Source organism: Roseateles microcysteis (assembly GCF_036880965.1).
Taxonomy (GTDB): domain Bacteria; phylum Pseudomonadota; class Gammaproteobacteria; order Burkholderiales; family Burkholderiaceae_C; genus JAUASW01.
Map to the genome: position 1 here is coordinate 57,672 of NZ_JBAJMV010000007.1, position 56,906 is coordinate 114,577.

Annotated in this window: 50 protein-coding genes, 1 tRNA gene and 1 pseudogene (2 of these 52 cut by a window edge); 27 read left to right on the plus strand and 25 right to left on the minus strand. The window is 67.0% G+C overall.

All coding sequences use genetic code 11. The features are described 5' to 3' along the window. Positions 1-115: the 3' end of a haloacid dehalogenase type II gene (locus V3596_RS19005; protein WP_334279396.1), read on the plus strand. The gene continues 602 nt to the left of window position 1, outside the view; the window shows 115 of its 717 coding nt (coding positions 603-717); its start codon lies off the left edge, out of view; its stop codon occupies positions 113-115. A gap of 15 nt (positions 116-130) precedes the next feature. Here V3596_RS19005 and V3596_RS19010 read toward each other — a convergent pair whose 3' ends face one another. The 4 genes from V3596_RS19010 to V3596_RS19025 form a co-directional block, all read right to left on the minus strand. Continuing rightward, on the minus strand, positions 131-484 hold the full coding sequence (locus V3596_RS19010) for a cupin domain-containing protein (RefSeq protein WP_334279397.1): 354 nt from the start codon (positions 482-484) through the stop codon (positions 131-133). A gap of 147 nt (positions 485-631) precedes the next feature. Beyond that, on the minus strand, positions 632-997 hold the full coding sequence (locus V3596_RS19015; RefSeq protein ID WP_334279398.1) for a RidA family protein: 366 nt from the start codon (positions 995-997) through the stop codon (positions 632-634). 2 nt (positions 998-999) lie between these two features. Next, the gene (locus V3596_RS19020) at positions 1,000-2,325 is read right to left on the minus strand and encodes an NAD(P)/FAD-dependent oxidoreductase (protein WP_334279399.1); all 1,326 of its coding nucleotides are present in this window, start codon (positions 2,323-2,325) and stop codon (positions 1,000-1,002) included. A gap of 6 nt (positions 2,326-2,331) precedes the next feature. Further along, positions 2,332-3,510 (minus strand): alanine racemase, encoded by a 1,179-nt coding sequence (locus tag V3596_RS19025; RefSeq protein WP_334279400.1) that lies wholly within the window; start codon positions 3,508-3,510, stop codon positions 2,332-2,334. 97 nt (positions 3,511-3,607) lie between these two features. On the opposite strand from V3596_RS19025, the gene V3596_RS19030 reads away from it, so the two are divergent. Next, complete coding sequence (locus V3596_RS19030) at positions 3,608-4,540, plus strand: LysR family transcriptional regulator (RefSeq protein WP_334279401.1); 933 nt, start codon at positions 3,608-3,610, stop codon at positions 4,538-4,540. Here the strand turns inward: V3596_RS19030 and V3596_RS19035 are convergent. From V3596_RS19035 to V3596_RS19075, 9 genes are read right to left on the minus strand one after another with little or no spacing between them, the layout of a single operon-like run. Continuing rightward, positions 4,534-5,961: an aldehyde dehydrogenase family protein gene (locus V3596_RS19035; RefSeq protein WP_395385094.1), complete on the minus strand. Its 1,428-nt coding sequence runs from the start codon at positions 5,959-5,961 to the stop codon at positions 4,534-4,536. The genes V3596_RS19030 and V3596_RS19035 overlap by 7 nt on opposite strands. Continuing rightward, the gene (locus V3596_RS19040) at positions 5,958-7,430 is read right to left on the minus strand and encodes an NAD-dependent succinate-semialdehyde dehydrogenase (RefSeq protein ID WP_334279402.1); all 1,473 of its coding nucleotides are present in this window, start codon (positions 7,428-7,430) and stop codon (positions 5,958-5,960) included. The genes V3596_RS19035 and V3596_RS19040 overlap by 4 nt, the downstream gene beginning before the upstream one ends. Further along, positions 7,430-8,506, minus strand: coding sequence for a tartrate dehydrogenase (locus V3596_RS19045; protein WP_334279403.1), 1,077 nt, complete (start codon positions 8,504-8,506; stop codon positions 7,430-7,432). The genes V3596_RS19040 and V3596_RS19045 overlap by 1 nt, the downstream gene beginning before the upstream one ends. Before the next feature lie 25 nt (positions 8,507-8,531). Continuing rightward, entirely contained in the window at positions 8,532-10,160 is a 1,629-nt protein-coding gene (locus V3596_RS19050; RefSeq protein WP_334279404.1) for an ABC transporter ATP-binding protein, read from the minus strand. Continuing rightward, on the minus strand, positions 10,160-11,014 hold the full coding sequence (locus V3596_RS19055; RefSeq protein WP_416383996.1) for an ABC transporter permease: 855 nt from the start codon (positions 11,012-11,014) through the stop codon (positions 10,160-10,162). Before V3596_RS19055 ends, V3596_RS19050 begins: the two co-directional genes overlap by 1 nt. A 7-nt stretch (positions 11,015-11,021) precedes the next feature. Beyond that, entirely contained in the window at positions 11,022-11,978 is a 957-nt protein-coding gene (locus tag V3596_RS19060) for an ABC transporter permease (RefSeq protein ID WP_334279405.1), read from the minus strand. Next, entirely contained in the window at positions 11,978-13,516 is a 1,539-nt protein-coding gene (locus V3596_RS19065) for an ABC transporter substrate-binding protein (RefSeq protein WP_334279406.1), read from the minus strand. Before V3596_RS19065 ends, V3596_RS19060 begins: the two co-directional genes overlap by 1 nt. Beyond that, the gene (locus V3596_RS19070; protein WP_334279407.1) at positions 13,513-14,802 is read right to left on the minus strand and encodes an NAD(P)/FAD-dependent oxidoreductase; all 1,290 of its coding nucleotides are present in this window, start codon (positions 14,800-14,802) and stop codon (positions 13,513-13,515) included. The genes V3596_RS19065 and V3596_RS19070 overlap by 4 nt, the downstream gene beginning before the upstream one ends. Positions 14,803-14,814: 12 nt before the next feature. After that, positions 14,815-15,480 (minus strand): haloacid dehalogenase type II, encoded by a 666-nt coding sequence (locus V3596_RS19075; protein WP_334279408.1) that lies wholly within the window; start codon positions 15,478-15,480, stop codon positions 14,815-14,817. A gap of 444 nt (positions 15,481-15,924) precedes the next feature. On the opposite strand from V3596_RS19075, the gene V3596_RS19080 reads away from it, so the two are divergent. From V3596_RS19080 to V3596_RS19175, 20 genes are all read left to right on the plus strand, one after another. Next, complete coding sequence (locus V3596_RS19080; RefSeq protein WP_334279733.1) at positions 15,925-16,743, plus strand: GNAT family N-acetyltransferase; 819 nt, start codon at positions 15,925-15,927, stop codon at positions 16,741-16,743. Next, complete coding sequence (locus V3596_RS19085; protein ID WP_334279734.1) at positions 16,740-17,672, plus strand: 2-hydroxyacid dehydrogenase; 933 nt, start codon at positions 16,740-16,742, stop codon at positions 17,670-17,672. Before V3596_RS19080 ends, V3596_RS19085 begins: the two co-directional genes overlap by 4 nt. 148 nt (positions 17,673-17,820) lie before the next feature. Then, entirely contained in the window at positions 17,821-19,218 is a 1,398-nt protein-coding gene (locus V3596_RS19090; protein ID WP_334279409.1) for an aspartate aminotransferase family protein, read from the plus strand. Between the two features lie 58 nt (positions 19,219-19,276). Further along, entirely contained in the window at positions 19,277-19,786 is a 510-nt protein-coding gene (locus tag V3596_RS19095; RefSeq protein WP_334279410.1) for an Lrp/AsnC family transcriptional regulator, read from the plus strand. Continuing rightward, on the plus strand, positions 19,783-20,142 hold the full coding sequence (locus V3596_RS19100; RefSeq protein WP_334279411.1) for a (2Fe-2S)-binding protein: 360 nt from the start codon (positions 19,783-19,785) through the stop codon (positions 20,140-20,142). The genes V3596_RS19095 and V3596_RS19100 overlap by 4 nt, the downstream gene beginning before the upstream one ends. Continuing rightward, the gene (locus V3596_RS19105; protein WP_334279412.1) at positions 20,139-21,533 is read left to right on the plus strand and encodes an FAD/NAD(P)-dependent oxidoreductase; all 1,395 of its coding nucleotides are present in this window, start codon (positions 20,139-20,141) and stop codon (positions 21,531-21,533) included. The genes V3596_RS19100 and V3596_RS19105 overlap by 4 nt, the downstream gene beginning before the upstream one ends. Then, positions 21,530-22,678, plus strand: a complete 1,149-nt coding sequence (locus tag V3596_RS19110) for an NAD(P)/FAD-dependent oxidoreductase (protein WP_334279413.1) — start codon at positions 21,530-21,532, stop codon at positions 22,676-22,678. Before V3596_RS19105 ends, V3596_RS19110 begins: the two co-directional genes overlap by 4 nt. A 684-nt stretch (positions 22,679-23,362) precedes the next feature. Continuing rightward, entirely contained in the window at positions 23,363-25,549 is a 2,187-nt protein-coding gene (locus tag V3596_RS19115) for a TonB-dependent siderophore receptor (RefSeq protein ID WP_334279414.1), read from the plus strand. A gap of 17 nt (positions 25,550-25,566) precedes the next feature. Beyond that, positions 25,567-26,310: a DUF4198 domain-containing protein gene (locus tag V3596_RS19120; RefSeq protein WP_334279415.1), complete on the plus strand. Its 744-nt coding sequence runs from the start codon at positions 25,567-25,569 to the stop codon at positions 26,308-26,310. A gap of 31 nt (positions 26,311-26,341) precedes the next feature. Beyond that, a complete protein-coding gene (locus V3596_RS19125; protein WP_334279416.1) occupies positions 26,342-26,713 on the plus strand; it encodes a hypothetical protein in 372 nt (123 codons plus the stop codon). Positions 26,714-26,751: 38 nt separating this feature from the next. Continuing rightward, positions 26,752-27,495 carry a hypothetical protein gene (locus V3596_RS19130; RefSeq protein ID WP_334279417.1) on the plus strand — a complete coding sequence of 248 codons (744 nt, stop codon included), beginning with the start codon at positions 26,752-26,754 and terminating at the stop codon, positions 27,493-27,495. 39 nt (positions 27,496-27,534) lie between these two features. After that, positions 27,535-29,574: a PepSY domain-containing protein gene (locus V3596_RS19135; protein ID WP_334279418.1), complete on the plus strand. Its 2,040-nt coding sequence runs from the start codon at positions 27,535-27,537 to the stop codon at positions 29,572-29,574. 105 nt (positions 29,575-29,679) lie between these two features. After that, positions 29,680-30,138 (plus strand): hypothetical protein, encoded by a 459-nt coding sequence (locus V3596_RS19140; protein WP_334279419.1) that lies wholly within the window; start codon positions 29,680-29,682, stop codon positions 30,136-30,138. Positions 30,139-30,269: 131 nt separating this feature from the next. After that, a complete protein-coding gene (locus V3596_RS19145) occupies positions 30,270-31,496 on the plus strand; it encodes a TolC family protein (protein ID WP_334279420.1) in 1,227 nt (408 codons plus the stop codon). After that, the gene (locus V3596_RS19150; RefSeq protein WP_334279421.1) at positions 31,493-32,098 is read left to right on the plus strand and encodes a hypothetical protein; all 606 of its coding nucleotides are present in this window, start codon (positions 31,493-31,495) and stop codon (positions 32,096-32,098) included. Before V3596_RS19145 ends, V3596_RS19150 begins: the two co-directional genes overlap by 4 nt. After that, positions 32,098-33,222, plus strand: coding sequence for an efflux RND transporter periplasmic adaptor subunit (locus V3596_RS19155; RefSeq protein ID WP_395385083.1), 1,125 nt, complete (start codon positions 32,098-32,100; stop codon positions 33,220-33,222). The genes V3596_RS19150 and V3596_RS19155 overlap by 1 nt, the downstream gene beginning before the upstream one ends. A 19-nt stretch (positions 33,223-33,241) precedes the next feature. Beyond that, a complete protein-coding gene (locus V3596_RS19160) occupies positions 33,242-36,388 on the plus strand; it encodes an efflux RND transporter permease subunit (RefSeq protein WP_334279423.1) in 3,147 nt (1,048 codons plus the stop codon). A gap of 68 nt (positions 36,389-36,456) precedes the next feature. Next, complete coding sequence (locus V3596_RS19165) at positions 36,457-37,674, plus strand: acetyltransferase domain-containing protein (protein WP_334279424.1); 1,218 nt, start codon at positions 36,457-36,459, stop codon at positions 37,672-37,674. Positions 37,675-37,806: 132 nt separating this feature from the next. Beyond that, positions 37,807-38,157 carry an AraC family transcriptional regulator gene (locus tag V3596_RS19170; RefSeq protein ID WP_334279425.1) on the plus strand — a complete coding sequence of 117 codons (351 nt, stop codon included), beginning with the start codon at positions 37,807-37,809 and terminating at the stop codon, positions 38,155-38,157. Beyond that, entirely contained in the window at positions 38,154-39,347 is a 1,194-nt protein-coding gene (locus tag V3596_RS19175) for a M20 aminoacylase family protein (protein ID WP_334279426.1), read from the plus strand. Before V3596_RS19170 ends, V3596_RS19175 begins: the two co-directional genes overlap by 4 nt. Before the next feature lie 14 nt (positions 39,348-39,361). Here V3596_RS19175 and V3596_RS19180 read toward each other — a convergent pair whose 3' ends face one another. The 3 genes and pseudogenes from V3596_RS19180 to V3596_RS19190 all read right to left on the minus strand — a co-directional run. Then, positions 39,362-40,708 carry a type II toxin-antitoxin system HipA family toxin gene (locus V3596_RS19180; RefSeq protein WP_334279427.1) on the minus strand — a complete coding sequence of 449 codons (1,347 nt, stop codon included), beginning with the start codon at positions 40,706-40,708 and terminating at the stop codon, positions 39,362-39,364. A gap of 12 nt (positions 40,709-40,720) precedes the next feature. Beyond that, on the minus strand, positions 40,721-41,062 hold the full coding sequence (locus V3596_RS19185) for a helix-turn-helix domain-containing protein (RefSeq protein ID WP_334279428.1): 342 nt from the start codon (positions 41,060-41,062) through the stop codon (positions 40,721-40,723). A 293-nt stretch (positions 41,063-41,355) separates the two neighbouring features. Beyond that, positions 41,356-41,636: pseudogene (locus V3596_RS19190) on the minus strand (transposase); the annotation flags it as partial. A 96-nt stretch (positions 41,637-41,732) separates the two neighbouring features. Here V3596_RS19190 and V3596_RS19195 point away from each other — a divergent pair. Both V3596_RS19195 and V3596_RS19200 read left to right on the plus strand, forming a co-directional pair. Then, positions 41,733-41,855 carry a hypothetical protein gene (locus tag V3596_RS19195; RefSeq protein ID WP_334279429.1) on the plus strand — a complete coding sequence of 41 codons (123 nt, stop codon included), beginning with the start codon at positions 41,733-41,735 and terminating at the stop codon, positions 41,853-41,855. 153 nt (positions 41,856-42,008) lie between these two features. Continuing rightward, on the plus strand, positions 42,009-42,518 hold the full coding sequence (locus tag V3596_RS19200) for a hypothetical protein (RefSeq protein ID WP_334279430.1): 510 nt from the start codon (positions 42,009-42,011) through the stop codon (positions 42,516-42,518). 602 nt (positions 42,519-43,120) lie between these two features. Here V3596_RS19200 and V3596_RS19205 read toward each other — a convergent pair. The 6 genes from V3596_RS19205 to rsmB form a co-directional block, all read right to left on the minus strand. Next, positions 43,121-44,671, minus strand: a complete 1,551-nt coding sequence (locus V3596_RS19205; protein ID WP_334279431.1) for a DUF262 domain-containing protein — start codon at positions 44,669-44,671, stop codon at positions 43,121-43,123. A gap of 353 nt (positions 44,672-45,024) precedes the next feature. Beyond that, positions 45,025-45,100, minus strand: a tRNA-Phe gene (locus V3596_RS19210). 122 nt (positions 45,101-45,222) lie between these two features. Beyond that, the gene (locus tag V3596_RS19215) at positions 45,223-45,930 is read right to left on the minus strand and encodes a response regulator (RefSeq protein ID WP_334279432.1); all 708 of its coding nucleotides are present in this window, start codon (positions 45,928-45,930) and stop codon (positions 45,223-45,225) included. Positions 45,931-45,936: 6 nt separating this feature from the next. Continuing rightward, positions 45,937-48,219, minus strand: a complete 2,283-nt coding sequence (locus tag V3596_RS19220; protein WP_334279433.1) for a sensor histidine kinase — start codon at positions 48,217-48,219, stop codon at positions 45,937-45,939. After that, a complete protein-coding gene (locus V3596_RS19225) occupies positions 48,216-48,800 on the minus strand; it encodes a DUF4390 domain-containing protein (protein ID WP_334279434.1) in 585 nt (194 codons plus the stop codon). Before V3596_RS19225 ends, V3596_RS19220 begins: the two co-directional genes overlap by 4 nt. Before the next feature lie 5 nt (positions 48,801-48,805). Next, the gene (rsmB, locus tag V3596_RS19230) at positions 48,806-50,182 is read right to left on the minus strand and encodes a 16S rRNA (cytosine(967)-C(5))-methyltransferase RsmB (protein WP_416383997.1); all 1,377 of its coding nucleotides are present in this window, start codon (positions 50,180-50,182) and stop codon (positions 48,806-48,808) included. A gap of 70 nt (positions 50,183-50,252) precedes the next feature. Between rsmB and folE the strand changes: the two genes are divergently transcribed. Together folE and V3596_RS19240 are read left to right on the plus strand one after the other, a co-directional pair. Beyond that, a complete protein-coding gene (folE, locus tag V3596_RS19235; protein ID WP_334279436.1) occupies positions 50,253-50,969 on the plus strand; it encodes a GTP cyclohydrolase I in 717 nt (238 codons plus the stop codon). Between the two features lie 30 nt (positions 50,970-50,999). Continuing rightward, on the plus strand, positions 51,000-51,422 hold the full coding sequence (locus V3596_RS19240; RefSeq protein ID WP_334279437.1) for a BLUF domain-containing protein: 423 nt from the start codon (positions 51,000-51,002) through the stop codon (positions 51,420-51,422). Here V3596_RS19240 and V3596_RS19245 read toward each other — a convergent pair whose 3' ends face one another. Further along, a complete protein-coding gene (locus tag V3596_RS19245; protein ID WP_334279438.1) occupies positions 51,423-51,962 on the minus strand; it encodes a LemA family protein in 540 nt (179 codons plus the stop codon). It lies immediately after the preceding gene. Next, positions 51,959-52,699: a 7-cyano-7-deazaguanine synthase QueC gene (queC, locus tag V3596_RS19250; protein ID WP_334279439.1), complete on the minus strand. Its 741-nt coding sequence runs from the start codon at positions 52,697-52,699 to the stop codon at positions 51,959-51,961. Before queC ends, V3596_RS19245 begins: the two co-directional genes overlap by 4 nt. 238 nt (positions 52,700-52,937) lie before the next feature. Between queC and V3596_RS19255 the strand changes: the two genes are divergently transcribed. Further along, positions 52,938-56,069 (plus strand): M30 family zinc metallopeptidase, encoded by a 3,132-nt coding sequence (locus tag V3596_RS19255; RefSeq protein WP_334279440.1) that lies wholly within the window; start codon positions 52,938-52,940, stop codon positions 56,067-56,069. Positions 56,070-56,095: 26 nt separating this feature from the next. Here the strand turns inward: V3596_RS19255 and V3596_RS19260 are convergent, their stop codons facing one another. Beyond that, positions 56,096-56,906, minus strand: partial view of a glutamate-5-semialdehyde dehydrogenase gene (locus V3596_RS19260; RefSeq protein WP_334279441.1) — the 3' portion only. The gene runs 461 nt beyond the window's last position; 811 of the gene's 1,272 nt are visible here — the last part of the coding sequence; the start codon falls outside the window, past its right edge; the stop codon is at positions 56,096-56,098.

The following is a 56,906-nucleotide window of genomic DNA, read 5'->3' on the forward strand; positions in this document are numbered from 1 at the left end:
GCACATTGCGCGACCGGACGAAGCCGGCACTGGCCTGGGCGAAAGCGCGCCCCGCGTGCCGGTGGACTTGGCGGTGACCGATCTGCGCGAGCTGGCGTCAGCGCTCAGCCGCTAGGGTCAGCGACTCAGATCAGGCCGTGACCCAGACCTTGCGCACGGTCTCCAGCGTGCGCCAGGTGCCCAGATAGCCCGGCTTCATGATGAAGCAGTCGCCGGCCCGGTAGGTGATCGGCTCATGGCCGTCTTCGGTGATCTCGGCCACGCCCGACAGGATGTAGCAGAACTCCCAGGTCTCGCCCTTGATAGAGCGGTTGGTGCCTGGCGTGGATTCGAAGACGCCGGCGCGCACCTTGCCGTCCTTGGCGCTGTCGACGTCCCAGTTGCGGCAGATGATGTCGCCTTCGAGCACGCGGTCGGCCGGCGGCCGGTATTCGCGGGGTTCACCGAGTTGGTCGAGCTTGAAAGTGACGAGCAGGGAGGACATGGAGCAGGCCTTTCGGGCAGGGATCTTGAGACCCTTGAATGCTAGGCAAGGCCGCTGCCAGGCGGGTGCCGAAGGCGTGGCCGGCAACGGCGGCTTGTTTGCGATTGAGGGCGGCTGGCAGCGCAATCTGCCGCCAGCCTTCAGCTTTCATCCGCAGGCCGCGATGGCATCGATCTCTATCAGGTAGCCGTAGTGCAGCTCCGGCACCGGCACCACGCTGCGCGCCGGCCTGGCATCGCCCATCACCTCGGCATAGACGGCGTTGAAGCGCGGCCAGTGGGCCACGTCGACCAGGTAGGCCGTCACTTTCAGCAGGTCGCCAAAGTCCGCATCGGCCGAGCGCAGTGCGGCGCGCAGGTTGGCGAGCGACTGCCGCACCTGGTCTTCGAAAGGCAGGTCGGCCGTGTGCGTGCCGTCGGGCCGCGCGCCGAGCTGGCCGGAGATGAAGACCAGATTGCCGTGGCGCACGGCATGGCGGTAGTGGCCGCCGGGAGGGGCAATGGCTGTGCTCATGTCTAGAACTCCGCAACCTTGCCCCAGGATGAGTGCTGGAAGCGATCAGGGTGGTAGGGGCTCGGATCGACGATGGGCGGCGCGCCGCTGACGATGTCCGCAATCAGATGGCCGGCGCCGGGGCCGATGCCGAAGCCGTGCCCACTGAAGCCGGCGGCCAGCACCAGGCCGGGCACACCGGTCACTTCGCCGATGCCCGGCACGCCGTCGGGCGTGCTGTCGACGTACCCGGCCCAGCTGGCGGTGACGCTGCGCTCCTTCAGCGCCGGCACCAGGGCCAGCGCTCGTGCATGGGTCAGCCGTACCGTCGCCGCGTCGGGCGTCGGATCGAGGATGCGCATGCGCTCCATCGGCGTGGGTTGGTCCAATTGCCAGCGCGCGAGACTCTCGTGGCCCGAGCGCCAACCTTCCAGACCGCCGGGCGAGAGGCTGCGCCAGCGGCGCGCGAACATCGGCAGGAACTGCGGCGAGAAGCGCAGGAACTGCGGCGTGGGATCGACCCGGGCGCGGCCGCTGACGGAAAGCAGGTAGCCGCCATCGCTGCGCCGCGTCAACGAAACGCCCTTGGTATGCAGGGTGGCCGGCAGCTCGGTGGCCCCCGGCGACACCGTCATCACGGTCTGGCGGATGGTGGCCTGCGGGAAGCGGATGCCCAGCTGGCGGCAGAAGGACGAAGCCCAGGCGCCGCCGGAGAGCACGGCGGTGCGGGTGCGTATCGTGCCCTTCTCGGTGACGACGGCCGAGAGCTTGCCGCCCTCGCGTTCGATGCCACGCGCCGCGCAGCCCTGGTGCACCGTGCCGCCGAGCTTCATGAAGGCGCGGGCCACGGCCGGCGCCGCGCGCGAGGGGTCGGCCGTGCCATCGGTGGGCGAGAACACGCCGCCCTTCCAGGGCTTGCCGGTGACCTGGCCGTGGCGGGCCGCTTCCGCTGCGCTGAGCATCTGCGTGTCCACGCCTGCGCTGCGGCCGAACTCGCCCCAGCGGGCCCAGCCGTCCAGCTCGGCATCGTCATTGCTGAGATAGAGCAGGCCACAGCGGCTGAAGCCGGTGTCTTCACCCGACTCGGCGGCAAACTGTTCCCACAGGGACAGCGCCAGCGTGGCCATCGGCAGCTCGCGCGCATCGCGGTTCTGCTGGCGGCACCAGCCCCAGTTGCGGCTGGACTGCTCGGCGCCGATGCGCCCCTTCTCGATCAAGGCCACCTGGATGCCACGTCGCGCCAGGTAGTAGGCCGTGAACACGCCGACGATGCCGCCGCCGATCACCACCACGTCGGCCGTGTCTGGCAGCGCGGGGCTGGACTCGATCTGATTCAGGGGAGCTCTCATCTCTGTTCACCATCCTCCAAAGCGGGGCCATTCGGCCTCGACTGCGGCGCTGCGGCCGCGCACCACTTGATAGCTTCTGTGCTGCGCACCTGTGGCGCAGGCGTGATTCGGCAAGATGCGCACGCGGTCCCCGATGGCCAGATCGGGCAGCGTCGCACCTGATCCGGGGCGCACGGTGATGATGCCGTGTTCCTGGTTGGCGTCGGCCAGGATCAGGTCTGGCCAGGCCTGGCCTTCGATGTCGCAGACCAGGCCATAGCCCTGGCTGACGGCCTGCTTGGAGGTGCCGCGGTCCTGCGACATCGCCATCCAGCCGGCGTCGACCAGAATCCAGCCCTTCTCGCGCTGATGGCCGATCACGGTGGCCATGACCGACAGCGCGATGTCGTCGATCTGGCACACGCCGATGCCGGCCATCACCAGGTCGAAGAACACGAACACGCCGGCCCGCACCTCGGTCACGCCGGAGAGGTCGGTGGCACTGTGGGCCGTCGGCGTCGAGCCCAGGCTCACGACCGGGCAGGGCAGGCCGGCGGCGCGCAGGATGGTGGCTGCATCGACAACGCCACGCCGTTCATCCTCGGCACATTGCCGCAGCGCCTCGGCACCGCGCGCGGCATAGCTGCCGCCGGCATGGGTGAGCACGCCGCGCAGTTCGGCGCCGTTCTCAAGCGCGCGGCCAATGGCCACCAGGCGCTCCGCGTCGGTCGGCAGCACGCCGGAGCGGTGGCCGTCGCAGTCGATCTCGATCAGCGCCGGAATGGGCGCACCGGCCTCACGCGACGCAGCCGCCACGGCCTCGGCCTGCGCCACGGTGTCGAGCAGCACGACCAGGTCCACGCCTTGCGCGCGCAGCGCCAGCACCTGCGGGAGCTTGGCCGGTGCGATGCCCACGGCATAGATCATGTCGCGCACACCGGCCGCGGCGAAGTGAGCGGCTTCCTTGAGTGTGGAGACAGTAGCCGGGCCTTCAGCCGAACTCATCACCTGGCGCGCCACCTCGACCGACTTGCAGGTCTTCAGGTGCGGGCGCAGACCGACACCCAGGCCCGCCAGCCGTGCGCGCAGCCGCGCCACATTGCGCGCCATGCGATCGGCATCGAGCACCAGGCAGGGCGTCTCCAGGTCTTGCAAGCTGCTCGCGACGGCCGTCGGGCGCTCTTCGGTGATTGCTGCTGCGTTCATGCCAGGTCCTCGTTGCTGAATGGATGCAGGAATTCTGCTTGCCGACCTATAAGGGCGCAATTTACGATTCCTGCATTCATGAATAAGTCGCGCCTTTATGTTGACCTCGGATGACCTGGCCTTTTTTGCCGTGGTGGCCGACTCCGGCTCGCTCGCCGAGGCCGCGCGCAAGCTCAATGTCACGCCGCCTGCGGTGTCGCAGCGCCTGATGGCGCTGGAGGCCCGCATCGGCATGCGTCTGCTGGAGCGCACCGGCCGGCGCTCCACACTGACCGACGAGGGCGCCCTGGTAGCCAGCCATGGCCGCATGGTGGCCGAGGCGATCGAGGCCCTCACCGAGGCCCTGGGCGACCGCAAGAGCCGGGTCAGCGGCCACCTGCGCGTGGCGGCGCCGCATGGCTTTGGCCGGCTGCATGTGGCGCCGGTGGCCGAGGCCTTTGCGCGCGCCCATGAGGGCGTGACGATCTCGCTGGAGCTGTCCGACCATCCCGGTGCGCAGGTGCTGGAGAGCTGTGACGTGGTGGTCCACATCGGCCCGCCGGGCCCGCTCAGCCAGGTCGTGACCACGCTGGCGCCGAACCGCCGCCTCCTGTGCGCCAGCCCCGCCTATCTCGAGCAGAACGAGGCCATTGCCGCGCCCGAAGACCTGGCGAGGCACCGCTGCCTGGTGGTGCGGGAGAACGACGAGGACGTGACGCTGTGGCGCTTCAGCCGCCGCCGGCATGAGCCGGCCACGGTGCGCATCCGGCCCGCGATGTCGAGCAACGATGGTGCCGTGGTGCGCGACTGGGCGCTGGCCGGCATGGGCATCGCGATCCGTTCCGAGTGGCATGTGGCCGAAGACCTGGCGCAGGGGCGGCTGCGCCAGGTCCTGCCCGAATGGGAGCTGCCGCCGGCTGATGTGGTGGCCATGCTGGGCGTGCGGCGCGGCCGCAGCGCGCGCACCACGGCTTTTGTGGCCATGCTTAGGCAGGCGCTGAACCCGGCGCCCTGGCGGCAAGCCAAGGAAGCGACGGGCCGCCATCAATAGCCGACGATGGCCTTGGTTTCGAGGTATTCCTCGAGCCCGTACTCGCCGTATTCCCGCCCGTTGCCGGAGCGCTTGTAGCCGCCGAAAGGCGCGTGGGCATTCCAGGGCGGGTAGTTGATGTGGACCTGGCCGGCACGGATGCGGCCGGCCACGCGGCGGGCCCGCTCCAGGTCGGCCGATTGCAGGTGGGCGCCGAGGCCGTAGATGGTGTCGTTGGCCAGTGCTATGGCATGGGCCTCGTCGCGGTACGGCATGATCACCAGCACCGGGCCGAAGATCTCTTCCTGCGCCACGCGCATCTGTGGCGTCACGCGCGAAAACACCGTGGGGCGCACGAAGAAGCCTTGTTCGATGCCTTCGGGGCGACCCAGGCCGCCGCAGACCAGGCGAGCACCTTCCTCGATGCCGGCCGCGATCATCTCCTGCACCCGCCTGAACTGCGGTGCATTGGCAATCGGGCCCATCGTTGTCTGATCGTCTTGCGGGTCGCCGACCTTGATGCCGGCCACGGCCTTGGCCGCCAGCGCCTCGACCTCGGCCAGGCGCGATTCCGGCACCAGCATGCGCGTGGGCGCGCTGCAGGACTGGCCGACATTGCGCATGCCGGCCAGCACGCCCTTGGCCACGCCGTTCTCGAAGTCCGCGTCGTCGAGGAAGACATTGGGCGACTTGCCGCCCAGCTCCTGCACCACGCGCTTGACGGTCACGGCGGCGGCTTGCGCCACCAGCACGCCGGCACGCGTGGAGCCGGTGATCGAGATCATGTCCACGTCCGGATGGGAGGCCAGCGCTGCACCCACCACTTCGCCGGTGCCGCCCACCAGGTTGAACACTCCGGGGGGCGTGCCCGCGTCATGCATCACTTGCGCGAACAGCAGCGCGCTGTAGGGCGAGAGCTCGCTGGGCTTGAGCACCACGGTGCAGCCGGCCGCAATGGCCGGCGCCACCTTGGCGGTGAGCTGGTACAGCGGCCAGTTCCAGGGCGTGATCAGCGCGCAGACGCCGATCGGCTCCTTGGCGATGGCCGTGCCGCCCTGCCGGTAGAGAAAGGCGTAGTCGCGCAGCACTTCGATCTGCGCGCGCACATGGGCGATGCCGAAGGGCACCTGCGAGGCGCGCGAGAAGGCAATGGCGGCGCCCATCTCGGTCGAGATGGCCTGGGCGAAGGCCTCGGCCCGCTCTTCCATCAGCGCCAGGATGCGCGTCAGCAGCGCGATGCGCTCGTCCACGCTGCTGAGAGAAAAGGTCTCGAAGGCTCGTCGGGCGGCGGCCACGGCCAGGTCGACATCGGCCGCCGAGCCTGCGGCCACTTCGCCCATCACTTGCGCAGTGACGGGGTTGACCACGGCGAGCCGCGGCGCCTCGGGCCGGTCCTGCCACTGGCCGTCGATATAGAAGGCCGCGTCGGTGCGCATGCTCATCGCAAGTTTCCTTGGCACAGGTATTTGGTGTGCATGTACTCGTCGAGCCCGTGGCGGCCACCTTCACGCCCGTAGCCCGATTCCTTGACGCCACCGAATGGCGCGGCCTCGGCGGCCAGCGCGCCCTCGTTGATGCCGACGATGCCGGACTCCAGCGCATCGGCCACGCGCCAGGCGCGGTCGATGTCGCGCGAATAGAAGTAGGAGGCCAGGCCGAAGGGCGTGCCATTGGCGGCGGCGATGACGTCGGCTTCATCATCGAAGCGCGTGATCGGCACGACCGGGCCGAAGGTCTCCTCGCAGGAGCAGGCCATCTCGGCATCGGCGTTGATGAGAACGGTCGGCGCGAAATAGTTGGAGCCGAGGCTCGTGAGCCGCTGCCCACCGACGACGACACGGGCGCCGCGCGCCACCGCGTCCTGCACATGGCGGGCGATCTTGTCGACCGCGCGAGCGTTGATCATCGGGCCGATCTGAGAATCTTCAGCACTGGCCGGGCCGACCTTCAATGCAACCACGCGGGCGGCCAGCTTTTCAACGAACAGCTCATGCACGGCGCTGTGCACGAAGACCCGGTTCGGGCTGACGCAGGTCTGGCCGCCGTTGCGGAACTTGGCCGCCATCAGGCCGGCCACGGCCGCATCGACGTCGGCATCCTCGAAGACGATGAAGGGCGCGTTGCCGCCCAGCTCCAGCGACAGCTTCTTCAGGGTACCGGCCGATTCGCGGGCCAGGTGCTTGCCCACCGGTGTCGAGCCGGTGAAGGTGATCTTGCGCACGCGGCTGTCGGCCAGCCATACGTCTACCACCTCGGCGGCCCGCTCGCGCGAGGCCACCACGATGTTCAGCACGCCAGCCGGAAACCCGGCTTCCTCGGCCAGGCGGGCCAGGGCCAGCGAGGTCAGGGGGGTGTCTTCAGCGGGCTTGGCCACGACGGTGCAGCCGGCGGCCAGGGCCGGCGCGATCTTGCGGGCGATCATCGCGGCCGGGAAGTTCCAGGGCGTGATCGCGGCGATGACGCCGACCGGCTCTTTCACCGCCATCATGCGGCGGCCGGTGACCGGTGCCGGAATCATGTCGCCATAGGAGCGCGTGGCCTCTTCGGCGAACCATTCGACATAGCTGGCCGCGTACGCCACTTCGCCGCGGCCCTCGGCCAGCGGCTTGCCCTGCTCGCGCGAGATCAGGCGGCCGAGGTCTTCCTGATGGGCAATGATCAGGTCGTTCCACTTCTTGAGCAATTGCGCGCGCTGCTTGGCCGGCGTGGCGCGCCAGGCCGGGAAGGCGGCCTGCGCGGCGTCCACAGCGGCTTGCGCATCCACGGCGCCGCTGTCGGGCACCTGGGCGAACACCTGGTCGAGCGCGGGGTCGCTGACCGGCAGCTGCCGGCCCTCGGCCGCAGCCACCCAGCGGCCGCCGATGAAGTTCTGGTGGCGCTGCAGCTCAGCGCGTTGCAAGGTCAAAGGCATCATCGTGCTCCCAGGCGGGCGGCAATCGCCTCGCCCATTTCGGTGGTCGAGGCCTGGCCGCCCAGGTCGCCGGTGCGTGGGCCCTCCACCAGCACCTGCTCGATGGCAGTGACGATGGCGTCGTGGGCTTCACGGTGGCCCAGGAAGTCCAGCATCAGCGCGGCCGACCAGATCATGGCCACCGGGTTGGCGATGTTGCGGCCGTAGATGTCGGGCGCCGAGCCATGCACCGGCTCGAACAGCGAGGGGAAATTGCGCTCCGGGTTCAGGTTGGCCGAGGGCGCGAGGCCAATGGTGCCGGTGGTGGCCGGGCCGAGGTCGGAGAGGATGTCGCCAAACAGATTGGAGGCCACGACCACGTCGAAGCCCTGCGGCTGCAGCACGAAGCGGGCGCTGAGGATGTCGATGTGCTGCTTGTCGACCGTGACCTCCGGGTAGGCGGCGCCCACCGCATCGGCGCGGCCGTCCCACCAGGGCATGCTGATCGCGATGCCATTGCTCTTGGTCGCCACGGTCAGGTGCTTGCGCTCGCGAGAGCGGGCCAGCTCGAAGGCGTACTTCAGCACACGGTCGCTGCCAAAGCGCGAATAGACCGACTCCTGGATCACGATCTCGCGTTCGGTGCCCTCGTACATGATGCCGCCGAGCTTGGTGTATTCGCCCTCGGTGTTCTCGCGCACGACGAAGTAGTCGATCTCGCCGGGCTTGCGGCCGGCCAGCGGGCAGGGCACGCCTTCGAACAGGCGCACCGGGCGCAGATTGATGTACTGGTCGAACTCGCGGCGGAACTTCAGCAGCGAGCCCCACAGCGAGACATGGTCGGGCACGGTGGCCGGCCAGCCTACGGCGCCGAACAGGATCGCGTCCTGGCTCTGCAGCTGGGCCTTCCAGTCGTCCGGCATCATCGCGCCAGTGGCCTGGTAGTAGTCGCAGCTGGCCCAGGCTATGGGCGTCAGCTGCAACTCGATGCCGAAGCGCTCCGCGGCGGCGCGCAGCACGCGCAGGCCTTCGGGCATCACTTCCTTGCCGATGCCGTCGCCGGGAATCACGGCGATCTTGTGGATTTTCTTGCTCATGGGAGTTGTTCCAGTCCGTTAGGCCTCAGGCCGCGACTTGTTCGTCCAGCCAGCCCTGGCGCAGCTCGGGGACCGAGCGGGCCAGCAGTTCGTAATAGGGGTGATGGGGGCCGCGCTCGTAGTCGGCGCGCGCCACCTGCGCCAGCTTGCGGCCGTGCTGCATGACGACGATCTCGTCGCAGACCGAACGCACCGTGTGCAGGTCGTGGCTGATGAAGAGGTAGGACAGGCCCAGCTCGCGGCGCAGCTCGCAGATCAGGTCCAGCACCGCCGCGCCCACCACGGTGTCCAGCGCCGAAGTCACCTCGTCGCAGAGGATCAGCTCGGGCTCGGCGGCCAGCGCGCGCGCCAGGTTGATGCGCTGCTTCTGCCCACCGGAGAGACCGCCGGGCAGGCGCCCGGCCACCGTGGAAGGCAGGCGCACCAGGTCGAGCAATTCCTTGATTCGCTTGGCTAGCGCTGCGCCCGAGAGCCCACGGTAGAACTGCAGCGGCCGCGCCAGGATCTGCTCGATGCTGTGCGAAGGGTTGAGCGAGGTGTCGGCCGACTGGAAGACGATCTGCACGCGACGCAATTGCTCGCGGCTGCGACCGGCCAAGGTGCCGGGCAGCGCCTGGCCGTCGAACAGGATCTGACCTTCGCAAGGTGCAATCAGCCCGGCCACGGCGCGGGCCAGCGTGGTCTTGCCGGAGCCGGATTCACCGATCACGCCGATGGCCTGGCCCCGGTACAGCTTCAGATCGATGCCTTCGAGAATCAGCGTCTTGGGCTGGCCCCGCTTGTCGGTGGCACCGTAGCCGGCCGAGATATTGCGCACCTCGAGCAAGGGCTGCTGGCTTGACGCCGAAGAGCTCGCACCCGACTCGCGCTCCTTGGGCCGCGCCGCGGCGAGCAGGCTCTGCGTGTAGTCGCTGACCGGGGCCTGCAGGATCTGCGGTGTGGCACCCAGCTCGCGCATCGCGCCGTCGCGCAGCACCAGGATGTGGTCGGCCATCTGCGCCACCACGGCCAGGTCATGGCTCACATAGACGGCCGAGGTCTTGCGCTCGCGCACCACGCGGCGAAAGGCGCGCAGCACCTCGATCTGCGTGGTCACGTCGAGCGCCGTGGTCGGCTCGTCCAGGATCACCAGCTCAGGGTCGGTGATCAGGGCCATCGCCGCCATCAGGCGCTGCAACTGGCCTCCCGACACCTGGTGCGGGTAGCGCGAGCCAATCGTGGTCGGGTTGGGCAGGGCCAGCTCATGGAACAGCTCGACGGCCTTGGCCTCGGCGGCCGCGCGCGACAGCACACGGTGGATCAGGGCCGGCTCGATCACCTGGTCCATGATGGTGCGCGAGGGGTTGAACGAAGCCGCCGCGCTCTGCGCGATATAGGCCACGCGGCGGCCGCGCAGCGCGCGTTGCTGCGCTTCGCTCAAGCCGAGCACCTCGGTGTCACCGATCTTCACCTCGCCGCCGGCGATGCGGCAACCATGGCGGGCATAGCCCATCAGGGCCAGCGCCGTGGTGGTCTTGCCGGAGCCCGATTCGCCGATCAGCGCGAGCACCTCGCCGGGCGCGATGTCGAAGCTCAGCTCATGGACGATGGTCTGCTCGGCGTCGGCCGGGCCGGCAACGATCTTCAGGCCGCGCACCTGGACATGGGCTCCCATCAGTGGTCTCCGCGGGCCTTGCGACCCGGCAGGTTGTCGATCAGGAGGTTGACCGCGATGGTCAGGCTGGCAATGGCCAGGGCCGGCGCCACGACGGCGGCGCCGCCGCTGTCCAGCGCGCCGATGTTCTCGCGCACCAGCGAGCCCCAGTCGGCTTCAGGCGGCTGCACGCCCAGGCCCAGGAAGCTCAAGGAGGCCAGCAACAGCACCACGTAGACGAAGCGCAGGCCCAGGTCGGCCAGCATCGGGTTGATCATGTTGGGCAGGATTTCCTTCAGCATGATGTAGAGCCGGCCTTCGCCGCGGGTGCGGGCCACGGTCACGTAATCCAGCGCATTGATATTCACGGCCAGCGAGCGGGCGATGCGGAAGGCGCCGGGCACGTAGATCAGGGCCGCGGTGGGCACCAGCATGCTCACGTCGGAGCCGAAGGCAGCCACCATGATCAGGGCCAGCATCTTCGAAGGAATCGAGGTCATGGTGTCGACGGTGCGGCTGATCACGGCATCAACCCAGGGCGCGCTGGCCGCAGCCAGCAAGGCCAGCAGCGTGCCGATGCTGCTGGCCAGCACCGTGGCCAGCAGGGCGATGCCCACCGTGTAGCGAGCGCCGGCAATCACGCGGCCCAGCATGTCGCGGCCGAGGTAGTCGGTGCCCAGCCAATGCGCGGCACTGATCGGCTCGAAGACATCCGCCTGGCCGAGGTCGGAGCCGTCCACTCCCGGCAGCATGGGGCCGAACAGCGCCACCAGCAGCCACAGCACGAGCAGGCCTGCGCCCAGCAGGCCGGGCCAGCTCATCGGCAGCTTGCGTCGCAACGCCGGGGGGGTGGCGGAAAGTGGTGGGCTTGACATGAGCTTCTCAGCGATGGCGCAGGCGCGGGTTGGCGACGATGCTGACCAGGTCGGCCAGCGTGACCAGCAACAGGTAGACCGCGCAGAACAGCATGGCGCAGGTCTGCACCAGCGGAATGTCGCGCTGGGTCACACCGTCCACCATCAGGCTGGCGATGCCGGGGTAGTTGAAGATGGTCTCGACGATGATCACGCCGCCCAGCAGGTAGGACAGCGACAGCGCCACCGCATTGACGATGGGGCCGATGGCGTTGGGCAGCGCATGCGCCAGCACCATGCGGGTCGGCGAGGCGCCCTTCAGGCGCACCATCTCGATATAGGGCGCCTTCAATTGGTCCACCACGGCTGCCCGCGTCATGCGCATCATCTGGGCCATGGTGACGCAGCACAGGCTCATCACCGGCATCGCGAAGGCGCGCAACATATCGGTCAGCGACGAGGCCGCATTCGTGTACGACAAGGCGGGCAGCCAGCGCAACTGCACCGCGAACAGCAGCACCGCCAGCGTGGCCACCAGGAACTCCGGCACCGAGACCACGGCCACGGCGCCCGAGCTCGCCAGCCGGTCGAACCAGGAGCCGCGCCACATGGCCGAGGCAATGCCCAGGGCCAGGGCGAGAGGCACGGCGATGGCGGAGGTGATGGCCGCCAGCAGCAGCGAGGCCGGCAGGCGCTTGCCAATCATCTCGCCCACCGGCTTGCCGCTGACGATGGACTGACCGGGGTCGCCGCTCAGCATGCCAGTCAGCCAGCGTGCGTAGCGCTGCGGCGCCGGCAGGTCCAGGCCCATCTGGTGACGCAGCGCGGCCAGCGATTCGACTGTCGCCTCCTGGCCCAGCTGGGCGGCCGCGGCGTCCCCGGGCAGGAGGTCGGTGATCGTGAACACGACGGCCGACACCACCAGCAGCGACACGCAGGCCAGGGCCAGGCGGCTCAGGAGCAGGCGCAAGATCAGGAGATTCATCAGGCGCCCTCCAGCCAGACATGTTCGGCAAAGGCCGAGGCCATCAGGCCGCCCAAGGGGTTCGGACGCAGGCCGCGCAGCCGCTGGCTGTGGCCGTCGAGGCTGGAGATGAACATCGGAATCCCGAGGCCACCCTGTTCATGAATCATCACCTGCATGTCGGCGTACATGGACTTGCGCTTGTCGAGGTCCAGCTCGGCCCGCGCGGACAGCAGCAACTGGTCGAAGCGGGGGCTCTTCCAGCGTGCTTCGTTCCAGGGCGAATCGGACTTGAAGAACTGCGTCAGCAGGGTGTCGGCGCTGGGGCGCGGATTGGTGTTGCCGAAGCCGACGGGGCTCTGCAGCCAGTGGTTGGACCAGTAGCCATCGCCCGGCATGCGCTTGAGGTCCAGCGTCATGCCGATGCGGCGCGCCGCATGCTGCAGGACCACGGCGATCTCGACCGAGTAGGTCGCCACCGGCGAGGCCACGACCGGGATGCGGGTGCCGGCCAAGCCCGACTTGCGGAAATGAAAGCGGGCCCGTTCGGGGTCGTACGGACGCTGCGGCAGACCGGCGAAATGAAAGCGGTGGCTGGGGTCGATCGGCTGGTCGTTGGCAATCGTGGCATGCCCCTGGGCAACGACCTTGCGCAGCAGCTCGCGGTCGAGCAGGTGCTTCATGGCCAGCACGAAGTCCGGGTTGCGGCCGGGGCCCAGGTCGCCGCGCATGATGAGGTCGGTGTACTGGCCTGACGGCGTGTCGAGCACCGCATAGCCCGGCGTCTGCTGCACCCGCTTGACCGCGCGCGGGTTGATGGCCGCCACCAGGTCGAGGTCGCCCGACAGCAGGCCGTTGACGCGGGCACCGTCGTCGCTGATGCCGACGAATTCGATCTCGTCCAGATAGGGCCGGCCGGGCTTCCAGTAGTTCTTGTTGCGCACCGCAATCGAGCGCACGCCGGGCCGGAACTCCTGCACCCGGAACGCTCCGGTGCCGATGCCGGCCGAGAAGTCGGTCGTGCCGTCCTGAACGATCACGAAGTTGTGCGTGCCCAGGATCACCGGCAGGTCGGCATTGGGCGCCTTCAACGTCACGGTGACCTCGAGCGGGCCGCTGGCGGCCACCGTCTCGATCTGGTCAGCGAGGGCCTTGACCTTGGAGCCGGTGGCGGGGTTCTTGTGGCGCATCAGCGAGAACACCACGTCGGCCGGGGTCAGCGGCTTGCCGTCGTGGAAGGTGACGCCCCTGCGAAGCCTGAACACCCAGGTCTGCGCATCGCGGCTGCTGAACTCCTCGGCCAGCGCCGGCTGCGGGCTCAGCTGGTTGTCGAGCTCGGTGAGGCCGTTGTAGAACATGCGGCCGCGCGAGTAGTCGGTCTGGTTGGCCAGCTTGGCCGGGTCCAGCGTGTCGTTGATGCCCGCACTGGCACCAGCCACACGGATGCGGCCACCCTGGCGCGGTGTCTGCGCCTGGGCACCGAGTGCCGCGCCACCGAGCCCGCCGGCCACAAAGAGGCCCAGCAGCTCGCGACGGGTGCTTGTGAGCAGGCCGCTCATGCCAGCTTGTCCTTGAGGCGGAAATAGAGACCGACGGCGGGCAGGAACCACGGCGGTCCCAGGTGGCCGGGTATGGCCGGCCACGGGCGCTCGCGCCAGGGGTTGGCGGCCTCGTTGCCGCTCATCGCGGCGGCCATGCGCTCGCCCATGTGCACCGACATCTGCGTGCCATGGCCGCTGTAGCCCATCGAGTAGTACAGGCCGTCGCGTTCGCCGGCATGCGGCAGGCGGTCCTGGCTCATGTCCACGAGGCCGCCCCAGCAGTAGTCGATGCGCACCTGGCCCAACTGCGGAAAGATCTCGGCCAGGCCGGCGCGCAGGATCTCACCGCTTTTCTGGTCTGAGGTGGGGCTGGAGATGGCAAAGCGCGCGCGGCCGCCGAAGACCAGGCGATGGTCGGGCGTCACGCGGAAGTAGTGATGGATGTTGGCCACCGTCACATAGGTCCGGCGCCCAGCCAGCAGGGCCGCGACGCGCTCGGCCCCGAGCGGCTCGGTGACGATGATGAAGCTGCCGATGCCCACGATGCGGCGGCGCAGCCAGCCGAAGCTGCCGTAGCCGCCGTGCAGGGTGGCACCGGTGGCCAGCAGCACCTGCTTGGCCCTCACGCTGCCGCGCGGCGTGTGCAGCACATGGGCATGCGTTCGGCCCTGGCGCTGCATGCTCTGCACCGGCGTGCTCAGGTGGATCTGCGCGCCCTTGCGCTCGGCCGCGGCGGCCAGGCCGGCGGCAAAGCGGCCCATGTGCATCTGGGCGCTCTTCTTCTGCAAGAGGCCGCCGACGAAGCGATCACTGTCGACCTCGCTGCGGATGCGCTCCGGCGTGACGAGCTCCACGTCGGGATCGACCTCGCGGGCCATGCGCTCGCAGCTGCGGGCCAGCGCCTCGTAGTGCACCGGCTTGGTGGCGAGCTTGAGCTTGCCGTTGCGCTGGAAGTCGCAATCGATCTGCTCTTCCTGAACCAGGCGGGCCACGCTGTCGACCGCGGCATCGAACTCGTGATACCAGGAGCGGGCCCGCTCGACACCGTGCTGCTCGGCGGCGGCCACGTAGTCCACCGCCAGGCCGTTGTTGACATGGCCGCCATTGCGACCCGAGGCTTCCTTGGCCACGCGGTCGCAGGCTTCCAGCACCACCACCTTGGCGCCCTGCCGGGCCAGGTCACGCGCAGCCGCCAGGCCGGTGAACCCGGCGCCGACGATGGCCACATCGGCTGTGGCAGGCAGCTCGGCAGCGGCCGGCTGGAAGGCCGGCGCCGAATCGGTCCAGTAGGAATCGAGCTTCATGGCCGCAGGGAATCAGAGGCCGACGACGCCGGGCAGGCCGCCGATGTCCTTGATCTCGACGTAGTTGTACTCCGGGCAGCCCGGGCCGTGGCCGCGGTTGACGAAGACCTTGTTCTTGATGCCCAGGTCGTCGGCCGACATCAGGTCGTAGCGCAGGCTGGACGAGACGTGCAGGAAGTCTTCCGGGTTGGCGTTCAGCGAATCGAACATGTATTCGAAGGCCTTCAGCCGCGGCTTGTAGGCCTGGGCCTGCTGAGCCGTGTAGACGCGGTGGAAGGGCGCGCCCAGCATGGCCACGTTCTTCTGGATCTGGTGATCCATCGCGTTTGACAGGATGACCAGCGGAATCTCCTTGGCCACCTTGGCCAGGCCGGCCGGTACGTCGTCGTGCGGCGTCCAGGTCGGCACCGCGTCGTAGTAGCGCTGGGCTTCGTGGTCGAAGTACTGGATCTTCCACTTCTTGCACAGACGGCGCACGGCATTCTTCAGCACCACTTCGTAGGGCTGCCAGTCGCCCAGCACTTCGTCGAAGCGGTAGGCAGTGAAGTCGGCGATGAACTGCTCCATTTGCTCGGGCTTGATGCGGTCCGAATAGATCTCGCGGCTCAGCTCGGCCATGCGGAAGCGGGTCAGCGTGCCGTAGCAGTCGAAGCTGATGTACTTGGGACGGAAGACCATGTTGATTCCTTGAAGTTCGGTGTCGAAATCGGGCGTGAAGGCGGCTCTTTGCTTGACTTCATTGAAGCATGGGCGCCGAAGAGAAGTGCAGGGTTGTGGCCCCGCCGCGCGCATGAAACTGTGGTTTGCGGCGGCCGTCTCGGCATAGGCTGCGGCGGCTCATCGCGGTCATTTCAGGCGTGCGTTCCTGTTTCCTGCACAAGCGAGATGCTAGTTAGACTGGCCTGAAATTTGGCCCCGTTGGCAGGTGCCGGTCAGGCACATTGTTGCGAGAGGGAGGCGGCAGACAGCGCATGCTGTCGTTCCTCGCGAAGCGACAAGATTGTCCTAGCGCGAGCCAGGCAAGCTTGGAACCATGAGGCCATATCGCGTCCCCGGAGCACTCTCTTGAGCACACTCAATCAGCCTGTGGCGCCGTCGCCCGACGGTGTCGTGTTGCGAGCCATGGAAGCCTCCGACCTGGAGGCCGCCCATGGTCTGTCGGTCGCCGTGCACTGGCCGCACCGCCCGACCGACTGGCAGGCCGCTTTCAACCTGGGCAGCGGCATCGTCGCCGAGCGCGATGGCGAGATCGTCGGCACCGCCCTCAGCTGGAACTGGGGCCCGAAGCATGCAACGCTGGGTCTGGTCATCGTCGACCCGCGCTGCCAGGGCCGGCGCATCGGCATCCGCCTGATGCAGGACCTGCTCAGGAGGCTCGAGGGGCGCACCATCCTCCTGCATGCCACGGCCGAAGGACGCGGGCTCTATGAAAGGCTGGGCTTCGTGCGCACCGGCGAAGTGCGCCAGCATCAGGGCGTTGCCCAGTCGGCACCGCTGGTGGCCCTGCATGAGGGCCGCCGCCTGCGGCCTGCGGGCCAGAAGGACCTGGCCACGCTGACCCAACTGGATGCAAAGGCGCGCGGCATGCCGCGCGAGGCCTTGATTGCCGAGCTGCTGGCCACCGCCGACACCGTGGTGCTCGACCAGGACGGCGCAGCCTGCGGCTTCGCGATGCTGCGCCGCTTTGGCCGCGGCCTGATCATCGGCCCGGTGGTCGCGCCTGACGCAGAAGGCGCGCAGGCCCTGATCGCCCACCTGGTGGGGCTGAGTGCCGGCAGATTCGTGCGCATCGACATCGACTTCGACAGTGGCCTGGCCGAGTGGCTGGAGTCACTGGGCCTGCTGCGTGTCGATGCCCCCACCGAGATGATGCGCGGCCCCGTGCCCGCGCCGGTCGCGGGCGTGCGCCGCTATGCGCTGGTGACCCAGGCGCTGGGCTGAGCGTGAGCTTCCTGTACAAGGCCGATCCGGTGCGCGGCCGGATCTGGGCCGAGGTGTTTGCGCGCCAGGCGCCTCATGTCGATTTCCGGATCTGGCCCGACATCGGCGACCCCGGCGCGGTGCGCTACATGGCCGCCTGGGAGCCCCCTGAAAACCTGGCCACGCGCTTCCCCAATCTGCAGGTGCTGTTCTCGACAGGCGCCGGCGTCGATCAGTTCGACCTGCCCAGCCTGCCGGCCGACCTGGCCGTCGTGCGCATGGTCGAGCCGGGCATCGTCAGCGGCATGGTCGAGTATGTCTGCTGGGCCGTGCTGAGCCAGCATCGCGACATGCCGGACTACCGGCGAAAGCAATTTTCCGGACGGTGGGAACCACGGCCGGTGGTGCCGGCGGCGAAGCGCCGCGTCGGTGTGCTCGGCCTGGGCTCTCTGGGCCAGGCCGTCTTGAAGCAGCTGCGCAGCTTCGGTTTCGACTGCGCCGCCTGGAGCCGCTCAAGGCATGAGGTCGAAGGCGTGCAATGCCATGCCGGCGCAGAGGAATTGCCGGCCTTTCTCGCGCGCACGGACATCCTGATCTGCCTGCTGCCCTTGACCGCGGCGACGCGAGGCTTGCTGAATGCGTCGCTGTTCGCTTCGCTGCCGGCTGGCGCCGGCCTCATCCATGTGGGGCGCGGGCCGCAGCTGGTCGAGGCCGACCTGCTGGCCGCGCTGGACAGCGGGCAGCTCTCGCACGCGGTACTCGATGTCTGCGAGCCCGAGCCCTTGCCCCCGGGCCATCTGTTCTGGCTCCATCCGAAGATCTGGCTCACACCACACATTGCCAGCATGACCCAGGCAGCGTCTGCGGCCGAGGTGCTGCTGGACAACCTCGCCCGCTTCGAGCGCGGCGAGGCCATGACCGGCTTGGTGGACCGGCAATTGGGCTACTGAACAGGCTCGATGCAGGACCGGCAGAATCTTCTGCCGTCCGCGCCCAAAGAACAGCGCGCCAGCCCACATCAGGGCTTCCATTGCAGCACCACCCGCTGCGTGAGCAGGCCTAAGCTTTGCTCACGTTCACGAAGCTGGCCTTTCACCGATGCAGTCCCCCGCCCACCCCCATCTCGACGCCCTGATCTCGCTGGATCGCGGCCACCTCATCCACCCGGTTGCTCCCTGGCGCAAGCATGAGCAGCGCGGCGTCACCATGCTCGAATCGGGCCAGGGCGCCTGGCTCAAGGACGCCAGCGGCCATCAGCTGCTGGACGCCTTCGCCGGGCTTTGGTGCGTCAACATCGGCTATGGCCATGAGTCGGTCGTGCAGGCCGCGGCCGAGCAGATGCGCAAGCTGCCCTATGCCACCGGCTACTTCCACTTCGGCAGCGAGCCGGCGATCCGCCTGGCGGCCAAGCTGGTCGAGATCTCGCCAGCGTCGCTGACCCGCGTCTACCTGACCCTGGGTGGCTCGGAGGCGGTCGACGCCGCGATCCGGCTGATCACGCAGTACTTCAACAACACCGGCCGGCCCGAGAAGAAGCAATTCATCTCGCTGCAACGGGGCTATCACGGTTCTTCGTCGATGGGGTCAGGTCTGACCGCGCTGCCGGTGTTCCATCGCGGCTTCGACATGCCGCTGCCCAACCAGCACTACATCGCCTCGCCCTACCCCTATCGCAACCCCGTGGGCAGCGATGACGCGGCCGTGATCGCCGCCTCGGTGGCCGCGCTGCGGGCCAAGGTGGCCGAGCTGGGCGCCGAGCGCGTCGCTGCCTTCTTCTGCGAACCCATCCAGGGCTCGGGCGGCGTGATCATTCCGCCCAAGGGCTGGCTCAAGGCGATGAGCGATGCCGCACGCGAACTGGACATCCTCTTCGTGGTCGACGAGGTCATCACCGGCTTCGGCCGCACCGGCCCGATGTTCGCGTGCGATGCCGAGGGCGTGCAGCCGGACCTGATGACGGTTGCCAAGGGCCTGACCGCCGGCTATGCGCCGATGGGCGCCTTGCTGATGTCGGAGCAGGTCTACGCGGGCATCGCAGACGGCGCTCCGGTCGGTGCGCCGATCGGCCATGGCGCCACCTACTCCGCCCATCCGGTCAGCGCGGCCGTGGCCCTGGAAGTGCTGCGCCTGTATGAAGAAGGCGGCCTGCTGGCCAACGGGCAGAAGGTCGCGTCGCACTTTGCCGCGGCGCTCGAGGGCCTGCGCGAGCATCCGCTGGTCGGCGACGTGCGCCACCGCGGGCTGCTCGGTGCCCTCGAGCTGGTCAGCGACAAGTCCAGCAAGCAGGGTTTCGACCCGGCGCTGGGCCTCGCGGACCGCCTGTTCGACACCGGCTACCGCAACGGCCTGGTGTTCCGCTCCTTCGGCGACCACATCCTCGGCTTCGCACCGGCCCTGTGTTTCAGCGAGGATGAGTTTGCCGTGATGGCAGAGCGCCTGCGCAAGACGCTGGACGATGTGTTGTCTCACGCCGATGTGCGCGCCGCGTTGAAGTAGCGCGCACCGGCCACGCAAAGCAGAATGAGCCTTCCTGCATTCCAGTGAGTGAAGCACCGTGACCGGACCCCTCAAGCTTGACCGCCTCGACCTGCGCATCCTCAGCCAGCTGCAGAAGAACGGCCGCATCACCAATGTCGACCTGGCCGATGCGGTCGGGCTTTCGCCCAGCCCCTGCCTGATCCGCGTGAAGCGGCTGGAACAGGCCGGCTACATCGTCGGCTACGGCGCGCAGCTCCGCCTGGAGAAGCTGGGCGACACGCTGACGGTGTTCACCGAGGTCACGCTGTCTGACCATCACCGCGAAGACTTCGTGCGCTTCGAGACCGCGATCCGCGAGGTCGACGAGATCCTCGAATGCCATCTGGTCAGCGGCGGCTACGACTATCTGCTGCGCTTTTGCACCCGGGGCGTCAACCATTACCAGTCGGTGATCGAAGGTCTGCTCGAACGCAATATCGGCATCGAGAAGTACTTCAGCTTCATCGTCATCAAGTCGCCCTTCGTCAAGAACCACTACCCGATCGAGCGGCTGTTCCCGCCCAGCTCCGATTCCCCCGCTGCATGAGTGCAACCTACCCCGCACCGGGCGCGCGCTTCGTGCGCCTGGCTGAGAAAGACCGCGCCAGCCTGGCGCTCAGCATCGACGGCCAACAGGTCAGCGTGCTGCAAGGCGACACCCTGCTGGTGGCCTTGCTGAACCACCGGCGCAGCCTGCGCGCCTCCGAATTCGGCGATGGCGAACGCGCCGGCTTCTGCCTGATGGGCGCCTGCCAGGATTGCTGGATCTGGACCGAAGCAGGCCAGCGCCTGCGCGCCTGCTCGACCACAGCCGAAGAAGGCATGGCCTTGCGCAGCCGGCCACCGGCGCAGTACTGGCCGCTCACACCCGACTTGAAGATCTTGCAGGGGCGCTCGCGATGAGCGCGCCTCGCGTTGTGGTGGTCGGCGCCGGTCCGGCCGGTGTGCGAGCGGCCGAGGCGCTGGTTGCCGCCGGCATTCGGCCCGTCGTGATCGACGAAGGCCGGCGTTCGGGTGGCCAGATCTACCGCCGCCAGCCCGAGGGCTTCAAGCGCGACTACGCCAGCCTGTATGGCAGCGAAGCGGCCAAGGCCAAGGCCGTCCACACGGCTTTCGATGCGCTGCGCGAGCACGCCGACTACCGCCCCGAAACCCTGGCCTGGAACCTCACGCCCGGCATGCTCCATCTGGTGCAGCCGGCCGACGGCAGCACGTCCGAAGCCCCCTTCGATGCACTGATCGTCTGCTCCGGTGCGACGGACCGGCTGATGCCGGTGCCGGGCTGGAACCTGGCCGGCTGCTACAGCCTGGGTGCTTCGCAGATCGCGCTGAAGGCCCAGGCCTGCGCCATCGGCAGCCGCGTTATCTTCATGGGCAGCGGGCCCTTGCTCTATCTGGTGGCCTCGCAATACGTGAAGGCCGGCGCCACGGTCGAGGCCGTGCTCGACACCTCGCCGGCCATTCCTCCCCTGACCGCCCTGAGCGGGTTGCTGAGCCGGCCGCGCCTCTTGTGGATCGGCCTGCAACTGCAGCTCATGCTCAAACGCGCCGGTGTGACGCTGCTCAAGGGCGTCGCGCCGCAGCGCATCGAGGGCTCGCCCACACTGGGCGTGAGCGGCGTGTTGGTTCGCGACGCGCAGGGCCGCGAGCGGCGCTTCAGCGGTGACGCGGTGGGCCTGGGCTGGCATCTGCGCGCCGAGTCGCAGCTGGCCGATCTGGCGCGCTGCGAGTTCGACTTCGACCCCCTGAGCCGCCAATGGCTGCCCCGCATCGACGCCGATGGCCGCAGCAGCACGGCTGGCGTTTACCTGGCCGGCGACGGCGCGCGCATCCTCGGCGCGGACGGCGCCGAGGCCGCCGGCCGCCTGGCCGCGCTGGCGGCGCTGCACGATTTGGGTCATTCAGCGGGCAGCGCCATGTATGTGAAGGAGCAGCCCGCGCTGCGCCAGACCCTCGCCACGATGGAGCGCTTCCGCCAAGGCCTGGCCCGCGCCTTCCCTTGGCCGCATCAGCAAGCCGCCGCGCTGCCCGATGCCGCCGTGGTGTGCCGCTGCGAAGCGATCACGGCCGGCGAGCTGCGCCACTGCGTGAATGACTTTGGCAGCCAGGAAGTGAACCGGGCCAAGGCCTTCAGCCGGGTCGGCATGGGTCGCTGCCAGGGCCGCTATTGCGGCCATGCGGCGGCGGAGGTGATCGCGGCCTGCGCTTCGATCCCGGTCGAGTCGGTGGGCCGCATCCGCAGCCAGGCGCCTGTCAAGCCGGTGCTGATGAATGCGGAGGAGGTGCAGCGATGAGCACCGAACTTCAGCGCAGCGATGTGCTCATCATCGGTGGCGGCCTGATGGGCACCACCACCGCCTTCTTCCTGCGCCGCGAGCACGGGCTCAGCGTCACGCTGCTGGAGCGCGAGCTGATCGGCCGCCAGGCCAGCGGCACCAACTTCGGCAATGTGCGCCGCCAGGGCCGCGACCTCGCGCAGATGCCGTTGGCCAACCGGGCCCACCGCAATTGGCAGCGCATCAAGGAGCTGCTCGGCGAAGACCTGGAGTTCGTGCCCTACGGCCATCTGCGGGTCTGCTATACCGAGGCGCAGGCCGAGAAGCTCGCGGCCCATGCGCGCGAAGTTCGTCCGCTGGGTCTGGACCTGGAAATCTTCAGCGCCGAGCAACTGCGCCAGCGCTGGGGCATCTTCAGCCCGGAAGTCGTGGCAGGTTCGCTGTCGCCCATCGATGGCCATGCCAACCCCCGCCTCGCCGGCCCTGCCTTCGGCCGCGCCGCCGTGCGGGCCGGCGCCACCGTGCATGAGCACAGCGAGGTGGCCCACATCGAGCGTGACGGGGCCGACTTCGTGGCACACACCACCGACGGCCGGCGCTATCGCGCGGCCCAGCTGCTGGTGACCAGCGGTGCCTGGTCGGGGCATTTCGCCGCGTCGTTTGGCGAACCCATTCCGATGGAAGCCCGCGGGCCCACGATGGGCGTGACCGAACCGCTGCCCTATGCCATCGGGCCGTCCATCGGACTCTCGTCACCCATCGAGACCGAAGGCCTGTACTTCCGCCAGATCTCGCGCGGCAACGTCGTGTTCGGCGGCGGGCTCAAGAGCATCGCCCATGCCGACCGGATCCGTGCCTACGCCACGCCTGACAACACATTGCGCCAGCTGCGCGAGCTGCGCCGCTTCGTGCCGGCCTTTGCCAATGTGCAGTTGCTGCGCGTCTGGAGCGGGATCGAGGGCTACACGGCCGACTGGGCACCGGTAATGGGCCCCAGCGCGCGCGTGCCCGGCCTGCACTACGCCTTCGGCTTCAACGGCGAAGGCTTTGCAATCAGCCCAGGCGTCGGCGAGGTCATGGCCGAGCTGCTGGCCACCGGCCAGACCACAACGCCGATCGAGGCCTTCTCAATCGGCCGATTTGACAAGGCCCGCGCCCGGTAACGGCACGTTGCGGCCGTTCGCTGTTTCCTTCTTTCGCGCTGCCGAGGCCCTCGGCCGAACCTGCGCCTGCCACCCGGCGCAGGCCACGGTGGTGCGGATCAGGACAGCAGTGGGTGTCCCGCAGCGAAGTAAAGGAGGAGGCCGAAGGCCGGGGGACATGAGCGAAGGGGCGCCCGCTGGCAGCCTGATCTTCGACCGACCAAGGCGCAAAACCGAGCGGCAGCTAACTGCCGATTCCCGCCCACAAACCCGCCCGACTCGGTGCAAACCCTGCACCAGCGGGGCCCCTGGCGCACCAGGTTTCGGCATGCAGCAGCCTGTGCTGCAACAGGCCGCCGAATACGACAGGAGATTGTGTGCACAGGCCCTCAAACAGCAGGCATTTCAAGAACCAACTTTCATAATTCGCACATGTCTCGCCGCCCCATGCCTCTCGACGCTCCCGTCGCCAGCTCGCACCCCGAGCTCGTCGATGAGGCAGCCCCGGATGGGCCGGTTCCCGAGTGTCCGCGCCGACCGCCCAAAAAGCTGAGCTGACCTTGCTGCGCCCCGGCAGCAATACCGAGTGAATTGTTGAGTACCGCCGCTATGGTTCGATCCCACAGGGATTGACCGGACGGCTCGGCTTCGGCCGGAAGTTTTGAGCCACTTTCATTTCCGTTGACTTTTCAGGAGCTACCCGCGATGTCCACACGACGCCTTTCCCGTGCCGCGATTCCAGCGGCGGCCCTTCTGGCCTGCAGCACCTATGCCTGGTCCCAGGAGGCCAAGCCGGCAGCGCAGGCAGGCGCTGCCGCCGCCGAGCCCAACAAGCTCGAAGTCGTGAAGGTCGACGGCACTCGCCAGCCCTACAAGACCCTCTCCGCCACCGGCGCGATGAAGACCGACACGCCGGTGCGCGACATGGCGCAGAGCGTGCGCGTGCTGTCGGCCGAAGTGCTGGTCGATGCCGGCGTCACCAAGCTGGCCGATGCGCTGGATCTCAGCAGCGGCATTGCCAAGCAGAGCAACTTCGGCGGCGTGTGGGACAGCTACGCGATGCGCGGCTTCACCGGTGATCCCAACTTCGGTTCGGACTACATGGTCAACGGCTTCAACTACAGCCGCGGCTACAACGGCGTGCGCGGCTCCGCCAACACCGCCTCGGTCGAAATCCTGAAGGGCCCGGCCTCGGCGCTGTACGGCCGCGGCGAGCCTGGCGGCACGGTCAACATCACGACCAAGAAGCCGCTGTTCGTGCCCGAGTACACGCTCGGCCTGTCGGGCGGCAGCTACGGCACGATGCGTGCAACGGCCGACCTGACCGGCCCGATCAGCGACCAGGTCGCCTACCGCCTCAACGCATCGCACGAGAAGGCCGACAGCTACCGCGACTACGTCAGCTCCGAGCGCACCCTGGTGTCGCCGTCCTTCCTGTGGATGCTCGGCGAGGACACGACGATCTCGTATGAGCTGGAGTATTCCAAGCAGCAGGCGACCTTCGATCGTGGCGTGATCGCCATCAAGGGCAAGCTCGACGTCGTGCCGCGCTCGCTCTTCCTCGGCGAGCCGGGCGACGGCCCGACCGAGATCAAGACGACCGGCAACCAGGTCTTCGTGCAGCACTTCTTCAACGACGACTGGTCCTTCCAGACCGGCCTGAGCTACCGCGAAAGCTCGATCCAGGGCATCTCGACCGAGGTCGTCACCCTGGGCGACGGCTACACCTTCCTGCGGCCAGATGGTCACACCGTGGTGCGCCAGCGCCGCAACCGTGACAACTCGGCCACGGATGTCTCGGGCCGCTTCGAGGTGCTGGGCAAGGTGCGCGGCGCGGGCATGCAGCACAACCTGCTGATCGGCGCTGACGCCTACAAGTTCACCGACGACCGCCTGCAGTACCGCGTTCGCCGGCTGGCGAGCCAGGACCTTGACATCAACAACCCCGTGTACGGCAATCCGCCACCCGCCTTCCCGGCCGTGCCACTGACCGCCACGCACGAGGAGCAGCGCTCCAAGTCGATCTACGCCCAAGACCAGATCGACCTGGCCGAGCAGTGGAAGCTGCTGCTGGGTGTGCGCTATGACAAGTACGACCAATCGGTGCGTGACCACAACAGCGGGGCTCTCGTGGAGCAGTCGCTGAGCGCCAACTCACCGCGTGCCGGCCTGGTCTATCAGCCGAGCAAGCAGGTGTCGCTGTACGCCACCGCGTCCAAGAGCTTCCGCCCGAACAGCGGCATCAGCTTCGAGAAGCAGTCATTCCCGGCCGAGACGGGCAAGTCGGGTGAGCTCGGTGCCAAGTACGACTCCGCCGACGGCAAGATCAGCAGCACGGTGGCGATCTACAAGATCTCCAAGAAGAACGTGCTGACGCCCGACCCGAGGGACCCGAACAATGCTTCCATCGCCGCAGGCGCGGTGGAGAGCAAGGGCCTGGAGTTCGACCTGGGCGGCGAGATCGCGGCGGGCCTGCGTCTGTCGGCGGCCTATGCGTTCACGGACGCCAAGGTGACCCAGGACAACGCTGCGGCAACAGGCGTCAGCCTGGTCGGCCGCCAGTTGCCCAACGTGCCCAAGCACAGCGCCAACCTGCTGCTGGTGCAGTCCTTCCAGTTGAGTGGCAACGGCGCGACGGCCGGCGTCGGCCTGAACTACGTCGGTGCGCGCGAGGGCTCCGTCGCGCCCGTGAATCCGGTCGACCTCTTCACGCTGCCGGCCTACACGACGGTCAAGCTGATCGGCAGCTACGCCATCGGCAAGGCATGGAAGCTCTCGCTCGATGTCGACAACGTCTTCGACAAGACCTTCTACAGCAGCTCCTACGCACAGTGGTGGGTCTACCCCGGCAACGGTCGCAAGTTCACCCTGTCGGCCCAGTACAAGTTCTGATCGGCCGGAGCAGCTTCATGAAGAAATTCTTCAAAGTCCTGACATCGGCAACGCTGGCTGCCAGTGTCCTGGTTGCCAGCGGCGCGCAGGCGCACGGCTTCTGGTTTGCACAGCGCGCCAACCATCTGGCGATGGTGTTCGGCGTGGGCGCCGACGACCTCGACGTGATCAAACGACTGCCCAAGATCACCAGCTTCGGTGGCTATGACGAGGACGGCTCGGCCGTGCCCTCGCAGCTCGTCACCAACGGCGCCCTGGTGAGCGTCAACATCGACAACCAGCCCGCCTTCATCGCCGCCGCGATGGACTACGGCATGTGGAGCAAGACGCCCGACGGCAAGTGGCACAACAAGGGCAAGGACGAGGTGCCGACCGCCGTCATCAGCGAGCACAACTTCAAGTACGGCGTGCACTTGCGGCGTGTGCTGAGCGGGCCGATGCCGCTGCTGCCCGATCAGCTGCTCCAGATCGTGCCGGTGGCGACGCCGCTGCCGGTCAAGCATGGCGAGCCGCTGCAGCTGCGCGTGCTCCACAAGGGCAAGCCCGCAGCCGGCGCTCGCGTGCTGGCCGACTATGTGAACGACCCCGACGACAAGGGTGCGGTGGCCGACAAGGACGGCATGGTCACGATCAAGGTGCGCAACCAGGGACTCAATGTCATCGTCGCGATCTTCAAATCGGCGCCTGCGAATCCTGCCAAGGTCAACCAGATCGAGAATCTGGCTTCGCTCTCCTTCGTGCTTCCACATGAGCCCGAATGAGAACTCGACCCCAAGTCCAGGAGCCAAGATCATGAAGAAGCTTTCCACCCTCGTCCTGCTCGCTGCGTCACTGCAGCTTGGCGTCGCCTTTGCCCACGGCGACGAGAAGCCCCGGCATGGCGGCATCGTGCAGATGGCGGGCGAGCTCAAGCTCGAGCTTGTCGCCACGCCGGATGCAGCCGAGCTCTATCTCGATGACCATGGCCAGGCCGTGCCCACGGCCAAGGTCAGCGGCAAGCTCACCGTGCTGAGCGGCGGCGCCAAGTCCGAGTTCAAGCTGGAGCCTGCGGCAGGTGACAGGCTCGTGGCCAAGGGCGCCAAGCTGGTCAAGGGCGACAAGGTCATTGCCGTCGTGATCACCGAGGACAAGCAGAACAGCAGCGCCCGCTTCGTGATCAAGTGAAGTGCTGCCGCCACCTCTTCGCGTCGCTGGCGGCACTGATGTCGGCACTGCTGGCCCCGCCGGTTCACGCCGGCTTTCCGGATGCCATCCAGGTCCATGCCGACGCGATCAGCGAGGTGGGCCAGGTCGGCATGGACCTGCACCTGAACACCACGCCGAATGGACGCCGCACGGCAGACTACCCTGGTGAGGTGCTGCCGCACCGCGGCTGGCGCTTCTCGACCGGCCTGGCCTATGGCCTGGCCCCGAACTGGGAGGCCGGCCTGTCACTGGCGGCCAGCCGCGATGCCGACGGCAGCACCCATCCTGCAGGCATCAAGCTGGGACTCAAGTGGTTGCCGGTCAGGCCGGCCGATGATCAGACCGGCTGGTTCCTGGGCGGCAATGCCGAGCTGGCGCGTTTCAAGCAGCGCTTCTCCGAATCGCGCAGCACCGCCGAATTGCTGCTGATCGCGGGCTGGCGCAATGCCGATTGGTTGTGGGCCGTGAACCCCAAGTTCGGCTGGAATCTTTCCGATGGCCTGGGCTCGAAAACGGCCGATGTCGCTGTCAGCGCGAAGCTCGCGCGCGGCATCACGCCCAGACTTCAGCTGGGCCTCGAGTTCCATGCGGAACTGGGAACGACCCGCAGGATCCTGCCTGCCAGTGAGCAGAGCCAGGTACTGTTCCTTACCGTCGATACCTATGTGGAAGATTGGGGTCTGAACTTCGGCATCGGTCGAGGCTTGACCAAGGCCGCCGACGAACTGACCCTGAAGGCCATGGTCAGTGTCCCGTTCTAGGCCTGCCGCGAACGCGCCAGGCTGCACAGGAGAAACAGGGTGCGCGGTACGAAACGCAGCAAGCTGCTCCAGGTCCATCGCTGGACCGGTCTGATCCTGGGCCCGCTGCTGCTCTACATGGCGCTGACCGGCCTCGCGCTGGAGTTCCGCGAACAGCTGAAGCCACTGGCCGAACCTGCGCCTTCAAAGACAGCCGGCTGCGAGGCGCCCCACGCGCTGCCAGCGCAGGTCGCCGCAGCGCTTGCCGCCCAGCCGGGCATTGCGCTCACCAGCCTGATCCTGCAAGGCGGCCCCGGCGAGCCGACGCTGCTGCGTTTTGCCGATGGCCAGCAGCTCTCGGTCGATCCCTGCGGCGCCCGCGTCATCGCCCGGCAGCCGCGCTGGGGCGGGCTGTTCGGCCGGCTCGAACAGTTCCACCGCTTCCGCTTCCTCGACGACAACCAGCTTGCCAACACCATCGCCGGCAGCATCGCCCTGGTACTGGCCCTGCTGATGGTGGTTGGTGGCCTCGCCTTGTGGTGGCCCCGCGGCCAGGCGTTGAAGGCCGCGGCCACGCTGCGGCCGCAGCTGAAGGGGCGCGCCTTCGCGTTGAACCTGCATCGGGTGTCGGGTCTGTATGCCAGCGTGGTCCTGCTGGCGGTGACGCTCACTTCGCTGCCGCTGGCCTTTCAGTGGGCCCGCAGCGCACTGGACGTCGCTGTCGGCTCCAAGGCGCCCGCGCCCAGGCCAAGCTCCTCGGCACCTGCGCCCGGCGCCAACCCGCTGGATCTGGGCCTGCTGTGGGAGCGCGGCCGGGCCGTGTTCAATCGGCCGAGCCTCGTAGTCGTCACTGCGGCAAGAAAGGCCGGCGACCCTGTCGAGGTCTATGCCGTCGAGCACGGCGCGCCGCATCCGCAGGCGCTCAGCTACGCCTGGTTCGATGCCTACAGCGGCGCCCTGCTGCGCAGCGAGTCCTACGCCACGAGCAGCCTGGGCAACCGGATCTACCTCACCGCGGGAGCGATCCACGGCGGCGAGTACGGCCTGCTGCTGCAATGGCTGCAGTTCATCGGCGTGCTCGCGGTGCCGGTGCTGGCCTGGACCGGCGTCAGCAGCGTCCTGCGGGGGCGCAGCAAGCCGGTGCCGGGATTGCGGGTACGGGTGCAGGCCATCCGCGAAGAGGCACTGGGCATCAAGTCCTTCGAGCTGGTCAGCGCCGACGGCAGGCCCTTGCCTGCGTTCGATGCGGGTGCCCATGTCGGCGTGCATCTCGAAAAGGGCCTCGTGCGCCAGTACTCGCTCTGCAACGACCCGGCCGAGCGCGCTCGCTACCTGATCGCCGTGAAGCGCAGCGACACCTCGCGCGGCGGCTCGGCAGCAATGCACGAGCAGGTGCGGGTGGGCGACGTGCTGACGATAGACGGCCCGCGCAACAATTTCCCGCTCGCAGCGGGCGCCACGCACCAGGTGCTGCTGGCCGCCGGCATCGGCATCACGCCGCTGCTGGGCATGGCGCAGCATCTGCAGGGCCGTGGCGCTTCGTTCGAGCTGCACTACTTGGCCCACTCGCAGGAGCATGTGGCTTTCGCCGAGCTGCTGCGGCAACCGCGCTTCGAAGGCAGGGTGCATATCCACTATTCAATGGGGTCGGAGCGGCTGCAGCAGTGGCTGGGTCGCCTGCTGGCGGTGCATGCGTCGGGGCATCATCTCTACCTGTGCGGATCGAACCGCTTCATGGAGGCGGTGCAACAGGTGGCGGCAGCGGCAAGCTGGCCGGCCGAGGCGATCCATGTCGAGCATTTCGGCGCCGACACCAAGCTCGTGGGCGCCCCGTGCGAGCCCTTCGAGCTGCACCTGCGCCGCTCGGGCCGCACGCTGCAGGTGCCGGCCGACCGCAGCATTGTCGAAGTGCTCGATGCGGCCGGTGTGCCTGTGCCCACGTCCTGCCGCGAAGGCGTGTGCGGCACTTGCTCGACACGGGTGATCGAAGGCCGCTGCGAGCACCGCGATGCTTTTCTCAGCCCGGCAGAGCATGCCGCGGGCGACCGCATCATCACCTGCGTGTCGCGCGCATCAGGTCGGTTGGTGCTCGACTTGTGAGGACAGCAGCATGTGCTGCGGCCGGCCGCTGAAATCAACAGGACATTGCGCGCCCCCCCCCCTCAAACCGCAGGCATTGCGCGGCGCAGCTTCCATAATTTCGCCATGTCCCGCCGCCCTGTCTTCTTCGTGCTGATGATGTCCATGCTGCTGCAAGCAGTGTCGCTGGGCGGGCACTGGGTGGGCCGCGGCAGCCCCACCGAGACGCTGCATGATGTGCTGCACTGGTCGGGCATTTCGCACCACCATGCACACGGGGCCAGCCTGCAGGCGGACGGGCTCCTGGCCTTCGAGTCCTTGTCTGAAGGACTGGGCCTGGCTGCTGCCTCCTCCGACCAGGACCCTCACCAGGCGCCCCACCCGGACTTTCACCAGGACCAGTCGGCGGACTCCAATCACCACATGGCCCTGGACGCTTGCCTGAGCGCCATGGGGCCCATTCCCGCCGGTGTCGACAGCCCGACGATCCGCGCGGCCTGCAGCCGGCCCGATGCGCGCCCCGAAGCCCCACCCGCCGACCCCGAGTTGAGCGGCCCCCGCCGCCCGCCCAGACCCTTCGCCTGAATTGAAGCAGCACTGCCGCGCCTGAGCTCTCGAGCCGCCGCGGCGAGCCATCACAACAGGGCTGAGGAATCTTGCATTGCGTCATCTGCGCGCACGCAAGCCCTGAGGAGCCCGATCTCGGCAGTATCAAATTGAAAACCAAACACAGGATCAGTACCCGCCTCGCGGTGGGCAGCGTCTGGTGCTGCATGCTGGTGTCCGCCCAGGCGGAACCGGTCACGCTGGCCGGCGCCATCGATGCGGCCTGGCAGCGCACCCAGGCCGGCGCCGCATCGCAGGCCCAGCAGCTGCGCGCCGCTGCAGAACAGAAGGCCGCCGCCAGCTTGCTGGCCGCGCCGCCGTCCCTCTCGCTGTCGCAGCGCAGCGACCGGGCCCAGGACAACCACGGTGTGCAGGAACGCGAAATCGGCGTCGCCCTGCCGCTCTGGCTGCCCGGCCAGCGGGCTGCAAAGCAGGCCGCTGCCGACGCCGAGCTCGGGCTGGCATCTGCCAGTGTTGCCCTGGCGCGTCTGCGCCTGGCCGGTCAATTGCGTGAGCTGGCCTGGAGCCTGGTCGGCCTGCGCGCCGAACTGGCTGCCAACGAGGCCCAGAGCCGCTACATGAGAGCGCTCAGCGCCGACGTTGAGCGGCGCGTCAAGGCCGGCGACCTCGCAAGCACCGATGCACTGGCCGCCCAAGGCGAAGCGCTGGCCGCCGAGGCCGAGGCGCTGGCCGTGAGGCAACGCCTGCAGGCCGAGAGCCTGCGCTGGACCGGCCTGACCGGACTGCCTGCCGATGTCGAGCCGGCAGAGGGCGAAGCGCCGCAAGCCGATGCGACGCTGGAGCAGGACCAGCACCCTGCGCTTGCGCAACTGGCGCTAGCCGCCGAAGCCGCTCGCCGCCAGCTCGAAGTGGCCCGGCGCGACCGTGCCGAAGCTCCCGAGCTGAGCCTCGCCTACCGCAGCGAGCGCGATGCCTATGGCCAGCCGCGCCAGGGCAGCATGACGCTGGCGCTGCGCGTGCCCTTCGGCATGGCGGTGCGCAACGAGCCGCTGCGTGCAGCCGCCCAGGGCGCGCTCGACCAGGCCCTGGCCGAGCAGACCCGCACCCGGCTTGAACTCGCCGCCGAACTGGCCATTGCCCGCGATGCCCTGCAGTCGGCCACGCGCCAGGCTGCGATGCAGCGCGAGCGCGCCGGCCTGCTGCGCCAGCGCAGTGCGCTGCTCGACAAGTCCTTCCGTGCCGGCGAAACCGCCTTGCCTGATTTGCTGCTCGCCGTGCAAGCCGCCGCACAGGCCGAGGCCACGCTCGCCCGCCACCAGGCCGCGCTGGGTGCCGCCCGCGCCCGCCTCCTCCAAGCTTCCGGGGTACTGCCATGAATCACCTTCACCATCGCCGCCTTGCCCATGCTCTGGTCCTGGCCGCCGGCCTGTGCCTGCTTGGCCCGGGCACCTCGTTCGCTTCCCCTGGTGCCCATGGGCCCAATGGCGAACACCTCGACGGCCCGGCCGCTAACCTCTCGGGTGCCGGCGTGCCGCGCCTGGAGGCGCATTCCGAACAGTTCGAACTGGTGGCTCGTCTGCAGCCGCAAAGCTTCGTGATCTACCTGAGCCGCTACGAAACCAATGAAGCGGTGCTCGGGGCCAGGCTGGACGTGGAACTGGGCGCAGTGAAGGCCGCGGCGGTGTACCAGGCCGAAGCCGGCACCTATGAGGTCAGCGACAAGAAGATGCTGGCCGAGCTGGACAAGCCTGGCACGCATGCCCTGGTGTTCACCGTGAGCGCCGGTACCGACAGCGACCTGCTGGACGGCGCGCTGGCGGTGGCCCCGCATTCCGAAGAGATCCACGAGCCGCCCGCGACCTCGCATGCGCTGCGCAACGGCCTGTACGTCGCCGGTGGCGGCGGCGCGCTGCTGATCCTGTTCGCGGCCCTGCGCCGCCGCAGTCGCCGCATGAACAACAGCTTCGGAGCCGCATGATGATCAACAAGAACCTGTTCCCGCTGCTGGCACTGACGGGCCTCATCGCCGGCACGGCCCTGGCTTCGCCCGGCGCCCACGGCCCCAATGGCGAGCATCTCGACAGCCCCGCCGCGCTCAAGATCGACGGCCTCGCCCGCCTGCCCGACGGCAGCGTGCAAGTGCCGGTGGCCGCTCAGCGGCGCATGGGCATCCTGACCCGCTTCGTACCACTGACCGACGCCCCGGCCGCCCTGCAGCTGCCGGGCCGCGTGGTCATCGACCCGAACGCCAGCGGCCGCGTGCAGACCGTGCAAGGCGGCCGCATCGAGCCCGGCCCCAAGGGCCTGCCGGTGGCCGGCCAGACGGTGCGCAAGGGCGAGGTACTGGCCTATGTGCGCTTCCATGCCGAGCCGTTTGCCCGCGCCAATCAGCAGGCGCAATTGAGCGAGCTGGCCAGCAACCGCAAGCTGGCGGCCCAGCGCGTCGAGCGCCTGCGCACGCTGGAAGGCAGTGTGCCGCGCAAGGAGATCGAGGCCGCCGAAGCCGAACTGGCCAGCCTCACGGACCGCGAGCGCGACGTGGGCGGCAGCCTGCAGGCCCGCGAGGCGCTGCTCGCCCCGGTGGATGGCGTGATCGCCAGCGCCTCGGCCCTGGCCGGCCAGGTGGTCGAGCCGCGCGATGTGCTGTTCGAGGTGATCGCACCGTCCCATGTGCTGGTCGAAGCCAGCACGGCGGACCCGAGCCTCGTCTCGCGCATCACCGGCGCCCGCCTGCAGGACCAGGCCGGCGTCAAGCTGAGCCTGACTGGCGCCAGCCGCGTGATGCGCGATGGCGTGCTGCCGCTGACCTTCCGCGCCCAGGCCGAGCGCGGTGGCGCGCTGCCGCTGGCCGTGGGCCAGCCGCTGGCCGTGATCGTGACGCTCAACACCCAGCTCAAGGGCTATGTCGTGCCGGCGCAAGCCGTGGTTCGCAACCCGGCCAACCAGGCCATCGTCTGGATCAAGTCGGGCGCCGAGCGCTACATCCCGCAGCCGGTGGACTACCGGCCGCTGGACAGCAACTCGGTGGTCGTGATTCAAGGCCTCGGCGATTCCAACCGCGTGGTGATGCAGGGCGCGTCCCTGATCGCCCAGATCCGTTAACCGGGCAGGGCAGACCATCATGTTCAACTGGATAGTCCGCTACAGCCTGCACAACAGGCTCTTCGTGCTGGCCTTCGCGGCCATGCTGCTGGTCTATGGCGCGATCACGGCCTGGCGCACGCCGGTCGACGTGTTCCCCGACCTCAACAAGCCCTTGATCACCGTGCTCACCGAGGCCGGCGGCATGGCGCCGGAAGAGGTGGAGCAGCTGGTGACCGTGCCCATCGAGACAGCGCTCAACGGCATGCCCGGCGTGACCCGCGTGCGCTCGACCTCGGGCGTCGGCCTGGCCATCCACTACGCCGAGTTCGACTGGGGCACCGACATCTACCGCAACCGCCAGATCGTGGGCGAGCGCCTGGGTCTGGTGCGCGAGCAGCTGCCAGCCGGCATCACGCCGGTGATGGGGCCGGTGTCGTCCATCATGGGCGAGGTGATGCTGATTGCCTTGCCCCTGAAGGCGAATGACCCGAAAGCTGCCACGCCGATGCAGGTGCGCGAGTACGCTGACTTCGTGCTGCGGCCTCGCCTCTTGTCCATCATCGGCGTGTCGCAGGTCATTCCCATCGGCGGCGAGGTGCGCACCTTGCGCGTCGAGCCCGACACCGTGCGCATGGCCCAGGCCGGCGTTTCGCTGACGCAGATCCAGACGGCGCTCTCCGGCTTTGCCAGCAATGCCGGCGGCGGCTTCATCGACCTGAACAGCCGCGAGTACCTGATCCGCCACATGGCGCGCACCACGCGCATCGAAGACCTGCAGGGCGTGGCCGTGGCCTGGAAGGACGGCCGCGCCATCCTGCTCGAACAGGTGGCCAAGGTGCGCATTGCCGCTGCGATGAAGCGTGGCGACGCCGGCTACGACGGCGTGCCCGCCGTGATCGTCAGCGTGCAGAAGCAGCCTGGCTCGGACACGGTGCGCCTGACCCATCAGATCGAGACGGCGCTGAAAGAGTTGAAGGCCGGTCTGCCCGCTGGCGTCGCCGAACCCAAGGTGCTGTTCCGCCAGGCCGACTTCATCGAGGCCTCGGTGGGCAATGTGACCGAGGCGCTGCGCGACGGTGCCGTGATGGTGGCCATCGTGCTGTTCGCCTTCCTGCTGTCGGCCCGCACGACCCTGATCTCGCTGACCGCGATTCCGCTGTCGCTGGCGGTGACGGCCCTGGTCTTCGAGCTGCTCGGGCAGTCGATCAACGTGATGACGCTGGGCGGCATCGCCATCGCCATCGGTGAGCTGGTGGACGACGCCGTGGTCGACGTCGAGAACATCCTGCGGCGGCTCAAGATCAACCGTGCTGCCGGCAACCCCTTGCCGGTGCGCGAGGTGGTGCGCCAGGCCAGCGTCGAAGTGCGCTCGGGCATCGTCTACGCGACCGTCATCGTCGTGCTGGTGTTCGTGCCCCTGTTCGCGTTGCCTGGCATCGAGGGTCGCCTCTTCTCGCCCCTGGGCATTGCCTACATCGCTTCGGTGCTGGCCTCGATGGCGGTGTCGATGACGCTGACCCCGGTGCTGTGCGCCTGGCTCCTGCCGAAGATGAAGCGGCTGGACCATGAGGACAGCCCGCTGGTGCGCTGGCTGAAAAAGCATGACGCGCGCCTCCTGGCCTGGTCGTTCCCGCGCGCCCGCATGCTCGTGTCGCTGGCCACGGCCGCCGTGCTGGTGGCCGGTGCCAGCGTGGCCTTCATGCCGCGCGCCTTCCTGCCGGCCTTCAACGAGGGCTCGCTGGTGCTGGGCATGATGTTCAACCCGGGCACCTCGCTGGATGAAGCCAACCGCCTGGGCCGGCTGGCCGAAACGCTGATACGCGAAGTGCCCGAGGTGACCCAGGTGGGCCGCCGCACCGGCCGCGCCGAGCTCGACGAACATGCCGAGGGCGTGCACTCCTCCGAGATCGACGTGGACCTGAAGCGCGGTGGCCGCGACCGCGAGGCGGTGATGGCCGCGATCCGTGAAAAGCTCTCGGTGCTGCCGGCGCAAGTGGCCATCGGCCAACCGATCTCGCACCGGCTGGACCACCTGCTCTCCGGTGTGCGCGCGCAGATCGCCTTGAAGATCTACGGCGACGACATCGACACGCTGCGGGGCCTGGCCGAGCAGATGCGCCTGCGCCTCAGCCAGGTGCCGGGCCTCGTGGACCTGACCACCGAAAAGCAGGTGCTCATTCCGCAAATCACGGTGCGCCTGGACCTGCGCAAGGCGGCCCAGGCCGGTCTTGCACCCGGCGAGGCGATGCGCACGTTGCAGGCGCTGACCGATGGTGCGCACAGCGCCGAGATCGTGGACGGCCAGCGCCGCTACGACCTGGTGCTGCGCCTGCCCGACGGCCAGCGCAGCCCGCAGGACCTGGCCAGCACGCTGATCGACACACCCGCCGGCCGGCTGCCGGTGTCGGCCATCGCCACGGTGGATGAGAGCGACGGTCCCAACCAGATCGGCCGCGAGAACAGCCGCCGCCGCATCGTCGTCTATGCCAATACCGACGGCCGCGACATGGGCAAGGTCATAGCCGACATCCGCAAGGTGATCGGCGAGACCCGCCTGCCCGAAGGCAACTTCGTCAGCCTCGAAGGCCAGTTCCAGGCGCAGGAGCAGGCCACGCGACTGATCGCCGCGCTGTCGCTGCTGTCGCTGACCATGGTCTTCCTGGTGCTGTATTCGCGCTACCGCTCTGCCGTGCTGGCCGGTGTGATCATGGCCAATATTCCGCTGGCCCTGATCGGCAGTGTGGTGGCGATGTGGATCGGTGGCGTGAGCCTGTCGGTGGCCTCGATGGTGGGCTTCATCACCCTGGCCGGCATCGCCACACGCAACGGCATCCTGAAGGTCAGCCACTACATCAACCTGTGCCGCTTCGAGAACGAAACGTTCAGCCAGGCCATGATCGTGCGCGGTTCGCTGGAGCGGCTCACGCCGGTGCTGATGACGGCCCTGGTGGCCGCCTTTGCACTGACGCCGCTGCTGCTCGCGGCCGACGCCCCGGGCAAGGAAATCCTGCATCCGGTGGCCGTGGTGATCTTCGGCGGCCTGATCAGCTCGACCCTGCTCGACACGCTGCTGACACCGGTGGTGTTCTGGCTGGTTGGCCAGCAGCCCACGCAGCGCCTGCTGGTCGAGGTCGATGACAGGGAAGCCGAGGCGCTGGCACCTGCCGTGCGCGAGGCCTTCTGACCCATGTTCGCTACATTCCACAGGCGCAAGCCGTCGCCCGCAAACTCCCTCAAAAGCGAGAGTCCATCATGGCCAGTTCTTCAAGCATGACCCAAGGATCGGTAGCGGCGCGGCCCGCTGCGGCCCTGCAAAGCAGCGCGGCCGCGCACAAGGCTCGCATCACGTCCATCGACGCCCTGCGGGGCCTGGTGATGATCGTGATGCTGCTCGACCATGTGCGCGAAAACCTGTACCTGCACCTGAACGTCACCGACCCGATGACGCTGCCGGGCACGCCCAACGACCTGTTCTTCTCGCGGCTGGCGGCGCATTTCTGCGCACCGATCTTCGTGTTCCTGACCGGCCTGTCGGCCTGGCTCTACGCCAACCCGCCCAGCGGCGTGACTCGCAATGTGCGCGAGTTCCTGCTCAAGCGCGGCCTGCTCCTGATTGCGCTGGAGCTGACGGTGGTGAACCTGTCCTGGAACGGCACCTATCAGGTGCTCTATCTGCAGGTCATGTGGGCCATCGGCTTCACCATGGTGGCTCTGGCCTTGCTGTCGGGGCTGCCGCGCTGGGCGCTGGCAGCGCTGGGCTTTGTCATCGTGGGCGGTCACAACGCCTTCGCCGGTGTCAATGTGTCGCCCGACAGCGCCTGGTATCCGCTGTGGACGCTGATGATGCATCGCGGCTGGCTGGTGACCGAGGGCATCGTGAAGGTCAAGGTCAGCTACCCGGCCCTGCCGTGGGTGGGCGTGATCCTGCTGGGCTATGCCTTTGCGCCGCTGTTCTCGGCGACCGTGGACAGGCTGTGGCGCCAACGCGTCCTGGTGCTGACCGGCCTGGCCTCGCTGGCCGTGCTGGCGGTGCTGCGCGGCTTCAACATCTACGGCGAGAACGCGCCCTGGACACCCGGCGCCACCACGGTGGAGACCGTGAAGTCCTGGCTCAACTTCACCAAGTACCCGCCCTCGCTCGACTTCCTGCTGATGACGGTGGGCGGCGGCGGCATGCTGACCCTGGCGGCCCTGGAGTTCCGCGACAACCGTGTCACACGCATCCTCTCCACCTTTGGCGGCGCGGCGATGTTCTATTACATCCTGCACCTCTATGTGCTGATGGTCGGCTACCGCATCATGTACGCGATCTTCGGCCCCAACCAGGGCACGCGCTTCGGTGTGGATATCGATTCGTTCTGGATTGTCTGGGTGGTCTGGCTGACCATGGTGCCCTTGCTGTACTTCCCGGTGAAGGCCTTTGCCAACTACAAGCGGCGCACGACCCTCTCCTGGGTGCGCTACTTCTGATCGAAGCAGTCGGGCCCCCGGGACGGCGGCCCGCATCTTGTGTCTTGGGCAGCCTGGAAATCGCAATTCCATGCTGCCGGCCGGCGCCTGAACGGCCGATGCGTAGATGGCGGCGGCCCTAAGCTTGCAGCCATGGCAACTGTTGTTGAAGGCACGCGGCGGCGCTCGCTCGCACCCGCCCTGGAACACATCCACCAGCATCTCGGCGAGCCGCTCAGGCTCGAGTTGCTGGCACAGCTGTGCGGGCTCAGCCTCTGGCGTTTCGCCCGGGTGTTTCGCCAGCGCGTGGGGACTTCGCCCTATCGCTACATCAATGAGCAGCGCATCGAGCATGCCCAGGCCCTGCTGCGCCAGGGCCTGCCGGCGGCGCGCGTTGCCAGCGAGGTCGGCTTCTTTGACCAGAGCCATCTCAACCGACGTTTCAAGCGGCAATGCGGCATGACGCCCGGCCAGTTCCAGTCGGCAGCCGAAAGCGCTGCATGAGCGAAGTTGCCGACCTGCTGCCGGCCCTGGTCGCGCTGCGCCAGGACATCCACGCCCATCCCGAGCTGGCATTCACCGAGCACCGCACGGCAGCCCTCGTGGCCGCGGCGCTGAAGGAGCTCGGGCTGGAGGTCCACGAAGGCATTGGTGGGACAGGCGTCGTGGGCGTGCTCCGCCATGGCGCGGGCCGCTGCATCGGCCTGCGCGCCGACATGGATGCCCTGCCGATGCAGGAGCAAAGCGGGCTGGCCCATGCGAGCCGCACCGGGGGCATCCATCATGGTTGTGGCCACGACGGGCACACCACCATGCTGCTCGGCGCGGCCCGTCATCTGGCGCGCACCCGCCGATTCGCCGGCACGGTGGTCTTCATCTTCCAGCCGGCAGAAGAGGGCAAGGGCGGTGCCCGGGTCATGATCGAGGACGGGCTCTTCGAGCGCTTCCCTTGCGATGCCGTCTACGCCCTGCACAACTGGCCCGACCTGCCGCTGGGCGAGGCGCAGACGCGGCCCGGCGCCATCATGGCGGCGGCAGATCGATTCGACATCACGGTGCGCGGCCGCGGCGGCCATGCGGCCCAGCCGCAGCAGACGCCCGACGCCATCCTGGCGGCCAGCGAGCTGGTCTGCCAGCTCAACACCATCGTGGCGCGACAGATCGACCCCGGCGAATCGGCCGTGCTGTCGGTGACGCGGATCGAGGGCGGCCATTCACACAATGTGCTGCCCGCCGAGGTCGGCATCACCGGCACCGTGCGCAGCTTCGATGCCGACACACAAGACCGCATCGAGGCCGCCTTGCGCGCCCGGGCCGCTGGCGTGGCGCTCTCCAGTGGCACCGAGATCGAGGTCACGTACACGCGCTACTACCCCGCCACGATCAACAGCCGCGCCGAGGCCGAGCTGGCGCTGGCCGCTGCGCAGTCCATCGGCTTGCGGGCCAGCGAGGCCGCACGGCCCGCCTTCACCTCCGAGGACTTTGCCTTCATGCTGAAGGAAGTTCCTGGTGCCTATCTCTGGCTGGGTCAGGGGGCGGCCGCTGCTGCCGTCTCGGACGCAGATGCAGTGGCGGCTTGGGCATCACGCCCGCTTCATCACCCCTGCTACGACTTCAACGACAAGGCCTTGCCGCTGGGAATCAGGTGGTTCACGGCGGTGGTGGAGCGGGAGTTGGGTGGCTTGGGGGGCTGAGGGCGGAAGGCGGTTCAAGGCAAAAGCTTGCGCAGCGCCGGCGTAGACACGTCGTCGACATGGCGGAATGCCGTCGCGACACGCTCCATCTGTTCTGCGGGCAGACCGAAAGCCTCGAAGTAGACGCGCCACTCCCGAACCACCCGCCAGATCTGGTCGATCAATTCGCAGGCGCGCGCCTGTGAGAGCGTGAAGCGCGCATGCCAGCCGAGCGCATTGTCCAGCGTGGCCGTCCGCCCTTCGGGTCCCACGCCCAGGTGCAAGAACCGCTCAAGGGCAATGCTCGGCCGGGGCAGTACGTCATAGAGAGGGCTCAGTCTCCAGCCCATCAGCCGTGGGTCCCAGACGAACCCGTGGTTGCGCAGATGGTCGTCGTCGTTGCTCACGAACAGGTTGTAGACCATCCTCTTGAACAATTCTTCGTTGTTGGCCCGGATGACGCTGGGATGGCAGTACCGCCGCACCGCATCGGCCAGATCGGCATAGGACTTGGTGCGCGATTCGGTTTCATCACAGGCCACCAGCGTCAGGCCGCTGACGAAACCCATGCGATGCTCCACACGCCCCTCACCTGGCCCCAGCGCCAACCAGCCGGCATCCTGCGCCAGTTGCGCGCCCGGCGCCATCCAGTAGCGGTCGAAGCGCCGGATCAGCATGATGCGTCTCTCGCCCAGCATTTCGTTGCGGACAGGCGGCACGTGCAGCCCCGCCTCCTGGGCAAGCCGCAGTGAGGCGCACTCGACGCCAGGAATATCGAAGCGATCCTGCCGGCTGGAGAACTTGGCCAACCAGAGTACGCCGGCCTCGTCTCGCACTGAAGCCTTGGGACGCGCGCCGCCCAACGCAGTCCCGTCCTGGAAAATGGCTTCCAGATGGGCCGGCACTGCCGCGCCCTCTTCAATCCGCTCGGCCGCTTCCATGAGGTGGGCCAAGGTGTGCCAGTTGCTGGCGCCTGACGTGGGCCCATCCTGGATGCTGCGACGAATGTCCAGTGCGCCGACACGCTCACTGCCCGCATGCAGCAGGTACTGGGATTCCGGCAGGCTGTTGGCCGGTACACGCAGCTTGGCTTCAATGACACGCCGCCCCCAGGCATCGGGTGCAGCATCGCGGATGCCACCGAAGAAGGGAAGAGCGCCAGGCGGTAGCAGGCGCTTGCCACGAACCGCGTCACGGTCCGCAATGCTCAGCCCGAGCGGGTCCACTTCCAGCGCATCAACTCGCCCGAGATAGTTGATTCCGTAGGCAAAGCTGGAGGCCTGAAGCTTGTCGCCGTCCTCGGTCAGGATGAGTTGCCCGCAGGGCGCCCAAGCGACACCCAGATGCGCAAAGGCCATCAGTTTGCTGTCTTGGGCTGCCATGGCTCGTGGGCTTTAGAAATCGAGCTCATCAAGTTCAGAGGCGCTCAGGTCGCGGACACGTTGGGTCTGTTCTCTGACCGTCAGTGACACGAGCGCAGGGTCAGCTTCGGTCAACAGGTCGACCAGGGTGCTGCCGGGCGCGATGGCATCCAGGTAGCGCAGCACTTGTCCAATGGCCAAGCCTGGGTCGCCCTGCTCGATTCGGTACGCGGTATTGCGCGAGAGACCTGCGCGCAGCGCAGCGTCCGTTTGCTTGACTCGACGCGCCAGGCGCAGTCGAGCAAGCAGTTGGCCAATGCGGCGGCCCTGCTCCAGCAGGTGGGAGGGCAAGACGGCGGACTGGCTGACCTTCATATGCGTTAAAACGAGCGCTGATTGCTTATGGTTCGATTTAACGAGCACTTTAGCGCCTCATCCGGTGAATCGCAAGAAAATGCTCGTTAATGCGAGCATTGGCCTCATTGCGCTCGATTTAACGAGCAGTCATGGCGTAGCGAGAGGGGCTTGCGCATGTTGAAGCGACAAGCCCCGGATAGCGAGCTATGCGGGGCTTTCGTCTACGTGCTTGTCGCACTTGCAAATTCTTGGTGGCCTGGGGAAGAAGGCGGAATGTGCCTGCTCGGCTTTGGCCGATCAGTCAGCTGTTCTCGCCGAGCCAGCGGGCTCACCATTTTCTTGCGTTGATTTCCTTCAGGATCGCGTTGTCCAGCGCCGCCTCGGCCAGCAGCTTCTTGAGCCGGCTGTTCTCAAGCTCCAAGGCCTTGAGTCGCTTGATGTCAGCGACTTCAAACTGGCCAAAGTGCTTACGCCAGGCGTATATCGTGGGGCCGCTTACCTTGTGCTTCTTGGCGGCCTCGGCCACCGATGTGAGATCTGCTTCGCGCAGGATCGCGACCATCTGCTCTTCCGTGAATTGACTCTTCTTCATGGGCTCCTCTTTGGGCGGGAGCCATCTTCCTAGATATCAACGTCTCGGAGAAACCGGGCACGCCACACGCGCGAACAATGCTGCGCAATCCAGAAGATGCTGGTTCTGCAAGAAAGCCAGCTTGAAAGTGCTGACTTGACCGATGTGCTGCTCCAGGCGGTCGTCAAGACCGTGAAGGCGCGGATCGGCGAAAACAACATCATCGCGGTCAGCGCCTAGCGGGGCGCAGCGCCGGTGGCCGATGTACGCCGCTCGGTAGCAAAGGCCTGGGCGGTGAAACGGGGTAGCTTAGGTAGGTGCCACCTGTGCAGCTACCATGCCGGCATTGAAAGCTCGGCCTCAGCATCCTTGCAGGCTACCAGGGAGGACACAGTGATTTCCAAAACGTTCGCGCTGCTTCTGCTGAACTTCGCAGCCAGCCTCGCCCTCGCAGCTGGGCCCTTCGACTATAAGGGGCTTCCACTCGGCACCTCGCTTGAAGACTTTCAGAAGGCTCAACCTACTTTCAAGTGCAACCGTGAGCCAGGGCAGCTCACATATTGCGTATCTCGCAATTCCACTTACGCGCAGCAGCCGATCATGCATGCAACCGCGGAGTTCATTGATGACAAGCTGGCAAACATCTACTTGATCCTTCCTCAGGACGCTACTGAGTCTGCAGCAATCATCAACGCGGCACTACGCGCGAAATACGGAAAGCCCGACCATGGCGACGTCAACAAGATCGTCACTCGCTTCACATGGATCGAGAAGGGCTCTAAGCTGGAGTGGCTGGCGACCAGCTACGAAGGGAAAGCCAATATTGCTGTGACCCTGCAGATCGACGACTTCGATACGCGCAGGCTCCGTGCGACTCAGAAGGGTGCAATGGCAGACCTGTGAGATCGGGCGGCTTGCCAAGGTCACGCTGACTGCCGAGCGGCGGGAAGTGCAGGCATTCTTTCGCAAGTGACTGCACACCACATCCAGATATCCAAGCCTTCGCGCCTTAGGCGTCCGATCATATTGAACTTCCACTCGTCGTAGCCGGCCGCGACCGCTATGTCAGAGACAGCGAATTTCAAGCGGTGTGGGAGCAGGCTGACCAGACCCTGCGCGACGCGGTGGCCCTGGCCCTGTTGACCGGTCAGCGGCCTGCCAACGTGCTCAAGATCCAGCCTGAAGACCTGCGCGACGCGCGCTGTGGATCACGCAGAACAAGACCAAGACCAAGCGGGCCATTGAACTGACCGGCGAGCTGGCCGCCTGGCTGATTCAGGACGACTGCGGCGAGCCGCTGGTCAACTTCGCGATGCGATCACGCTTCGACAAGGCCCGGCACGCGGCCAGAGTGGATTTTCAGTTCCGGGACACTCGGGTCAAGGCAGCAACCAACACCGGCGACCTGGCGCACTCACAGAAACTGCTTGGCCATCGCAATCGCGACATGACAGAACACTATGTGCGCACACGGATTGGCGAGCGGGTACAGCCCCTCCGGTAGGCTAGTTCTTTACCGACTGATTGCAATACGGGTGCGTGAGTTGCAGGTTGCCATTGCTCCCCTTGCCACCGTTGCGTGCCTCGAGCACATGGTCGTAAGAAACAGATTTCTCCGGGTCCAAATAACCATCGCATATCGGGCACTTAATTGCGCCATTGAGAGCTACCTGAATAAATACGGCACTCTTGGTGTCGTCGGAGAAATTCTTAGCGGTCGTTTCAGCAGTGCCCACTAGGATCTTGCCCTCCATCCCGGCGAAACGAACAAGATCCGCTTCGCCCACCGCTTGCCCTTCTTTGAGGGCATCGATCATTAGGCCCAGCGTTCTTGTATATCGCGCGCTGCGGCCTGAACTGGCGGTGCGCTGAATGATGATCGAAATCAGATCCTTGTGTGCCACCAACGCTTCTTCAAGCTTTGAACGAACCTCCGTGAAACGAGCGAAGAACTGCTTGTCGTTGTTGGCGAGCTTGGAGCCAATTAGAGCAACGGTCCCCATGAACATGGGGCCGGAGTGCCGGCCGGTTGGTCCATAAAAGTAGACGGCAGGATGAAGCCCCAAGCTGCCTTTGTCGTTGCCCGTAATTCGCCCAACCAGCGCTAGTGCCCGCGATAGCATCTTGACAGTGGCAGTCCCATCCGGGTCATCAAGAAGGGCCTCGACAGACTTCGGGTCGCCCTGCTGGTTCCTCTCGGCAATCAGCATTAAGTCGATCAGCGCCTCCAGCGCGGTTCGAATTCCCCGGGGCCCGCCCAGCGGCAAGTCAAGCGTCTTGATCGGCCTTTCAATCTCCGGATCGAACAGCGCAGAGTGAAGACTCTTTGCCTTCGCTTCAATCTCGCTGGCCACCGTGGCGCTAAATCGCGACCAGTACCGATGCCCTCTGCCCGATCTAATGATTGCTCTGGCGGCGATTGACGCTGGTTTGGCCCGATTTTTCAGGAGAAGTTCTTCAATATCGTCGAGAGGTGTTCCTTTCGTGTTGATTTTGAAGAATGAGCTCTCGGCCTTGTCGGCATCCCCGTTCACCCACTGGATCGGCAAGCCCCGTGACACCACAGCAGTGAGCTTCCTGCGTTCGGCAAGGTCCAGAGCCTCATCGCTAATGCGAGCTTGATAGTGCTGCCACGTCCCGATGGATTTCGCGATCAGCGCTCTCGTGGTTTCTGCTGCCTTTCGCTGGCCCTCGGCGATCTGATAGCCGAAGAACGCCTGAGAAGTCGGCCCGTCGCCATAGTCGTCCTCGACCCAGGCTCTTAGTGCGCTCAGGCGATGCCCGCCATCAATTACAAACAAGTAGGTCGGCGACTTCCACAGAATCACTGACGGAATTAGGTCGCCGCTTACAAAGCACTCAAGAAGGGAAACAACCTGCTCGGGCGCCCAGTGATTCGTTTCTCTCTGGAAATCGGGCTTTCGCAGGCTCGGGCCCATGAAGCCGCCGGCCGTGAAGTCTCGAAGAGAGATCGTCGCCACGTTTTCGTAGGACTGCGTTTCGTCAGTCGCGGTCGTAGCAAAGTCCTCGCGCTTGATCATCGCGTCGAGGTTCACAAGATTCGATCGAACCGCCACGGCATCCCCCTTCAAGACATGCGCTCGGCACTCGCGCCCACCAATTTGTAGACACGTTGCCGAATGCACAAAAGCCCCGAACAGCGAACTGTGCGGGGCCTTAGTCTAAGTGCTCGTCGGCACTGAATTCTTGGTGGCCTGAGGAAGAAGGCGGAATGTGCCTGCTCAGCTTTGGCCGATCAGTCATCCTCCATGCCTCGTTGGGCATTCCGGACCGTTGCTGCCGCAACGTCCTACGACAGTCCCCCGGACTGTCGTAGAGCGAACGTGGTTCTCATCCGCTGCCGAAGCCAGCAAACGAAAATGGCTCCCCGAGGGGAGCCATTTGCGTTTGGTGGCCTGGGGCGGAATCGAACCACCGACACGCGGATTTTCAATCCGCTGCTCTACCAACTGAGCTACCAGGCCATTTGTCTTGTCTGTCGCGTCTTCGGCCTTGTTTGGGCCCGTTTGCACGGGTGGCGAATCAGCGAAGACCGCGACTATAGCACAGCTTTTTGGGCTGTTTCCAGCCCTCCAGCCTCGTCAGATCAGATGCCGCCGCCGCGCTTGTTGCGCGAGAGGTCGACGCCGAGCTGCTTGAGCTTGCGGTAGAGGTGGGTGCGCTCCAGGCCTGTCTTCTCGGCCACACGGGTCATGGAGCCGTTTTCCTTGGCCAGGTGGAACTCGAAATAGCTCTTCTCGAAGGCATCGCGCGCCTCGCGCAGCGGGCGGTCGAGCTCGAAGCTCTGCTCCGAGGCCAGACCGGCCGGCGGCAGCGTGGCCAGCGGCAGGCTGTTGCCGGAGACCGGCAGGCTCATCTGCAGCGAATTCATCTCCGCGCGGGCATAGCTGTTGTGGTTGGTGCTGCCCAGCACAGGCGCCGGACGCGGCGCGGTCTTGACCAGGGCCTGCTCGACAGCGCGCAGCAGCTTCTGCAGCGTGATCGGTTTTTCCAGGAAGGCGATGGCGCCGAACTTGGTGGCTTCGACCGCGGTGTCTATGGTGCCGTGGCCGCTCATCATGATGACGGGCATCGAGAGCTGGCCGCTGCTGCCCCATTCCTTGAGGAGCGTGATGCCGTCGACATCGGGCATCCAGATGTCCAGCAGCACCAGATCGGGCCTCATCCGCTCGCGGCAGGCGCGGGCCTGAGCCGCGTTTTCGGCCAGTTCGATGGAGTGCCCCTCATCAGTGAGGATTTCGGACAAGAGGGCGCGAATGCCCAGTTCGTCGTCGACTACGAGAATGGTTGCCATGGATACCTAGTTCAAGCGGGGCTGAGGTGCTGCGCCGGGGTCGGCGGGGCCAAATGCAGTCGCAAGATTTGAAAATGATAACGAAACTTGCGCGCCCACCGTCGGCTGGGCCTCGTCGCCGTCCTTGTGCAGGTTGGACAAGCGGATGCGCGCGCCATGTTCGTCGGCGATTTTCTTGACCACCGCAAGGCCGAGGCCGGTGCCCTTGCTCTTGGTCGTGACATAGGGTTCGAAGGCGCGCTTGAGCACCTTGTCGGCAAAGCCGGGGCCGTTGTCGATGATCTGCAGGCGCAAGCTGCGCAGCTCGCCGGCTTCGCTGAATGACTTCTGCGTACGCACCTGCACATGGCCGTCGGGACGCTCACTCACGGCGTCAAGACCGTTCTGCACGAGGTTGTGGATGACCTGGCGCAGCTGCGTGGCGTCGCCCATGATGAGCGGTGGCTCCGCAACGAGGTCGGCATGCAGGCGGCCCGCCTCCTGGGCCGGCACATAGAGCAGCAGCACCTCGGCAACCAGGTTGTTGAGGTCCAGGGCCGTCAGTTGCGCAGCCGGCAGGCGGGCGTAGTCGCGGAACTCGTTGACCAGCTGCTTCATCGCCTGCACCTGGTTGACGATGGTGCCCACGGCGCGCACCAGCATGGCCTGGTCCGCACCCTCGAGCTTGGCCTCCAGCTTGTGCTGCAGGCGTTCGGCCGAGAGCTGGATCGGCGTCAACGGGTTCTTGATCTCATGGGCCAGGCGGCGCGCCACCTCGCTCCAGGCCGCCGAGCGCTGGGCCGAGACCACCTCGGTGATGTCGTCAAACACCATCAGCCGCGCGTCATGCGGCATCGTGGCGCCTCGCACCAGCAGGGTCAGGATCTCGCCGCTGGGCTGCGGCAGTTCGAAGCTGTCTTGCCATTGGCCGCGTTCTCCGTCTTCCGGGGTGGAACGGTGCGCATCAAAGCGCTGCCAGACCGCCTGCGCAAAACCCTGCAAGGGCTCCAGCTCGGACATGCGGCGGCCACGGTAGGCAAACAGCGGCTGGCGCAGGATGCGGGTGGCGCCGGGGTTAACGGTGTCGATGCGGCCATCGGCATCGAACACGATCACGCCGGCGGTCAGGTTGTCGAGGATGGTCTGCAGATTGGTGCGGGCCGCTTCCAGCTGGGTCACGCTCATCTCGACCATGGAGCGGGCATCAGACAGCTGCTCCGTCATGTCCGCGAAGGAACGCGTCAGGCCGGCCAGCTCGTCGCGGGTGGTCAGCACCGGTTTGGCGGACAGGTCGCCCTGCGCCACCTGGCGCACGCCGTCGGCCAGGAGCAGCAGCGGCCGCGCCAGCTGGTTGCCGAGAGTCACGGCCAGCAGCAGCGCCGCAAACACAGCCAGGATCAACACCAGGGTCAGCGTGCCCAGGTAGACGCGGCGCAGGCCGCCGATCTCGAGCGCCCGCTGCTCGTATTCGCCGCGGGCGTTCTGAACCGCCAGCGCATTGGCCACGGTGGCCGTGGGCAGGCGTTGCACCACCATCAGGTAGCGCTCGCCGCTGGCGCTGGCGCCCAGGCTGCGTTCGCTGCCGTGCAGATAGGCCAGCGCACGCAGGTGGACGCGGCCCTGCAGCACGGCGGAATCATCGTCCAGGCCCTCAGGCTTGCCGACCGCCACCTCCTCGCTGCGCGCCCGGCGCAGCAGCGACAGGTCTGGCCGATCAGGCAGGAGCGAGCCGGTGTCGCCGCCGACGCCGGAAAGGATCTGGCCATTGGGCCCGACCAGCGCAATGGTGCGCACATTCATCTGCTCGCGCAGCCGCTCCAGCGCCAGCACCTGCTGCGAGAAGTTGGTGTCGCGCAGCTTGTCGGCCGCATCGCGCACCTTCTGGCCCAGCTCGATGCCCATGGCTTCAAAGGTGCCGGCACCCAGCTCAAGGCCCGACTGCAAGGCGCTGGCCAGGCGCACGTCGAACCAGCTGTCGATGCTGCGGTTCACGTACTGATACGACACGGTGTAGATCAAGAGGCCCGGCACGACGCCGACCAGGGCAAAGATGCCCGCGAGCTTGAGCAGCAGCCGGCTGCCGAACTTGCCGCTGCGCACGCGCAGGAACAGGCGCAGCGCGGCAATGCCGATCACCAGCATCAGCACCACGGCCACCGCCACATTGACCCAGAACAGCCAGGCGTAATGGCGCTCGAAGAAGCCGCGCGGCGTGGTCGCGCCGATGGACAGCAGGAAGGACAGGACGCCGCAAACGCCGGTGATGGTCACCAGCGAGATGACCCAAGCCCATCGAGCAGCGCGGGTCATTGGCTCTGGCGCAGCGTGAGGTCAGCGTTGAGGCTCAACGTGCGCTCGATGCCCAGGGTCCAGCCCTGGGGCAGGCCCAGGCCGATCTGCATCGGTTTGGGCAACTGGCTGGTGTCGAGCTTATAGCTGAACTCCAGGTAAAAGCGCCCATCGTCTTCAAGGTCGCGCGCTTCCGCGATGCGCCAGGCGCTGACGCCGCGCAGCGAGCTCATCGCTTCGCTGAGCGTGGAGAAGCTCTGATTCAGCCCGCCAGTGCTGATCCGGTATTGCCGGGTCAGCGCCTGCCAGGTCAGCCGCCAGGTGCGGTTGACGCGGGCCACGCGGGAGTCGCGCCAGTACCAGCGGTTGCGGAACACGCTGACCTCGGCGGTGAAGTAGATGGGCACGCCCTTCATCAGCGCCTCTTCAACGCCGCGCGGCAGCTCGAAGCGGGTGTTGAAGCTGAGCTCCAGCGCGTCCTCGGCCTTCTCGGTCTTCAGGTGCACGAGCTCGATACCCTGAGCCAGCACAGGCGCCGCCAGGCCCAGCAGGGCGGCGGACAAAAGGGTGGTGGCAGCGGAGACGAACTGACGTCGGCGCAAAACGATCAGGCTTTCTTCTTCAGCAGCAAGGCATAGAAAAAGCCATCGACGATCGAGGCCCCAGCCGGCTGTGCCTCATTGTGTGCGAGGGGCAGCAGATGGCCCGTGAAGCCATCCACCGGAATCAGTTCGGCGTCCGGGCATCGTTGCAAAAACGCATCGACCTGGGCCTGACCTTCGGCCTTGAAGACCGAGCAGGTGGCGTAGACCATGCGGCCACCGGCCTTCAGGGTGGGCCACAGCGCATCCAGCAGGCCGGCCTGGATGTCGGCCAGCTGGGCGATGTCGCCCGGGCGGCGCAGCCAGCGCACGTCGGGGTGGCGACGCACGATTCCCGAGGCGCTGCAGGGCGCATCGAGCAGGATGGCGTCGAAGGCCTGGCCATCCCACCAGCTCGCGGTGTCGCGGGCATCGGCGGCCTTCAGCGTGGCACTTTGCTGAAGGCGGCTCAGGGTGTCCTGGACACGGGCCAGGCGCTGGGCGTCGGCATCCAGCGCCAGCACCTCGGCCTTGGGGCGCAGCTCCAGCAGATGGGCGGTCTTGCCGCCGGGCGCCGAGCAGGCATCCAGCAGGCGTGGCGCCTCGGGCAGCGGCGGCAGGCCGGCACGGTCGTTCAGGAGCAGCGGTGCGGCCAACTGGGCGGCGGCGTCCTGCACGGAAACATCGCCTTGGGCAAAGCCCGGCAGTTGCTGCACGGGCACCGGCTTGTCCAGCACCACGGCTTGCGGCGCCAGCTCGCCCAGCAGCCTGCCACCCAGGCCGGCTTGCGTGAGGCGCTCCAGATAGCTTGCCGCCGAACCGCGCCCGGCATGCGCGCGCAAGCTCATCGGCGGTTGTTCATTGTTGGCCGCCAGGATCGCTTGCCACTGCTCAGGCCAGTCGGCTTTCAGGCGCTCTATCCACCAGGGCGGATGGTTGAAGGCGCCTTGAGGGTCGCGCTGAGCCGCGGCCACCAGGGCCTCGCGCTCGCGCAGGAATCGGCGCAGCACCGCATTGATGAAGCCGGCCGAGGGCGCGGCGCGCTTGCGGGCGGCCGAGACGGTTTGGTCCACCACCGTGTGATCGGCGTAGGCGGGCTCGGCCACCGGCCACAGCAGCGCCAGGGCGGAGAGCAGAAGGCTGTCGACCTTGGGCGGCGGCGCCTTTGGCGCCAGGAGCTTGCGGGCCGCCTGGGCCGCGCCGAGGTGGCGAAGCACATGAAAGGTCAAGGCCTGCGTGCCAGGCCGCAGCTCGGCCGGGCAGCGCGCCAGCAGCTCGGTCAGGGACTGCCCGGCCTGCACGCCCTGCACGGCATCGGCCACCTGCAGGAGCAGCTTTTGCAGCGGCGGAGCGAAATGAGAGGGGGTAGGGACAGCAGACACGCGCTCAGTGTAGGGGGACATCCTGACTTGACTGAGCAGGTTCTCGGCGATCCGGCCACAATCCCTGCTGCATGAACAAGAACACACAGCCATGATGACCGGAGCCTCCGAAGCCTCAGACGACACGCCCGCCGGCCTCAGCGCCTCCGAGCGCATCCGCTACCGCCTGGTCAGCGCCGGCTGCCGCCACCATGCCAACGACAACATCGCCGCCTTCGTGCGCGAGGGCGAGCTCGATGAGGTCCAGGCCGAGGTGGCCGCCAAGCTGCAGGACGTGCTGCGCAGCCTGGTGATCGACACCGACAGCGACCACAACACCCAGGAAACCGCCAAGCGCGTGGCCAAGATGTTTGTGCGCGAGGTATTCCGCGGCCGCTATGTCGAGGCGCCGGCAGTGACCGAGTTCCCCAATGTGGCCCGCCTGAACGAGCTGATGATCGTCGGCCCGATCACCGTGCGCAGCGCCTGCTCGCACCACCTCTGCCCCATCATGGGCCGGGTCTGGATCGGTCTCTTGCCGAACGAGCACTCGAACCTGATCGGCTTGTCCAAGTACGCACGGCTGTGCGACTGGATCATGAGCCGGCCGCAGATCCAGGAAGAGGCTGTCACCATGCTGGCCAATGAGTTGCAGGAGCGCGTGCAGCCCGACGGGCTGGCCATCGTGATGGAGGCGGACCACTTCTGCATGCACTGGCGCGGCGTCAAGGACAGCGAGTCCATGATGACCAACAGCGTGATGCGCGGCGCCTTCCTGAAAGACCCGAATCTGCGCCGCGAGTTCCTCTCGCTGCTCAGCAAGAAGTAAATAGAAAGAATGCGCTCCAGGAGCAACCCCATGCTTGTCCGTCTTCTCTACGCCAGCCGTGCCGCCAGCCCCGTGGGCGATGCGGAGCTCAATGCCATCCTCAAGCAGTCGCGCGAGCACAACCCGGCCGAGGGCCTGACCGGCCTGCTCTGCTACAGCGACGGCATCTTCATCCAGGTGCTGGAAGGCGGCCGCGAGGCAGTCAATGCCCGCTACAAGCACATCGTGGCCGATGCCCGCCACAAGGACGTGGTGCTGCTCAGCTACGAAGAAATCGGCGAGCGCCATTTCGCTGGCTGGACCATGGGCTCGGTCAACCTGCACCGGCTCAACCCGGCGCTGGTGCTGAAGTACTGCTCGACGGCGAAGCTCGACCCCTACGCGATGAGCGGAAAAGCGCTGATGGCCTTGTTCCAGGAACTCGTCAACACCGGCGCCATCGTCTGTAACTGATCAGAGCGATCTGGCTTCCATGAAGCCGTAGACGCCGGTCAGGAGGCGGGTCGGGAATTCGCGCACCGCCTCGTTGTACTGGCGCACCGCCTCGTTGAAGAGCTGGCGCGTGAAGGCGCGCTGACGCTCCACCAGCTTCAACTCGTCCTGCAGGACATAGAGCTCGGCATGCTCGCGCAGCTCGGCGTGATGCTCGAGCATCGAGGTCAGCCGCGCCAGCGCTGCCGCGTGCACTGCCGCTGCAACGGCAAGACTCGCCACTGGGTCGGCCGCATAGGGTTTGGCGCGCACCTCGGCGGCCAATTGCTGGGCCTCCGCTTGCGAGGCGGCCAGCGTGTCGAACGTCGATTGCTCGGCCGGCAGCAGGGGCCGCAGCAGCTCACAGAGCTTGTCGCAGATTTCAGCGCGCCGGGTGAGGTGCTCGTCCAGCTGCGCAAAGGCCTTGCCTATCGCATTGCGCAGCTTCATCACGCGGTTGTAGGCACCGATGGCCCAGAAGAACACGAGCGCCAGCAGCGCCCAGCCCAGGTAGCCGATCATGAGCGGCCCTGCATGAACTCGGCGTGGCCGCGCGCGCGCAATTCACAAGCCGGGCAGTTGCCGCAGCCATAGCCCCAGGCATGGCGGGTCTTGCGCTCGCCCAGATAGCAGGTGTGCGTGTGCTCGACGATCAGCTCGTTCAGCGCCGGGCCCCCCAGTTGCTCGGACAAGGCCCAGGTTTCGGCCTTGGTGATGAACATCAGCGGCGTTTCCAGGGTCATGGGCGTGTCCAGGCCCAGGCTCAGCGCGACCTGCAGCGCCTTCAAGGTGTTGTCGCGGCAGTCCGGATAGCCCGAGTAATCGGTCTCGCACATGCCACCCACCAGCACCGAAGCACCCCGGCGATACGCCAAGGTGGCGGCAAAGCTCAGGAACAGCAGGTTGCGGCCGGGCACAAAGGTGTTGGGCAAGCCGTTGGCCTGCATCTCGATGGCCCGTTCGCTGGTCAGCGCGGTTTCGGAGATCTGGCCCAGCAGCGACAGGTCCAGCAGATGGTCTTCGCCGAGCTTGGGCGCCCATTGCGGGAAGCGCGCCTTCAATTCGGCCAGCACTTCCAGGCGGCATTCCAGCTCGACCAGGTGGCGCTGGCCATAGTCGAAACCCAGGGTCTCGACCGCCGCATAGCGCTCTAGCGCCCAGGCCAGGCAGGTGGTGGAATCCTGTCCGCCGGAAAACAGCACCAGGGCCTTGCGGCCGCTGTTGGCTTGCGGCGGGGTGTCTTTGGGAAGAGTGCTCATGGGGTACAGCTCGAAAGGCGGCCTCATTGCCGCCAGACCTGCATGTTATGTGTCCAGGGCGATTGGCAGTGAGACCGGGGCACAGAAAGGGAAAACACCAGGGCCCAGCGCTTCGCCGGCAGCCGCTGCTAACCACACAATGTCACCGCCCACCGCGCCGCACCCGCGGGGGCCAGGTCTTGCGCGCTCGCTGCAGACCAATGCATCACAAGCTCAAGGGCGGCAGGGGGAATCATTCATGCAGAAGCGAGCACCCGCGGGTCGGCGCCGGGTCTGGGCCGGTTTGTTTGTCGCCATCTTGCTGGCCGGCTGTGGCGGCGGAGGGAGCGCTGACCATTCAGGCAGCACGCCAGCGCCGAAAGCCACGCTGTCCATCCAGTTGAACGGACCCTCGCAGGTACGTGCCGGCGAGTCGCTGCAGATCAATGGCTACCTGGATCAGGGCAGCGCGAGCCCTGCCGCCATGACATGGCAGCTGCTGGAGCGCCCGGCAAGCAGCCAGGTCACCCTGCCGCCAGGAGAAAGCAGCAGCCAGTTGCTCAGCACCGATGAGCCGGGGCGCTACGTCGTGCAATGGACCGTCACTGGCGCCGACGGAGAGAAAGTCCAGCGGCAACTGGCCGTGGACGCAGTCGCCGGGCCGCTGATCGAGACCTCGGCTCCGACGGGCCAGCTGCAGCTGGGGCAGGCCACCGTGCTGCAGGCCCGTCAGCCCACCGCCGCCGTCAACGGCTTGACCACCTACCGCTGGACGCTTCTCGAGGGGCCGAGCGGCAGCGGAGCCAAGCTCAGCGCAGCCTGGGGTTCGGAAGTCAGCCTGAAGGCCGACGTGGCCGGGCAATACCAGGTACAGGTGGAGGCCATCCAGGGTGAGACCGTCACCAAGACGGTCCGCACCCTCGCGGCCTCCACGATGCGCAGCGTCATCACTTACCCCACCTACACATGCAACGGTCCGCTGAGCTGCAATATGGCCGTCGGCGTACCGCGGACGGTGAGCATCTACTTTGTCGGTACCGTCGGCAATGCCACGGTGGTCTATGACTGGTTCCTGAGGTCCGCGCCCGAGCGAAGCCGGCTGCCACCGATGCTGGCAAGCGGCACGGCCCCCTCCATGACCTTCACCCCGGATGCAGTGGGTCAGTACTGGATCGAGCTGAAGCCAAGCAGCGGCGACGTGAACATCACCGGCGCCAGCATGCTTGTGCAGGTCATCACCAGGCCGACCGGCAGCATCAAGGCGCCCAGCTCGGTCCTGGTGGGCCAGCTTGCTACCCTTGACGCGTCAGCGAATCGAGCGGTGGATGGACGCGAGATCAACGGCAGGGCTCGCACATGGACCCTGGTCAAGGCGCCCAAGGGCAGCAGCGCCGTGATTCAAGCGGACACCTGGGGGCTCCTCACTGCCAAACTGCAGCCCGACCGGCCTGGCGACTACGTGATCTCGCTGGGCATGGAGGACCTGCCCGACTACGCCACGGTCACCCTGCGCGCCACCTCCCTCGACCCTCAAACCGTCTACCCGCCCAAGCTGACGGCACCGCAGGGGCCCTTCGTGCCGGGTGAGGAGGTCCTGTTCAAGGCCGAATCCTCGGCGGACCTGGGCCAATCCATCGTCCACGAATGGAAGTTTGGCGACGGATCCACCGCGACCGGCGATGAAGTCAGCCACCGCTATCCCTATCCCGGGGTCTACCAGCTCCAGGTGATTGGCCGGGACAGCGTCAGTCAGAAGGTCGCCCGGCAGACGGCCTCCATCAAAGTGGTGGCCAACCGCCTCGACAACATTCCGCCGGCACCCTGCGCCGCCGAGCCCTGCCCGGCCGCGGCAGCAGACCTCTATGCCGGCGAAGGCCTGGGCCGCTGGCAACTGATCAATGACCAGCCGCATGCGCAGGCCGTCAATATCGACATCGCCGGGGTCGCGGCGGGCCGGCAAGTTCTGGTCAGCCTGAGCAATGCCACCGGCAGCAATGCCGGCATTGCCGAACTCGGCCAGTCCCTGGGGATGGCGGCACGCCCGGTAAAAAGCGCAGGAACCTCCTCGATCGCGACTTACACGGCGTCCACGACCGAAGCGCCCGACTCGATAGAGCGCCGACGCGATGAGGCCCATGCCGAGCATCTGGCCAGAGATCGGGCGCTGACGGCCGCACTGGACAAGCTCAGCGGCACGGCGCGAGCCGGTGGCGGCCAGCGCAAGATTCAGAGCGCTGCGCCGCGACCAGCGCTGCCGGTGCCGGAGATCGGCAGCAGCCGCGACTGGAATGACGCCAGCACCGGCCTGCCATACAAGAGCCGCCTGGCAGACAGCTGCAGCCTGCCTGGAGGCCGCATGGTCCTGTTCTGGGTCGACGAGAACGCCCGGAGCAACGAGCTGCTGAGCAACACGCAGATCGCTGATGACTTCAAGCCGATGGCCTGCGGCGAAAAGGGCGGCTTCCAGCGACTGCAGCAGCTGTTGCGTGCAGAAGTCTTCGGCCTGCATGAACTCTCCTACATCATCAGCGACGCTGCCCTGCAGCCGGTGAACGTCCTGCTGGCCGATCCAGGCGCCAATCAGTACTGGGGCGCCTATGTCTACTCTGGCGACCTGTATCGCAAGACGTCGCTTCCGAGGAGCAACGAGGCCATCCTCATGGTCGTCAATGCGCGCTTCATCAAGACCGACCTGAATTTCATCAAATCATCGCTGGTGCATGAATTCATGCACCAGGTCAACAACTACCAGCGCTGGCTGCTCAACAACGGGCCCCGGCACGAATCCTGGCTGGAAGAAATGACCGCCATGGTCGCCGAGGACCTCGTCTCTTCGGAGCTGATCACCAAGGCCGATGGCAGCCGGTTCGCCCCCATGGCCTTGCGCATGGCCAGCTACCAGTCCAGCTCCTTCCCCGTGCAGTTCCTGGGTGGCGACGGCGTGAACTACAGCGTGGGTGGCAGCCTCGCCGGCTATCTGGACCGGCGGCTGGGTGCCAGCCTGCTGCGAGGCCTGACCTTCAATTGCCCCAAGGAAGACACGGCCGACGGCAGTTTCAGATGCCTGGATGACCAGGTGTTCCAGCTCTCGGGCAAGGGCCTGATGGAACACTACAGCGCCATGAACCTGAGCATCGCGGGCCCTTTCCACTCGGAAGACGGACCCGGTCTGGGCATGCCGCCCTATGTCAATGCGGAGGTCGATCTGCCGGCCATCGACCTCAAGACGCTGGGGTCAGGTCCCAGTGAGCAGATCTACGGGACTTGGCGTCTCTACCCAGGCGCCCACATCTACCAGTGGGAAAGCACGACTGCGGCTGCGGGAGCCCGCTACCGCCGCAAGGGCATCATGGTGCCGCCGGGGCACGTGCTGCAGATCGTGATTCGCTGACCCCGGGCGGGCCTGCTGCGCGGTGTTCAGCCGCGCACTTCGCCCTGCCCCAGCACCACCCACTTCATCGAGGTCAGCCCCTCCAGGCCGACCGGACCACGGGCGTGGAACTTGTCGGTGGAGATGCCGATCTCGGCGCCCAGGCCGTACTCGAAGCCGTCGGCGAAGCGGGTGCTGGCGTTGACCATCACGCTGGCCGAATCGACCTCGCGCAGGAAGCGCATCGCGTTCGGATGGTTCGTGGTCAGGATCGCATCGGTGTGATGCGAGCCATGCCGGTTGATGTGGGCGATGGCCTCGTCCAGGCTGTCGACCACCTTGATGCTGATGATGGGCGCGAGGTACTCGGTGCCCCAATCGGCCTCGCTGGCCGCCGCCAGCCTGGCACCAGCAAGCGGGCCCAGCAAGGCCAGCGTGCGCGGGCAGCCCCGCATCTCCACGCCCTTGGCCGCAAACACGGCACCGATCCTGGGCAGGAAGGCCGCCGCCTGCGCTGCGTGCACGAGCAGCGACTCGGTGGCATTGCAGGGGCTGTACTTCTGCGTCTTGGCGTTGTCGACGACTTTCAAGGCCAGGTCCAGATCGACCTCGGCATCGACATAGCTGTGGCAATTGCCGTCCAGATGCTTGATCACCGGCACGCGCGCCTCGGCACTGATGCGCTCGATCAGGCCCTTGCCGCCGCGCGGGATGATCACGTCCACGAACTGCGGCATCGTGATCAGGCGGCCCACGGCGGCGCGGTCTGTTGTGCTGATCAGTTGCACGGCCTCGCGTGGCAGGCCAGCTTCGGCCAGCGCGTCGCCAACCAATGCGGCCAGCGCCTTGTTCGAATGG

Excerpts from the sequence above, each read along its gene's own strand:
- V3596_RS19010 (WP_334279397.1), bottom strand. The coding sequence starts at position 484 with ATGTCCTCCCTGCTCGTCACTTTCAAGCTCGACCAACTCGGTGAACCC.
- V3596_RS19015 (WP_334279398.1), bottom strand. The coding sequence starts at position 997 with ATGAGCACAGCCATTGCCCCTCCCGGCGGCCACTACCGCCATGCCGTG.
- V3596_RS19020 (WP_334279399.1), bottom strand. The coding sequence starts at position 2,325 with ATGAGAGCTCCCCTGAATCAGATCGAGTCCAGCCCCGCGCTGCCAGAC.
- V3596_RS19025 (WP_334279400.1), bottom strand. The coding sequence starts at position 3,510 with ATGAACGCAGCAGCAATCACCGAAGAGCGCCCGACGGCCGTCGCGAGC.
- V3596_RS19030 (WP_334279401.1), top strand. The coding sequence starts at position 3,608 with ATGTTGACCTCGGATGACCTGGCCTTTTTTGCCGTGGTGGCCGACTCC.
- V3596_RS19035 (WP_395385094.1), bottom strand. The coding sequence starts at position 5,961 with ATGAGCATGCGCACCGACGCGGCCTTCTATATCGACGGCCAGTGGCAG.
- V3596_RS19040 (WP_334279402.1), bottom strand. The coding sequence starts at position 7,430 with ATGCCTTTGACCTTGCAACGCGCTGAGCTGCAGCGCCACCAGAACTTC.
- V3596_RS19045 (WP_334279403.1), bottom strand. The coding sequence starts at position 8,506 with ATGAGCAAGAAAATCCACAAGATCGCCGTGATTCCCGGCGACGGCATC.
- V3596_RS19050 (WP_334279404.1), bottom strand. The coding sequence starts at position 10,160 with ATGGGAGCCCATGTCCAGGTGCGCGGCCTGAAGATCGTTGCCGGCCCG.
- V3596_RS19055 (WP_416383996.1), bottom strand. The coding sequence starts at position 11,014 with ATGTCAAGCCCACCACTTTCCGCCACCCCCCCGGCGTTGCGACGCAAG.
- V3596_RS19060 (WP_334279405.1), bottom strand. The coding sequence starts at position 11,978 with ATGAATCTCCTGATCTTGCGCCTGCTCCTGAGCCGCCTGGCCCTGGCC.
- V3596_RS19065 (WP_334279406.1), bottom strand. The coding sequence starts at position 13,516 with ATGAGCGGCCTGCTCACAAGCACCCGTCGCGAGCTGCTGGGCCTCTTT.
- V3596_RS19070 (WP_334279407.1), bottom strand. The coding sequence starts at position 14,802 with ATGAAGCTCGATTCCTACTGGACCGATTCGGCGCCGGCCTTCCAGCCG.
- V3596_RS19075 (WP_334279408.1), bottom strand. The coding sequence starts at position 15,480 with ATGGTCTTCCGTCCCAAGTACATCAGCTTCGACTGCTACGGCACGCTG.
- V3596_RS19080 (WP_334279733.1), top strand. The coding sequence starts at position 15,925 with ATGGAAGCCTCCGACCTGGAGGCCGCCCATGGTCTGTCGGTCGCCGTG.
- V3596_RS19090 (WP_334279409.1), top strand. The coding sequence starts at position 17,821 with ATGCAGTCCCCCGCCCACCCCCATCTCGACGCCCTGATCTCGCTGGAT.
- V3596_RS19100 (WP_334279411.1), top strand. The coding sequence starts at position 19,783 with ATGAGTGCAACCTACCCCGCACCGGGCGCGCGCTTCGTGCGCCTGGCT.
- V3596_RS19105 (WP_334279412.1), top strand. The coding sequence starts at position 20,139 with ATGAGCGCGCCTCGCGTTGTGGTGGTCGGCGCCGGTCCGGCCGGTGTG.
- V3596_RS19110 (WP_334279413.1), top strand. The coding sequence starts at position 21,530 with ATGAGCACCGAACTTCAGCGCAGCGATGTGCTCATCATCGGTGGCGGC.
- V3596_RS19115 (WP_334279414.1), top strand. The coding sequence starts at position 23,363 with ATGTCCACACGACGCCTTTCCCGTGCCGCGATTCCAGCGGCGGCCCTT.
- V3596_RS19120 (WP_334279415.1), top strand. The coding sequence starts at position 25,567 with ATGAAGAAATTCTTCAAAGTCCTGACATCGGCAACGCTGGCTGCCAGT.
- V3596_RS19125 (WP_334279416.1), top strand. The coding sequence starts at position 26,342 with ATGAAGAAGCTTTCCACCCTCGTCCTGCTCGCTGCGTCACTGCAGCTT.
- V3596_RS19130 (WP_334279417.1), top strand. The coding sequence starts at position 26,752 with ATGTCGGCACTGCTGGCCCCGCCGGTTCACGCCGGCTTTCCGGATGCC.
- V3596_RS19140 (WP_334279419.1), top strand. The coding sequence starts at position 29,680 with ATGTCCCGCCGCCCTGTCTTCTTCGTGCTGATGATGTCCATGCTGCTG.
- V3596_RS19150 (WP_334279421.1), top strand. The coding sequence starts at position 31,493 with ATGAATCACCTTCACCATCGCCGCCTTGCCCATGCTCTGGTCCTGGCC.
- V3596_RS19155 (WP_395385083.1), top strand. The coding sequence starts at position 32,098 with ATGATCAACAAGAACCTGTTCCCGCTGCTGGCACTGACGGGCCTCATC.
- V3596_RS19160 (WP_334279423.1), top strand. The coding sequence starts at position 33,242 with ATGTTCAACTGGATAGTCCGCTACAGCCTGCACAACAGGCTCTTCGTG.
- V3596_RS19165 (WP_334279424.1), top strand. The coding sequence starts at position 36,457 with ATGGCCAGTTCTTCAAGCATGACCCAAGGATCGGTAGCGGCGCGGCCC.
- V3596_RS19170 (WP_334279425.1), top strand. The coding sequence starts at position 37,807 with ATGGCAACTGTTGTTGAAGGCACGCGGCGGCGCTCGCTCGCACCCGCC.
- V3596_RS19175 (WP_334279426.1), top strand. The coding sequence starts at position 38,154 with ATGAGCGAAGTTGCCGACCTGCTGCCGGCCCTGGTCGCGCTGCGCCAG.
- V3596_RS19180 (WP_334279427.1), bottom strand. The coding sequence starts at position 40,708 with ATGGCAGCCCAAGACAGCAAACTGATGGCCTTTGCGCATCTGGGTGTC.
- V3596_RS19185 (WP_334279428.1), bottom strand. The coding sequence starts at position 41,062 with ATGAAGGTCAGCCAGTCCGCCGTCTTGCCCTCCCACCTGCTGGAGCAG.
- V3596_RS19195 (WP_334279429.1), top strand. The coding sequence starts at position 41,733 with ATGCTGGTTCTGCAAGAAAGCCAGCTTGAAAGTGCTGACTTGACCGAT.
- V3596_RS19215 (WP_334279432.1), bottom strand. The coding sequence starts at position 45,930 with ATGGCAACCATTCTCGTAGTCGACGACGAACTGGGCATTCGCGCCCTC.
- V3596_RS19220 (WP_334279433.1), bottom strand. The coding sequence starts at position 48,219 with ATGACCCGCGCTGCTCGATGGGCTTGGGTCATCTCGCTGGTGACCATC.
- rsmB (WP_416383997.1), bottom strand. The coding sequence starts at position 50,182 with ATGTCCCCCTACACTGAGCGCGTGTCTGCTGTCCCTACCCCCTCTCAT.
- folE (WP_334279436.1), top strand. The coding sequence starts at position 50,253 with ATGATGACCGGAGCCTCCGAAGCCTCAGACGACACGCCCGCCGGCCTC.
- V3596_RS19240 (WP_334279437.1), top strand. The coding sequence starts at position 51,000 with ATGCTTGTCCGTCTTCTCTACGCCAGCCGTGCCGCCAGCCCCGTGGGC.
- V3596_RS19245 (WP_334279438.1), bottom strand. The coding sequence starts at position 51,962 with ATGATCGGCTACCTGGGCTGGGCGCTGCTGGCGCTCGTGTTCTTCTGG.
- queC (WP_334279439.1), bottom strand. The coding sequence starts at position 52,699 with ATGAGCACTCTTCCCAAAGACACCCCGCCGCAAGCCAACAGCGGCCGC.
- V3596_RS19255 (WP_334279440.1), top strand. The coding sequence starts at position 52,938 with ATGCAGAAGCGAGCACCCGCGGGTCGGCGCCGGGTCTGGGCCGGTTTG.